General features: G+C 50.4%; 32 protein-coding genes and 2 rRNA genes (2 of these 34 cut by a window edge). 21 read left to right on the top strand and 13 right to left on the bottom strand.

Annotation, left to right across the window (positions count from 1 at the left end):
- Together IMY23_RS07325 and rrf are read left to right on the top strand one after the other, a co-directional pair.
- A 23S ribosomal RNA gene (locus IMY23_RS07325) occupies positions 1–1,007 on the top strand (it extends 1,882 nt beyond the left edge of the window).
- Positions 1,008–1,096: 89 nt separating this feature from the next.
- A 5S ribosomal RNA gene (gene rrf, locus IMY23_RS07320) occupies positions 1,097–1,208 on the top strand.
- Between the two features lie 668 nt (positions 1,209–1,876).
- On the opposite strand, the gene purB is transcribed toward rrf, so the two are convergent.
- The gene (purB, locus tag IMY23_RS07315) at positions 1,877–3,229 is read right to left on the bottom strand and encodes an adenylosuccinate lyase (protein ID WP_192821455.1); all 1,353 of its coding nucleotides are present in this window, start codon (positions 3,227–3,229) and stop codon (positions 1,877–1,879) included.
- Positions 3,230–3,455: 226 nt separating this feature from the next.
- On the opposite strand from purB, the gene IMY23_RS07310 reads away from it, so the two are divergent.
- Complete coding sequence (locus IMY23_RS07310; protein ID WP_192821454.1) at positions 3,456–5,456, top strand: biosynthetic peptidoglycan transglycosylase; 2,001 nt, start codon at positions 3,456–3,458, stop codon at positions 5,454–5,456.
- 131 nt (positions 5,457–5,587) lie between these two features.
- On the opposite strand, the gene IMY23_RS07305 is transcribed toward IMY23_RS07310, so the two are convergent.
- From IMY23_RS07305 to hemG, 3 genes are all read right to left on the bottom strand, one after another.
- Positions 5,588–6,568: a TerC family protein gene (locus IMY23_RS07305; RefSeq protein WP_192821453.1), complete on the bottom strand. Its 981-nt coding sequence runs from the start codon at positions 6,566–6,568 to the stop codon at positions 5,588–5,590.
- 161 nt (positions 6,569–6,729) lie between these two features.
- Positions 6,730–7,461: a polyprenol monophosphomannose synthase gene (locus IMY23_RS07300; RefSeq protein ID WP_192821452.1), complete on the bottom strand. Its 732-nt coding sequence runs from the start codon at positions 7,459–7,461 to the stop codon at positions 6,730–6,732.
- 24 nt (positions 7,462–7,485) lie between these two features.
- On the bottom strand, positions 7,486–8,826 hold the full coding sequence (gene hemG / locus IMY23_RS07295; RefSeq protein ID WP_192821451.1) for a protoporphyrinogen oxidase: 1,341 nt from the start codon (positions 8,824–8,826) through the stop codon (positions 7,486–7,488).
- Positions 8,827–8,956: 130 nt separating this feature from the next.
- Between hemG and IMY23_RS07290 the strand changes: the two genes are divergently transcribed.
- Complete coding sequence (locus IMY23_RS07290; RefSeq protein ID WP_225986441.1) at positions 8,957–9,502, top strand: HAD-IIIA family hydrolase; 546 nt, start codon at positions 8,957–8,959, stop codon at positions 9,500–9,502.
- Positions 9,503–9,633: 131 nt separating this feature from the next.
- Here IMY23_RS07290 and IMY23_RS07285 read toward each other — a convergent pair whose 3' ends face one another.
- Positions 9,634–9,798: a hypothetical protein gene (locus IMY23_RS07285; RefSeq protein WP_192821450.1), complete on the bottom strand. Its 165-nt coding sequence runs from the start codon at positions 9,796–9,798 to the stop codon at positions 9,634–9,636.
- A gap of 87 nt (positions 9,799–9,885) precedes the next feature.
- Positions 9,886–11,286, bottom strand: coding sequence for an arginine decarboxylase (locus IMY23_RS07280; RefSeq protein WP_192821449.1), 1,401 nt, complete (start codon positions 11,284–11,286; stop codon positions 9,886–9,888).
- An 85-nt stretch (positions 11,287–11,371) separates the two neighbouring features.
- Here IMY23_RS07280 and IMY23_RS07275 point away from each other — a divergent pair, with 85 nt between their 5' ends.
- The 4 genes from IMY23_RS07275 (at position 11,372) to IMY23_RS07260 (ending at position 15,807) form a co-directional block, all read left to right on the top strand.
- Positions 11,372–12,334, top strand: coding sequence for an arginase (locus tag IMY23_RS07275; RefSeq protein ID WP_192821448.1), 963 nt, complete (start codon positions 11,372–11,374; stop codon positions 12,332–12,334).
- Positions 12,335–12,361: 27 nt separating this feature from the next.
- Complete coding sequence (gene argS, locus IMY23_RS07270) at positions 12,362–14,161, top strand: arginine--tRNA ligase (RefSeq protein ID WP_192821447.1); 1,800 nt, start codon at positions 12,362–12,364, stop codon at positions 14,159–14,161.
- Between the two features lie 99 nt (positions 14,162–14,260).
- The gene (locus IMY23_RS07265) at positions 14,261–14,857 is read left to right on the top strand and encodes a glutathione peroxidase (RefSeq protein ID WP_192821446.1); all 597 of its coding nucleotides are present in this window, start codon (positions 14,261–14,263) and stop codon (positions 14,855–14,857) included.
- Positions 14,858–14,868: 11 nt separating this feature from the next.
- The gene (locus IMY23_RS07260; protein WP_192821445.1) at positions 14,869–15,807 is read left to right on the top strand and encodes a 1,4-dihydroxy-2-naphthoate polyprenyltransferase; all 939 of its coding nucleotides are present in this window, start codon (positions 14,869–14,871) and stop codon (positions 15,805–15,807) included.
- A 51-nt stretch (positions 15,808–15,858) separates the two neighbouring features.
- On the opposite strand, the gene IMY23_RS07255 is transcribed toward IMY23_RS07260, so the two are convergent.
- Both IMY23_RS07255 and IMY23_RS07250 read right to left on the bottom strand, forming a co-directional pair.
- Entirely contained in the window at positions 15,859–16,698 is an 840-nt protein-coding gene (locus IMY23_RS07255) for a T9SS type A sorting domain-containing protein (protein WP_192821444.1), read from the bottom strand.
- Positions 16,699–16,878: 180 nt separating this feature from the next.
- On the bottom strand, positions 16,879–18,378 hold the full coding sequence (locus IMY23_RS07250) for a DEAD/DEAH box helicase (protein ID WP_225986440.1): 1,500 nt from the start codon (positions 18,376–18,378) through the stop codon (positions 16,879–16,881).
- Positions 18,379–19,053: 675 nt separating this feature from the next.
- Here IMY23_RS07250 and IMY23_RS07245 point away from each other — a divergent pair.
- The 3 genes from IMY23_RS07245 to IMY23_RS07235 all read left to right on the top strand — a co-directional run bounded on the left by IMY23_RS07245 (position 19,054) and on the right by IMY23_RS07235 (position 23,295).
- A complete protein-coding gene (locus IMY23_RS07245) occupies positions 19,054–21,168 on the top strand; it encodes a T9SS type A sorting domain-containing protein (protein ID WP_192821443.1) in 2,115 nt (704 codons plus the stop codon).
- 129 nt (positions 21,169–21,297) lie between these two features.
- Complete coding sequence (locus IMY23_RS07240; RefSeq protein ID WP_192821442.1) at positions 21,298–22,530, top strand: CaiB/BaiF CoA-transferase family protein; 1,233 nt, start codon at positions 21,298–21,300, stop codon at positions 22,528–22,530.
- 84 nt (positions 22,531–22,614) lie between these two features.
- Positions 22,615–23,295, top strand: coding sequence for a hypothetical protein (locus IMY23_RS07235; RefSeq protein WP_192821441.1), 681 nt, complete (start codon positions 22,615–22,617; stop codon positions 23,293–23,295).
- A 379-nt stretch (positions 23,296–23,674) separates the two neighbouring features.
- Here IMY23_RS07235 and IMY23_RS07230 read toward each other — a convergent pair whose 3' ends face one another.
- Both IMY23_RS07230 and IMY23_RS07225 read right to left on the bottom strand, forming a co-directional pair.
- Positions 23,675–25,570 (bottom strand): ABC-F family ATP-binding cassette domain-containing protein, encoded by a 1,896-nt coding sequence (locus tag IMY23_RS07230; RefSeq protein ID WP_192821440.1) that lies wholly within the window; start codon positions 25,568–25,570, stop codon positions 23,675–23,677.
- A gap of 131 nt (positions 25,571–25,701) precedes the next feature.
- Positions 25,702–26,109, bottom strand: coding sequence for an SPW repeat protein (locus IMY23_RS07225; RefSeq protein ID WP_192821439.1), 408 nt, complete (start codon positions 26,107–26,109; stop codon positions 25,702–25,704).
- A gap of 151 nt (positions 26,110–26,260) precedes the next feature.
- Here IMY23_RS07225 and murI point away from each other — a divergent pair, with 151 nt between their 5' ends.
- From murI to IMY23_RS07205, 4 genes are all read left to right on the top strand, one after another.
- Complete coding sequence (gene murI / locus IMY23_RS07220; RefSeq protein WP_192821438.1) at positions 26,261–27,082, top strand: glutamate racemase; 822 nt, start codon at positions 26,261–26,263, stop codon at positions 27,080–27,082.
- Between the two features lie 137 nt (positions 27,083–27,219).
- A complete protein-coding gene (locus IMY23_RS07215) occupies positions 27,220–27,852 on the top strand; it encodes a hypothetical protein (RefSeq protein WP_192821437.1) in 633 nt (210 codons plus the stop codon).
- 116 nt (positions 27,853–27,968) lie between these two features.
- The gene (locus IMY23_RS07210) at positions 27,969–29,156 is read left to right on the top strand and encodes a glutathionylspermidine synthase family protein (protein WP_192821436.1); all 1,188 of its coding nucleotides are present in this window, start codon (positions 27,969–27,971) and stop codon (positions 29,154–29,156) included.
- Positions 29,157–29,400: 244 nt separating this feature from the next.
- The gene (locus tag IMY23_RS07205) at positions 29,401–29,928 is read left to right on the top strand and encodes a flavodoxin family protein (protein WP_192821435.1); all 528 of its coding nucleotides are present in this window, start codon (positions 29,401–29,403) and stop codon (positions 29,926–29,928) included.
- Here IMY23_RS07205 and IMY23_RS07200 read toward each other — a convergent pair.
- Positions 29,925–30,521 (bottom strand): DUF1801 domain-containing protein, encoded by a 597-nt coding sequence (locus IMY23_RS07200; RefSeq protein WP_192821434.1) that lies wholly within the window; start codon positions 30,519–30,521, stop codon positions 29,925–29,927. The genes IMY23_RS07205 and IMY23_RS07200 overlap by 4 nt on opposite strands.
- Before the next feature lie 69 nt (positions 30,522–30,590).
- Positions 30,591–31,331: a hypothetical protein gene (locus IMY23_RS07195; protein ID WP_192821433.1), complete on the bottom strand. Its 741-nt coding sequence runs from the start codon at positions 31,329–31,331 to the stop codon at positions 30,591–30,593.
- Between the two features lie 889 nt (positions 31,332–32,220).
- Between IMY23_RS07195 and IMY23_RS07190 the strand changes: the two genes are divergently transcribed.
- A complete protein-coding gene (locus IMY23_RS07190) occupies positions 32,221–33,495 on the top strand; it encodes a replication-associated recombination protein A (protein ID WP_192821432.1) in 1,275 nt (424 codons plus the stop codon).
- A gap of 460 nt (positions 33,496–33,955) precedes the next feature.
- On the opposite strand, the gene IMY23_RS07185 is transcribed toward IMY23_RS07190, so the two are convergent.
- Positions 33,956–34,531: a hypothetical protein gene (locus IMY23_RS07185; protein WP_192821431.1), complete on the bottom strand. Its 576-nt coding sequence runs from the start codon at positions 34,529–34,531 to the stop codon at positions 33,956–33,958.
- 631 nt (positions 34,532–35,162) lie between these two features.
- On the opposite strand from IMY23_RS07185, the gene sppA reads away from it, so the two are divergent.
- The 5 genes from sppA to IMY23_RS07160 all read left to right on the top strand — a co-directional run.
- A complete protein-coding gene (gene sppA, locus IMY23_RS07180) occupies positions 35,163–36,929 on the top strand; it encodes a signal peptide peptidase SppA (RefSeq protein ID WP_192821430.1) in 1,767 nt (588 codons plus the stop codon).
- Positions 36,930–37,435: 506 nt separating this feature from the next.
- Positions 37,436–38,218 (top strand): DUF2382 domain-containing protein, encoded by a 783-nt coding sequence (locus IMY23_RS07175; protein ID WP_192821429.1) that lies wholly within the window; start codon positions 37,436–37,438, stop codon positions 38,216–38,218.
- A 266-nt stretch (positions 38,219–38,484) separates the two neighbouring features.
- A complete protein-coding gene (locus tag IMY23_RS07170) occupies positions 38,485–38,964 on the top strand; it encodes a YsnF/AvaK domain-containing protein (protein ID WP_192821428.1) in 480 nt (159 codons plus the stop codon).
- Between the two features lie 50 nt (positions 38,965–39,014).
- A complete protein-coding gene (locus IMY23_RS07165) occupies positions 39,015–39,863 on the top strand; it encodes a YsnF/AvaK domain-containing protein (protein WP_192821427.1) in 849 nt (282 codons plus the stop codon).
- Positions 39,864–40,525: 662 nt separating this feature from the next.
- Positions 40,526–41,804 carry the start of a TaqI-like C-terminal specificity domain-containing protein gene (locus IMY23_RS07160; protein WP_192821426.1) on the top strand. Its footprint extends 2,555 nt past the window's final position, so the window shows 1,279 of its 3,834 coding nt (coding positions 1–1,279); the start codon lies at positions 40,526–40,528; its stop codon lies beyond the right edge, outside the window.

Genomic DNA, 41,804 nt, shown 5'->3' with positions numbered 1-41,804 from the left:
AGGCGAAGCATTGAATCGAAGCCCCGGTAAACGGCGGCCGTAACTATAACGGTCCTAAGGTAGCGAAATTCCTTGTCGGGTAAGTTCCGACCTGCACGAATGGTGTAACGATCTGGGCGCTGTCTCAGCCGTGAGCTCGGTGAAATTGTAGTCTCGGTGAAGATGCCGAGTACCCGCTACGGGACGGAAAGACCCCGTGCACCTTTACTATAGCTTAACATTGACTCTGGGTAACTGATGTGTAGGATAGGTGGGAGCCTCTGATCCGGCGTCGCTAGGCGTCGGTTAGGCAACGTTGAAATACCACCCTTCAGTTGCTTGGAGCCTAATCCCCTTGAGTGGGAGACATTGTTTGGTGGGTAGTTTGACTGGGGTGGTCGCCTCCAAAAGAGTAACGGAGGCTTTCAAAGGTACCCTCAGCACGCTTGGTAACCGTGCGCAGAGCGCAATAGCAGAAGGGTGCTTGACTGTGAGGCCCACAAGCCGAGCAGGGCCGAAAGGCGGATATAGTGATCCGGTGGTTCCGCATGGAAGGGCCATCGCTCAAAGGATAAAAGGTACGCCGGGGATAACAGGCTGATCTCCCCCAAGAGCTCATATCGACGGGGAGGTTTGGCACCTCGATGTCGGCTCGTCACGTCCTGGGGCTGGAGAAGGTCCCAAGGGTTGAGCTGTTCGCTCATTAAAGTGGCACGCGAGCTGGGTTCAGAACGTCGTGAGACAGTTCGGTCCCTATCTGTAGTGGGCGTTGGATGTTTGAGGGGACCTGTCCTTAGTACGAGAGGACCGGGATGGACGAGCCTCTGGTGGACCTGTTGTGGCGCCAGCTGCAGCGCAGGGTAGCTACGCTCGGATGAGATAAGCGCTGAAAGCATCTAAGTGCGAAACTCACCCCAAGATGAGACATCCCTTCAAGGGCCGTGGTAGACGACCACGTCGATAGGCGGCAGGTGTAAAGTCGGAAACGACACAGCCGAGCCGTACTAATTGCCCGAGGGCTTCGCCGCCCCAAAGGCGCGTGCCCTCCCCTCTTTCTCTCTCTTCCCACGTATGTCAGAGCACCCCCCGGCATCATTCGAGCCGAAAGGCCCAAGATAATGGTGGCTATGTCGCGGGTGTCCACCTCTTCCCATTCCGAACAGAGAAGTTAAGCCCCGCCGAGCCGATGGTACTGCGGTCACACGCGGGAGAGTAGGTAGCCGCCAACCCCCTTTTTCAAGCGACAGCCCACCCTGGAGACACGGTGGGCTGTCCGCGTTTAATAGGCTTGCAGATGAAGGAACCGTGGCGTGGGCCAAAATGTAGCCTGGAAGGGAAATTGGGGGATTTGATGATTATATTTCCATTATGGACTTTCCTGGTCCCTTGTAATTTCATTTTCCAATCCTCTAATTAAATAGTGCCCCGCCAGTAAATTAATTTAATTGACTTCACGTTTGGAAACAGTCCCTAAGTTAAATTATAATAATCAAGAGAGAAGGACTGAGAATGTCAATTGATATTGGCCATCTAATTCCCTAGTATCAGATTGACCCGTAAAGAATTCTGTTTTTGGCCTCATTTTTAGAAATGGGCAGTAAAACGAAAAACATCCAAAATTCTCAATCCAATTCTCCTTTATATTTTCTATCGCTCCTTACAATTAAGGGGCTTCTGCATGGGTGTAATCATAAGCAGGAAGGCCGCCCTTTTTGAACGGCGGCCTTCTTTGTTTGCATTCTTCTTGTTGAATCACCTAACCAAATCTGGTAAAGCTATTTTCAACTGCAACTTAGTTTAATCGCCAAAGTTTAATTCCGTTTTTGGCTTCGTTTTTACATTTGAAGCCAAAAACGGAATTTTAATTTTCAATAAATTGGTAACTGCTCTGATTTTTTTAGAACAACTGAAGGCCTGTGTAATTAGATGGTGTAATCTTTTTCAATTCTGCTTTTAAGTCCTCACTAACATCAAGATCTTCTATGAAGGATTGAATAGAAGTTGCCGTTATTTTTTGATTAGTTCTTGTAAGCTCTTTTAAGGCTTCATACGGTGAAGGATATGCTTCTCTTCTAAGGACTGTCTGAATGGCTTCTGCTACCACAGCCCAATTGTTTTCTAAATCATTTTGTAACGCCTGGTTAAAGAGCTCGAGTTTGTTAATTCCCTTCTTAAATGATTTCAGGGCTATTAGGGAATGCGCGAACGGTACCCCAATATTCCGGAGAACGGTAGAGTCTGTTAAGTCGCGTTGTAGCCTGGATACAGGTAGTTTCTCAGAAAGGAAGCCAAACAAAGCGTTGGCCATGCCTAGGTTACCTTCCGCATTTTCAAAATCTATGGGGTTTACTTTGTGCGGCATAGCCGAAGACCCAATTTCGCCTTCCTTTATTTTCTGCTTGAAATAGCCCATGGAGATATATTGCCACACATCCCGCGCCATGTCAATGAGAATGGTATTGATGCGTTTAATAGCATCAAACAAAGCAGCAAGGTGATCATAGTGCTCAATCTGAGTGGTGATTTGACTTCTTTGCAGGTTTAATCTGTTCGTTATAAAGTCATTTGAAAACCTTACCCAATCAATTTCTGGATACGCCACATGGTGCGCATTAAAGTTACCAGTGGCTCCCCCAAATTTACCGGCAAAAGGAATGGATTGTAGAAGATGGAGTTGCTGGTCTAACCTTTCAGTGAAGACTTTGATTTCTTTTCCTAGTCTGGTGGGGGAAGCTGGTTGGCCGTGGGTATGCGCGAGCATGGGGACTTCTTTCCATTCTTCGGCTAAGCCTTCTAACAGCTGTTTGACTTCATGTAATAAAGGCAAGTAAACAGTTTCTACTGCTTGTTTCAAAGAAATCGGAATAGCCGTATTGTTAATGTCTTGGGAAGTGAGACCGAAATGCACGAACTCTTTCTGGTCACTTATGCCTAACTTCTCCAATTTGGCTTTGACAAAGTACTCCACCGCTTTCACATCATGGTTGGTGGTTCTTTCGGTTTGCTTTATCTCGTTGGCATCTGCTATGGAAAAATCGCGGTATATGGTACGCATGTTCTCAAAAGCAGCAGCGTCAACAGCCTGTAATTGAGGAAGGGGAAGTTCACACAGGGAAATAAAGTATTCTACTTCCACTAGCACCCGGTACCGTATCAGCGCGAATTCAGAAAAATACGGGGCCAATTCTTCAACCTGGCTTCTATACCTTCCATCAATAGGCGACACCGCTGACAATGCATTCAATTCCATAGTTGTATCTTTTGCCCAAAGATAAGCATGTTGGGCAAAACAGCTACTTTCATAGCCTTTATTGAAACGATCTAATCAGATTAACGAGCAAACATTAAGTTAATTTGCCCGTATGTACCCACCTAGTTTCCTCTGCTTTTTATGTAAGGTGGAAAACAGTATTTTTACCTGTTAAGAAGGGGCTGTGGGCCTACTTTTTGATTTGTGTATATTTTATTTTTAAGCTTTGTCTAAGTTCAAAAACTTCTTCATCAGGAATAAAAAAAAGCTATTAATTGGTTTAGGTGTATTCCTGGGTCTGTTGGTGGTGGCAGTGGTCTTGTTCATTACCAACCGGCAGCGGCTGCTGCAGTTTGCCGTGAGCAAAGTCATTCAGAAAGTAGAGGCCAAGTATCCCGCCAAATTAACCATTGGGAACGCGCAATTCCTTGACTTAAACACAGTCCTTATCACAGATATAGGCTTATTGCCCATACAAAAGGAACAATTGGTTCAATTAGACACGGTGGAAGCCTCGGTCAGTTTCAGGTCTTTGTTTCTGGGCCGATTGGTGTTCAAGCAGTTTGATGTGGCCAATGGCAAGATCACAGCGGTCAAGCAAGACAGTGTAGACAATTTCTCCTTCCTGTATAAAAAGAAACCAGGTAGCGGCCCCGTAGACACCACCGCCAAAGTATCTAACTACGGTACGCTTCTCAACCGACTGATTGAGACGGCGTTTGAGAATGTGCCGGATGGGGTGAACTTCAGGAACCTGGCAGTTGATTTTCTGAATGACGGCAAACTGATTAGCATGCGCTTGCCTACCTTGACCATGGAAGATGGGAACATCAATGGCCGTCTGTCTATTTCCACGGAATCTGTGACCAACAACATGTTTGTGCAGGGGCGCATAGACCCAGACAAGTACCTGCTATCGGCGAAGATGTACGGTGACCAGCCCGGCGGCATACAAGTGCCTTACATTGAACAGCGCTTTGGTGCCACCATGCGGTTTGACACCTTGAACCTGAGTATCACTGACAAAGTTTTCAAGAATAACCAACTGACTATTTCTGGAGAATCAAGTGCGCATAGTTTGGTCTTGAACCATCCTAAAATAGCCGATGAAGATGTGTTTGTGAAGAACGGGGCCTTGAAATACGTCATTACGCTGGGAGATCATTACTACTCTCTAGATGCACCGTCTGAGGTACGTGTCAACAAAGCTGTGTTTTACCCAAAACTCACGTATGAAACCAAACCCAACCGTAAAATTGGGATTAAGGTGAGCTCTCCAGACATTGCAGCCAACGATTTATTTGAATCACTGCCACCCGGCTTGTTTGATACCTTCCAGGGCATGAAGGCTACAGGTACGTTCCAGTACGGGTTGGATTTCTACGTAGACATGGCCAAAATTGACCAGTTGCGCTTCAGTTCAGATCTAAAAGCCCAGAACCTGCAGATTCTGGAGTATGGCAAGCAGGATTTGCGCAAGATGAACCAGGAGTTTCAGCACACCGTGTATGAAAATGACCGTCCGCTCCGTTCGTTTCTGGTTGGTCCCTCTAACCCCAATTTCACGCCTTACAACCAGATTTCCAATTACCTCAAACATTCTATCTTAACCGCAGAAGACCCTCGTTTTTTCACCCACAAAGGCTTTCATGACGGGGCTTTTAGGCATTCCTTGATTACCAATATCAAGGAGCGGTCTTTTGTGCGGGGCGGTAGCACCGTTTCCATGCAATTGGTGAAAAACGTGTTTCTTACCAGAAAGAAGACCATCACCAGAAAAGTGGAAGAGGCACTGATTGTCTGGCTGATTGAGAACCTGCGCCTGAGTACCAAGGAGCGCATGTATGAAGTGTATCTGAACGTAATAGAATGGGGACCCAATGTATATGGCGTGAAAGAAGCTGCGCGTTTTTACTTCGAGAAGGCACCCAATGAACTGACCCTGGAGGAAGCCATGTTCCTGGCCAGCATTGTGCCCAAACCCAAGCTGTACAGAACCTATTTCAACCAATACGGCGAATTACGGGCCTACCCACGCTACTTCTTTAAATTGATCAGCGGCAACATGGCCAAGCGCGGTTTGATTACCGCCGGAGAACAACAGAGCGTGTCGCCGTACGTGAATTTAAGAGGCCGGGCTGGGTCCTTCGTCATTGCCAAGCCAGATACCACTACGCAACAATTAGATACGCTGGAACTGGCCCCAATTGACTTGCTAGACTTCTAGCCAATGCATTAGTAAAGCAGTCTCAAGCCATAACAAAAAGCGCCGCCCCTGTTTTCGGGCTCATTTCTGGAAATGAGCCCGAAAACAGGGGCGGCGGTGTGTTAAAGAAAAAGCGGGATTCGCTCTGCGTATTACTTTGTGCTATCAGTAGAACCTTCTTCTTCCTCTGCTACATCTGGCAGTGGCAATGGGTGAGTGTCTTTCTTCGGGAAGATCAGGGAAAGGACCACCGACATGGTCAGGATAAAGGCGACCACGCCCAGGGCTATGCGCATGTCCAGATGGTAAATGTCAGACAGCACCAGTTTAGCCCCAATGAACACCAGAATCAAAGACAAGCCGTAGTGCAGGTAATGGAACAGTTGCATGATGCCCGCCAACGCGAAATAGAGCGCCCGCAAGCCTAGCAATGCAAACACATTGGAGGTGTACACTATAAACGGATCTTTGGAGATGGCCAGAATAGCCGGAATAGAGTCTGCCGCAAACACAATGTCCGTAGTCTCCACCATGATCAGCACCAGAAACAGGGGCGTGGCGAAGCGGGTCTTGTCAATCTTCACGAAGAATTTGTCCCCGTACATTTTATTGGTGATGGGAATATACCGGCTCACAAACTTAACCACCGGGTTGGCCTCTGGGTCAATCTCCTCGTCATTGTTGGTGAAGGCCATCTTGATTCCCGTAAAAATCAGGAAGCCGCCCAGAATGTAGATGATGAAATGGAACTTGGCAATAAGCGCCACGCCCACCAAAATAAAAATTGCTCGGAAGAAAAGCGCACCCAACACGCCCCAGAACAGAATCTTGTGCTGCACCGCCGACGGCACATGAAAGAAATTGAAAATCAGGATGAACACAAACAGGTTGTCCACGCTCAAAGACTTCTCAATGAGGTAGGCCGTCAGGAATTCAAGGGCCGGGCCGCTGCCTTTCCAGAAATAAATGCCCACGTTAAAGGCCAGTGACAGCACAATCCAGAAAGCACTCCAGAGCAGCGCCTCTTTGATTTTCACCTCATGCGACTTCTTATGAAACACAAACAAGTCCAGGCCCAGCAGAATGAGCACAAACAGGTTGAACCCAACCCAAAATAATATATTGGTATCCATCAATTAATATTTACAAACGTAAGAAATGGCGCGGTTGCCCCGCTTTCAACAGTTCAGCAAAAGTGAAAGATACGGCAATCTGCGCAAAAACAGAAGTTGAGGAAGGAAATTCCTGTTTTCGGGCTCATTTCTGGAAATGAGCCCGAAAACGCACGAAAAGACTAGCGTTTGAACTGCCGGAAGTAACTGCTCACCTTCATTTGGATTACGCCCAGGAAGGCTTCACGTATTATGCCCTTGCTCATTTTGGACTGGCCTTTGGCGCGGTCTGTGAAAATAATAGGCACTTCCTTGATTTTGAACCCGAACTTGTAGGTAAGAAATTTCATCTCAATCTGGAAGGCATACCCAATAAACCTGATTTTGTTAAGGTTAATGGTTTCCAGTACCCGGCGCGTGTAGCATTTAAAACCAGCCGTGGCGTCATGAATGGGCATGCCCGTGATAATGCGCACATATTTACTGGCGAAATAGGAAAGTAACACGCGGCTCATGGGCCAGTTCACCACGTTCACGCCGTTGCTGTAGCGACTGCCCACGGCCATGTCATAGCCTTCCAGGGCACAGGTCTGGTACAGATGCACCAAATCCTCAGGGTTATGCGAGAAATCGGCGTCCATCTCAAAAATATAGGAGTACCCGTTGTTGAGCGCGTACTTGAACCCATGAATATAGGCCGTGCCTAAGCCCAGTTTGCCCTTGCGTTGCTCCAGGAACAGTTGGTCAGGGAATTCCTGTTGCAGATGCTGTACCGCCTGGGCAGTGCCGTCTGGGGAGTTGTCGTCAACAATGAGGATATGGAACGGATGGGGCAAAGAGAACACCTTCCGGATGATGGCCTGGATATTCTCTATTTCATTATAGGTAGGAATGACTACCACCGATTCTTTCATTCCCCAAATATAGCCCTAAACAGATTAAGGCATGGAAGTACGCCTAGAATAAATTTTTTGGGCCAGTTGTTTGGCATGGCGTACGCAACCGGAAATAGAGAACCCAGCCACCCAACCGGCACAGGCGTATAGCCGGTCTTGCTCCACCAGTTCACTCATTTTGTCAACGTCCAGCATGAACATGTCGGGTTGCGGAAGGGCGTTTGGCCAATGGTGTGCGTGTTGAAAAAGCGGTTTTTCTCCTTTTATGCCATAGGTGGCCTGCAGTTCCTGGTCAATTCTCTGCTGTATCTGGCGTTCGGCTTTGTGGGAGTCCGCCTTCGGTAAAGTTTCGGTGGAAAAGGAGGTGAAGAGCACATCTGTCTCCGGGGCCGCGGCCGGGAAAACCGACGATCGCCACAGCATGCCTACCGTTCCGGTTTGTTCTTCAGCTGCCTGCATGGCGCCCAATCCGTGTAAATTATAGTTTACGTTGGGTTTTGGATAGGCGGTGTGTACCACGGTTAGGGGCGCATAGCTTACGTTTTGTAAGGCGGCCGCCCAACCAGGCGCGGCAAACTCCATCAACTCTGCGGCGGCGTGCGCGGGCAAGGCCAAGGCCACTGCGTCAAACTCCACTTCGCCCAGGCTTTCCATATCATGCTGAATGCTCAACAGATACTTGCCTCGCGCACGGTGCACCATTTCTACCTTGTGGTCCAGATGCAGCGAAATCAACTTGGAGGCAATGGCTTTGGGAAGTGTCTGCAAGCCGCCCTGCAGCGTATGTAGGGGCTTCATCTCCGCCTCTTCCAGCGCCGAAATTCCTTTTAACACGGAGCCGTGTTTTTTCTCCAATTCCTTCAGCCACGGGAAGGTCTTTTCCAGCAGCAGCGTGTTAGGCTCACCGGCATACAGACTAGCCACCAGCGGTCGCACCAGTTCTTCCACCACCTCAGGCCCAAACCGGCGCTCAAAAAAATGACGGACGGTTTCATTGGGCAAGTTTTGTACAGGTTGCTGCATTTCCTGGGCAATGCGCAGTTTGGTGCGCCAGCCAAAAAAGGAGTTGACCAGCAATTGCATGGGCGAGTGCGGCAGGCCCTGCGGTTTTCCTTCTTTCAGCACAAACAGATTTCTGGCAAGCGGGGTGGGTTTGACTACCTCGGCCTCCAGTTTCAGTTCCCTGATTAACTCCTGCAATTCCTCGTTTTCCTGGTAACCTTGTGCGCCCAGTTCCAGCTGGTACCCTTCTATGGTCTCAGATTTAATAAGGCCGCCCACCTGGTTTTCGCACTCAAACAAATCATAGCGCACGCCTAGCTTTTGTAAGTGGTAGGCCAGCGCCAATCCAGAAATTCCTGCCCCAATAATGGCTACTCTCATGTACTGCGTGGGTTGCTGCTGCCTGTAGGTACGCAAGAAGGCGGTTGTCGTTTAGGAGGGAAAGGGGAGAAAATAGCCCGGAAACCTTTTTTTACTGTCAAGACAGGCGGGTTCTTCGTATTTTCAAGCCATGGAAACGCAGCAAGTGCAGATGAAGAACAAAGCCGTATTTCTGGACCGTGATGGGGTTCTGAACGAAGAGCGGGGCGATTACACGTGGCGGTTGGAGGATTTTATAGTGAAGCCGGAGGTGCCCCAGGCGTTGGCGCTCCTGAAAAACGCAGGCTATCTGCTCATTGTCATCACCAACCAGGCGGGTATTGCCAAGGGCCTTTACACCAAAGAAGACGTGCTGGCTTGCCATGAAAAACTGCAGCAAGCCTCAGGTAACTTGGTAGATGCCCTCTATTTCGCGCCCGGCCACCCGTCTGTCTCAGAATCACTGCGGCGCAAACCAGATAGCCTCATGCTGGAGAAAGCCATGGCCAAATTTTCTATTGACCCAGCCACGTCTTGGATGGTAGGCGACCAACTGCGCGATCTGCAGGCCGCCGCCAACTGCGGGGTAAAGGGAATTCTGGTAGGGGCCTGGCCCGAAGGGACTGCTGAAAAGCAAACCTCAGATGTCTTGGCGGCTGCTCAGATTATCTTGAAAATACCTGACAGAAACCCATAAAAAATCCGTTTTCGGGCTCATTTCTGGAAATGAGCCCGAAAACGGAAAAGAGGAATCTGGGGAAATGTTTATAAACACAAAAAACCGGAAAGAGCTTTCCGGTTCTAATGTCTTTGCGAAACAGCGATGGCTTAGCCGTTGATGCTGCGGGTTGCCTTAGCGTCAGACGTGGCTTTCACCATCACTTTCTGATCAGCGGCACGGTCTGTCTTCTGCGCGTAAGCAGGGCATGACGTAGATTTGCAAGAAGCAAAACCAAACATACCAAGGGCGGCAACAAGTAATAGTTTTTTCATCAGAATGTTTTAATCAACAGGTGTGGCTATTCTACGCCAAAGCTACACTTTTTGTGACAGCTTTGGCGAAAATAGTTCAAAAATAATTTAGTTTTTATAGCCCAGTATCTGCAGCATGGAATCAACGTTCTGCTCCTCGGCAAAAACCCATGACTTAAGCGTGCCATCTGCCTCACGGTCAATGATGACATGCTTGGGTGAGGGTATTAAACAATGCTTGATGCCGCCGTACCCGCTCAAGCTCTCCTGGTACGCGCCAGTGTGGAAGAAGCCAATGTACTGCGGCTCCTCCTGGTCCTGTTTCACCTTAGGCAGGAACACCTGGAAACTGTGCATCTCTGAGTTATAGTAATCCTGGCTGTCACAGGTGAGGCCGCCAATGTTCAGGCGCTGGTAATCTTTGTTCCAGTTATTGAGCGCCAGCAAAATATAGCGCTGGTTCAAGGCCCAGGTGTCTGGTAGGTTGGTGATGAAAGAACCGTCAATCATGTACCACAACTCTTTGTCGTTCTGGAGCTTGGTGTCCAGAATAGAGTAGATGTGCGCACCGCTTTCGCCTACGGTGTAAATCCCGAACTCGGTGAAGATGTGGGGCTCCGGCACGCCTTCGTCTTTGCAAATGCGTTGGATGGTGCGCAGGATCTCCTCAATCATGTACCGGTAATTGTAGTCAAACTGAATAGAGGTCTTGATGGGGAAGCCGCCACCTATGTCAATGGTGTCCAGGTCTGGGCAGATTTTCTTCATCTCACAATACTTGTGCACAAAACGGCTGAGTTCTGACCAGTAATAAGACGTGTCTTTGATACCCGTATTAATGAAATAATGGAGCATCTTGAGCTTGAACTTGGGGTTATCCTTGATTTTGTTCTCGTACAAGCCCACCACGTCATTGTAATTGATGCCCAAGCGCGAGGTGTAGAACTGGAACTTCGGCTCCTCATCAGAAGCTAATCTTATGCCCAGTTGGCACTGGCCGGTCACGTGCTGCTCGTAGTGCTCAATCTCGCCCAAGTGATCCAATACCGGCGTTACGTTCTTGAAACCGTCGTTGAGCATGCTGGTGATGTGGCTGCGGTACAGCTCACGTTTGAAGCCGTTGCAGACCACAAAAATATCTTTGGAGACTTTCCCTTTTTCGTAGAGCGCCTTAATAATGGGCATGTCAAAGGATGAAGATGTCTCAATATGAATGTCGTTTTTGAGCGCCTCTTCCAGCACAAAAGAGAAGTGGCTGGACTTGGTGCAGTAGCAATAAGTATAGGTGCCCTGGTAATTGAGCTTCTCCATAGACTCCTTGAAAAGGATTTTCGCCTTCTGAATCTGGGAGCTTATTTTGGGCAGATAGGTGAGACGCAGCGGTGTGCCGTATTGCTTCACCAACTCCATCATCGGGATGCCGTTGAAAGAGAGTTCATTGTTGGTAACCGTGAATTCCTCCGTGGGGAAGTCAAAGGTTTGGTGTATAAGATCAGTGTATTTATCCATGGGTGGGTAGTGGCGTTGGAAGACCAGATAACGTGCAATATTGGGTATGTTTTACCATCTTTGCAAAAACTAGTTTCCGTTTCGCATGAAAAAAATTAGACTAATTGAAGTTAAATCTGAGCTGGGGGCTGGAACGCGTGGCGCTAGTCTTGGGGTTGACGCCTTAAAGATAGCGTGCCTGAACAAAGGGTCAGATTATTTCAAGCGGTTTACGTCTGTAGAGGTGCCTAACCTCAATGATGTCATGTTTGAAAAGAACCTGTTCCCGCATGCCAAATACATTGACAGCATTCTGCAGACCTACAAGCGCATCAGCCACACCGTAGAGCAGACACTGGAGTTGGGCATGTTCCCGCTGGTACTGGCCGGCGACCATTCTAACGCAGGCGGCACCATTGCCGGCATCAAAGCCACCTATCCAGACAAAACGTTAGGCGTGATTTGGGTAGATGCGCACGCTGACATTCATTCGCCCTATACCACGCCGTCTGGCAACATGCACGGCATGCCCCTGGCCGCTTCTTTGGCCGAAGACAACAAAGACTGTCAGGTGAACGAACCGGCCCCGGAGACCATTTTCTTCTGGGAGGCCCTTAAGAAAGTAGGCACCGAGGAACCCAAGATCAAGCACCAGCACATTGTCTATATTGTGACCCGCAGCTATGAAAAGCCCGAGGTGTTTTTGTTTGACAAATACAACATCAAGAACTTCACCTATCCAGAGGTCATTGCCAAAGGCCTGGAGCAGGTAGCCCAGGAAGCCCTTGCCAAACTAAAAGACTGTGACATTATTTACGTGTCTTTTGACGTGGACAGCCTGGACTCCAAGTTCTCCAAGGGCACGGGCACGCCGGTGGAAGTGGGTTTGAACGTGGACCAGGCCAAAGAACTCTGCGGCCATTTGGTACGCAGCCCCAAAGTGGTCTGCTTTGAGATGGTGGAAATAAACCCTACCCTAGACGCCGAGAACATCATGGCGCAAAACGCATTTGAGATTTTAGAACATACCACCCAAGCCATAGTAGAGCGGCTTCACCAGGAAGCCTAGCCCTTTAAACTTTTGGCCAATAGTACCATGAAACAACTAGAGACCCAGATTGCCCAGGCGCTGAGCCAGGCATTAGCCAATACTTTTCAATTCACACTGGCCGCTGACCAAATCAGTCTGCAGCCCACCCGCAAGGAGTTTGCCGGCACGTTTACGTTTGTCACCTTCCCCTACACCAAACCCGTGGGCAAAGGCCCCGAGCAGATTGGCCAAGCCTTAGGAGATTATTTAGTGCAGCACGCGCCGCAGGTGGCCGGGTACAACGTGGTCAAGGGTTTCCTGAATGTGGAAATCAAAGACAGCGTGTGGCTGGAAATCTTTGCCGAGCAGGTGAGCGGTCAGTTTGGTGCCCATTTGGAAAACGGAGGCCAAAAACGGAAAGTGGTGGTGGAATATTCGTCACCCAACACCAACAAGCCGCTGCACTTGGGTCACCTCAGAAACAACTTCCTGGGCTACTCCGTGGCGGAGATTCTGAAAGCCGCCGGAAATGACGTGGTGAAAACCAACCTGGTGAACGACCGCGGAGTGCACATCTGCAAGTCGATGATCGCCTATGAAAAATTTGGGCTGGGCGAAACTCCCGAAAGCGCCGGCCTGAAAGGCGACCATTTGGTTGGCAAGTATTACGTGGCTTTTGACAAGGCCTACAAGCAGCAAATAGACGAACTGGTGGCCCAGGGCACCGACAAAGAACTGGCCAAGAAGCAGGCGCCTTTGATGCTAGAAACCCAGGAAATGCTCCAGAAATGGGAGCAAGGCGATGCCGAAACGCTGGCCCTCTGGGAGAAAATGAACAACTGGGTCTATGACGGCTTTAATGCTACTTACAAAAACATAGGCGTTGACTTTGACAAGTTCTATTACGAATCAGGTACTTATTTACTAGGCAAAGACCGCGTGGAAGAAGGACTGGCCAGCGGCGTCTTCTACAAAAAACCAGACGGCTCCGTTTGGATTGACCTCACGGAGGAAGGCCTTGACGAGAAACTGGTACTCCGTGCTGATGGAACATCCGTGTACATCACCCAGGACCTCGGCACCGCCGAACTGAAGTACCAGGATTTCCACTATGACCAGTCTCTGTACGTGGTGGCTGATGAACAGAATTACCATTTCCAGGTGCTCAAGGTCATCCTCAAGAAAATGGGCAAACCATACGCCGATGGCATCATGCACCTGTCGTATGGCATGGTGGACTTGCCCAGCGGCAAAATGAAATCCCGCGAGGGCACCGTGGTAGACGCCGACGAACTGGCCCAGGAAATGGTGGACACCGCCCGCCAGAAAACCGACGAACTGGGCAAGATTGACGGCTTCACGCCCGAAGAAGCGCAGCAACTCTACCACACGCTGGCCATGGGTGCTCTCAAGTATTTCTTACTCAAGGTTGACCCCAAAAAACGCATGCTCTTCAACCCAGAGGAGTCTATTGAGTTTCAGGGAAACACCGGTCCGTTTATTCAATACACACATGCTCGTATCTCAGCCATCCAGCGCAAAGCCAAGGAATTGGGCATTGTCTCAGACGCAGCCGCGTTTGAAGGCGTAACTGCTTTGCAGGAAACCGAGCGCGAAGTATTGGTGCTCTTGAACTACGCCGAGGCCACTATACAAGATGCTGCCCGCAACCTGGCTCCCAGCATCATTGCACAATACGCCTTTGACGTAGCAAAGGCCTATAATCGTTTCTACACCGAGGTGCCTATTTTTCAGGAGCAGGACGCCAAAGTGCTGAGTTTTAGAATTGCTTTGTCGGCGCAGGTAGCCAAAACCATCAAACGCATGATGGGCCTTTTGGGCATAGCGGTTCCAGACAGAATGTAAAAGGAGAGGAGCGGTGCCGAAAGGGCCGCTCTTTTTTCTGGTTAAGCTTGAACAAAATTCATCGCCTACAGTTTAAAGCGTGATTGCTCTATTTAGAACATGCAGAAATTTCTAACCTATTTGTCTTGTTCTGTGCTGTTGGCCTGTTCATCGCCGGGCGGCACTGTAACTGACACTACCCCAAATTCTACTACTATGGAAAATACCTCAACTACAGCCGCTTCTTCAATCTATGATATTGCGTTGGTCACCAATGACGGGCAGAAGACAACTTTGAGCAAATACAAAGGCAAGAAGATCCTGATTGTGAACGTGGCTTCTGAGTGCGGGTACACGCCGCAGTACGAGGATTTGGAAAAACTCCAGAAGCAATACGCCCACAAAGTGGCGGTGCTGGGTTTCCCGGCGAATGATTTTGGTGGGCAGGAGCCGGGCTCTGACCAACAGATTGCTGCGTTTTGCCAGAAGAACTTCGGGGTTACGTTCCCGTTGTTCCAGAAGGCACCCGTTTCTGGCACGGAGGCGCAGCCTTTGTTCAAGTGGTTGGCCAGTAAAGAACAGAACGGCAAGAACGAACAGGCGCCCAACTGGAACTTCTGCAAATACCTGATCTCTGAAGACGGCACTTTTGTAAAGTTCTATCCGTCTAAAGTGGCACCGCTCTCAGATGAGCTGCTCAAAGACATCAACCTCTAAGCTGGTTTCGCGTGCATTTAGAAAATAGAGCCCAAAAACGGCCCAGCGCCGGAACCTGGGTTTCTGCGTTCCGCCTTCGTACGTTGCCGTTGGCTTTGTCCTGCATTGGCATGGGCGGTTTTCTGGCGGCCGCCGATCATCAGTCCCGGTGGCCGGTGCTGTTGCTCTGCGTGGTGACTACGCTGTTCCTGCAGATTCTCTCCAACCTGGCCAACGACTACGGCGACACCAAACACGGTGCCGACAGCCAGCACCGCGAAGGTCCGCAGCGCGCCGTGCAGGCCGGGCAGATTTCGCCGGGGCAGATGAAAGCCGCTATTGTTGTGTTCAGTCTTTTTTCTCTGGTGTCGGGTATTGCTTTGCTGTGGGTGGCTCTGGGAACATCGGGCTTGTACTTGTTTCTGTTTTTCTTGCTGCTGGGCATTGGGGCCATTTGGGCGGCCATTGGCTATACTAACGGCGGTAAACCCTATGGCTACGCCGGCTTAGGCGATATTTCGGTATTCTTTTTCTTCGGATGGGTGGGCGTGTTGGGCACGTATTTCCTGCAAACCGAACGCATTTTCTCAGAACTATTGTTGCCAGCCTCCAGCCTGGGCTTTTTCTCAGCGGCGGTGCTCAACGTGAACAACATTAGAGACATAAAATCTGATGAACTAGCCGGGAAGCGGTCGGTGCCGGTGCGTTTGGGAGCGCTGCGGGCGCGAAGGTACCATTGGCTGCTGCTGCTATCGGGCATTGTCTGCACGGTGATGTTTGTCTGGCTCAGAACCAACGCCACCTTTTGGCCGTGGCTGTTTTTGGGGGCGGTGCCCCTACTAGCCTACAACGGCCGCGAAGTGAAAAGGCGGCAAACCCCCGCAGAACTGGATCCGCTCCTGAAACAGATGGCTTTGTCTACCTTGGTCTTTGTGCTGCTGCTGGGCGTGGGCTTGTTGCTGGACTCTTGATTTTCCGTTTTCGGGCTCGTTTTCAGAAATGAGCCCTAAAACGGAATTTGCTTATCGCTTTATAATTTTAAGCCGCTCAATTTTCTGGTTCTGCTTTACTTGAAGCACATACACTCCCGGAGGTAATAATTTAGTATCTAATCTATTGAAACCTCCTGTGCTATTCCCGTGCAGCACAATTTTCCCATTTAGATCAAAAAGCGCATAAGCAATCTGCGCGCGCTGGGGAAAGTCAATCTGGAGAAAGTCTGAAAAAGGATTGGGGTAGAGGGCAGTAGCGATTTCTAATTCTTCTGCATCTGTAGAAACAGGAGGGTGTTTATGGTAAGTTGGTGCGTTTTTCTGGTTATTATTGGGTTTAGCCAAAAGGGTGTCTGGGGGCAAGACCGAAAGGCTTTTTTTATAAAGTTTGAGCAGACCCTTTTTGTCTGGCTTTAAACGCAGCACAGCGCTGTCTGTGGAAAGATAGGTCACCAAATTTGGTGAACTTCCCTGCAAAATATTCTCCCTTACAAAGGCAAGTTGATTCCATTTGTGGGTGAGGCCAAACACCAGAGTGCCTTTCACCTGCACCGCAAAGATGTGGTAAGAGGAGTCATCCATTTGTTGGCTAAGAAAATAGAGGCCTCGGTATTTGCTAGCCTTTCCATAGAAAATGGTGTCACCTGTGGCTTTTTCCTGAATCAGGTTGTGATTTTTACTAAATATAACGTTTGCATGAATCGTGTCTTCTCCGTTTCTGAGACTAAATTCTGACCCCAGAACAGTGCGTAAATCTTTGTTGGGTTTAGGAAAGGGCGCTTCAAAAGTCACGCTGTTCTCCTGGCTGCAACCTGAGAAGAGCAACACGCAAACCAAGTAAGGCAAGACTGAAGTAAGCCGCTTTTTCATAGACATAGATTTGCGTGCGTTTCTGCAGATTAATGACACTTTTGGGAAAAAGTAACCCAAGAGGTGAATTAAAAAAATCTTGATTTTCCGTTTTCGGCCTCGTTTTCAGAAATGAGCCCAAAAACGGAAAAAGGCTCCCCTGCTAAACAGGAGAGCCTTTTCTATTCTATACTGCAGGAATTACTCAGCGGCAGGCGAAGAAGTCTGGGAAACTGCTTGGCTGGTACCTTCCGTGGTAGGTCTTGGGCCGGCGGGTTTCTTCCGTTTCTTTTTGCGCTTTACGGCTTCCCCTTCCGTGCGGGGCGGTTTGGGTTGTCCTGCCACATGAGGCGGACGAGCAGTTGCATCTGCGCTGCCTTCTGGCCTGGGTTCACGTGGAGCACGTTCTTGTCTGCTGGTACCCGAAGAGGCGCTATCGCGGCGTTTGCCATCTGACCGGCGGCCTGCGCCACCTGCGCTAGAACCGCTTCTGCCACCACCTGCACTTGAACCACCGCGGCCTCGGCCGAACTTGCCTTTGTTGCCTACTGGGTCATACGCCGGGCCTTCGCCCAGGCCTTCGGGTAAGGGCATTTTGGGGAGCTCGCGCTCAATCAGTTTTTCAATGCGCACCAGGCGCTCCTGGTCCTGCTCGTTCACAAACGTGATGGCCATGCCCTTGGTGCCGGCACGGGCGGTGCGGCCAATGCGGTGCACATAATCCTCGGCGTCTTGGGGCACATCAAAGTTCACCACGTGGCTAATGTTGTCCACGTCAATGCCCCTTGACATCACATCTGTGGCCACCAATACTTGCAGTTGCTTGTTCCGGAATTTCTGCAAGGTGGCTTCGCGCTCATCCTGGGTTCTGTCTGAACTAATGCCTTCGGCCTGCAGGCCTAATTTCTGAAGGGAACGCACAATGTCATTCACGGCGCTCTTGCGCGAGGTGAACAAAATCATGGTCTGCACTTCGGCGTCTTTCAAGATGTGTTGGAGCACTTTCAGCTTTTGGTTGTCATAGACCAGGTAGATTTGCTGGTCAATGTTGGCGGCCGGCTTAGAGATAGAAAGGCTTATCTCTTCAGGGGTGTTCAAAATCTGCTTCGCGAAAACCCTGATCTTGGGAGGCATGGTAGCCGAGAACATCAAGGTCTGGCGCTCTTTGGGCAGCGTGGAGATAATCTTCATGAGATCATCCATAAAGCCCATGTCCAGCATTTTGTCGGCTTCGTCCAGAATCAGGTATTTCACCTGGTCCAGTTTCACGTAGCCCATTTGCATGTGCGCAATGAGGCGGCCGGGCGTGGCTACAATAATGTCGGCACCGCTGGTGAGGGCTTTCTTCTGCTGGTCCCAGTTCTGGGCGTTGTTGCCGCCGTAAATGGCAATGGAAGTAGCACCCGTGAAATAGCTGAGACCTTCTACCTGGTCATCAATCTGCTTGGCCAATTCCCGCGTGGGCACCAGAATAAGGGTGCTGGTGAAATCAAACCTGGCGGTGGCAATCTTGCTTAGGGTTGGCACCAAGAAGGCGGCCGTTTTACCGGTACCGGTCTGGGCGCAGGCAATGAGGTCTTTCTCCTCTATGATAAACGGAATGGCTTGGGCCTGAATAGGCGTGGCCTGTTTATACCCCATGGACCTGATACCATCTAAAAGGTCAGGCTGGAGGTTAAAATCATCAAATGTTACACTCATGAAATCTGTTTCTGCTTCAATGTGCTGCGAAGCTCTTCCGCAGGTAGGCTAATACTACAGGTAAATATAGTCTTTTTCTGCTGATTTTCTCGCACGTGCGCCGCTAAACGATTCATTTGCAAGGCCTAACCCAGGCAAGGAATAGGTTTTGTGCTTTCTGGTCTGAATTTGTAATTGTCTTAGATAGATAAGGGCGGGTGATTTTGGATGCGAGTGAGGACAGTGGGTGAAAATAGAGTATTAGTGATATTGAATAAGCTATATATGAAAGTTCATGATAATACACAAAACTATGAAAAGTGCTATATATAATAGTTGCCTGATAGGGTAAAATACAGCTTTTTTCTTGAAAACGCAGAAATAAATTGAACAAAACAAAGAAGGTGTTTGTAAAATCGAATGAAAATGCAATTTGTGTGAAACTGTATTTTGACGGGGTCGTTAAAGAGGTATATACAATGAAATAGAACATTGTAAAGGATTTGAACGATAACTTAATTGTACGGAAAATATGAAAATAGTTGTACTACCCCTAGTGATTCAGTCTAAGATTGCCGATTTGACCTACCAAATCTTTCTGAATTAAAAAATTGCTCCCCTATCTAGTGTTTAACAGCCTGCCAATGGCTGCTTGAGTCAGAAAAAATACAATCCATCTTCTTTAATCCTATTGTCATGAAAAAACTCATACTTTCATGGGGTGTTACCCTACTGCTTTTACTTTTAGGTGTTACCCAGTCAGCCCAAGCACAATGCAAAGCCTCTAATGACTGCTTCGATTTTACCTTTAATGGTGCCCAGCAGACCACAAACGGTAATGTGAAACTTACTTTCACCGTTAAAACCAACTGCCAGTTTGACCTGAGCAACGTGGCCTTTGAATTACCGGCCGGTGTGAAAGCCCTTAACCCCAAAGGCACAAAATACAATTACGGTGTAGAGAACACCACTAATAATCCATTTTACTCTGTTAAGTTTGAGGCCAGAAACGCCAATGGCTACAAAAACGGAGCTGAAGATGTATTCTCCTTTGAAATTCCCTTCGCCAAATATTCTGGCATGACCACCATCCGCATCCAGGCCAAAGCCGGACAGCGTGTAGGCAAAGTAGCCATTGACATCACCAAGTGTAACCCAGGTGGAGATAATGGAGACGGTGACAACGGCGGTGGAGACAATGGCAACGGCGATGGCGATAACGGAGGTGGAAACAATGGCGACGATGAAGGCGATGATGATGGAAACGTTACTGGTAACTGCAAAGACTCCCAGCCTTCCCCTATCTCTGGTCCTTATGACCCTTGCCCAGGCGAAATTGTAACGTATTGCATTGAGAAAAATCCAAAATACACTTCTTATGTATGGGATGTTCCTAGAGCACATGCCGGCAACGAGCCAACTGGTTGGGTGATTCTGTCAGGACAAGGAACAAACTGCGTAACGGTAAGAGTAGGTGAGAAACCTGGTACCATGAAAGTGAAAGTGACCCATGCTGAATGTGGCACCAAAGTTAGAACCAAACCAGTACACCCCGGAAAGAAAATTGAAGTAAACATTACCGGGCCTACTGCTTTCTGCCCCAATGATAAATTAACGTACACAGCAGACGCCGGAAAAGCCAACCCAGGTAACGGCAACGGTGGCAATGATAAATGGTTCTCGTATGCCTGGACTGTTCCTGCTGATTGGACTATAGTTTCTGGGCAAGGAACAAAGCAAATTGTAGTGATTGCCGGTCAAACCAAAGGCGATATCACTGTTAAAGTTGAAAGCACAAAAGGAAACGACAAAGACACCAGCGAGAACGGCGGTAACACCAATGGCAACCCTAACAACGGAAACGGGAACACCGGTAACAACCAAGCAGGAGGCGGAAAGTTCTGCGGACCAGCAACAGCTAAAATCACCCCAGAGCGTAAGCCTGACTGCGGTGGAAACACTTGCCCAACCGGCGCTCCTACCGTAAACCTGGTTGCCCCAGACAGCGTGTGTAACTTATCTGACAACACCTACTTCTTTAGAGTAGAGCAAGTACAGGCCGGTGTTGACTACCAGTTTGAATTGCCAGAAGGCTTTGTAGTAGTGAATGAAGGCGAAGGTTTTGTAGAAGTGGTGCCCGTGTTTGAAGAAGATCAGCTTGGCCAGCCGCAGACCATCAGAGTAATTGCCACCAATGAATGCGGAACCGCTTCAGATACAGAGACAGTAATTGTAGTAGAATGTTCCCCAGGTAACCCGCTTCCGGTAGCAATGAAAACCTTTGACGGGGTTTCTAGAAACGGAGCAGTTGAATTAACCTGGACCACCGCTTCTGAAATTAACAATGACCGCTTTGAAATTGAGCGCAGCACAAACGGCACTGACTTCGTGAAAATTGGCCAGGTGAAAGGAAACGGCAACAGCACTGTGGAGATTGACTACGCTTTCACAGACCGCAACGCCAGCGCCGGCACCGTGTACTACAGATTGCGCCAGGTAGACCTAGACGGTTCTTTTGAGCACTCTAAAATGATCACCGTGAAACACAACGCATCTGCCAACGCCGCCGCCAGAGTAAGCGTGTTCCCTAACCCTGCCACCAACGGCAACGTGAACATCAGATTCTCTGAACTGCCCCAAGGCAATGCCAATGTGAGATTGGTTGACATGACCGGAAAAGTAGTGATGACCAAAACAATAAACGGAGACGGAACCCTTGAATTTGGTTCACTAGGCCTGGCACAAGGCGTCTACATGATCTCCATCACCAGCGGCGGAACCACAGAGACCCAACGCCTGGTAATCCGGTAAGGATAAACAGAATTACAATAGGATGCCTTGGAAAGGCGGCGCCCCCTGGACGCCGCCTTTTTTCTTTTCCTTCGCCCGGTACCGGCGAGGGATTTTTTTATTTCCCCGTTTTTTGCCCAGTTTTGGAAAATGAGCCCGAAAACGGAAAATGAACCTTTATTGGCCGGCGTGCTGGTGGTGGAACTGGCCAGCGTATTGGCGGGGCCCAGCGTGGGGCAGTTTCTAGCCGAACTGGGTGCCACCGTACTCAAAGTAGAGAACCTGAAAACCCAGGGAGACGTGACCCGCAGCTGGAAACCCTCCACTGAAGATCCCGCGGCCCAAGTGTCAGCATATTTTTCAGCCGCTAATTGGGGAAAGCAGTCACTGTGTGTGGATTTGAAAGATGCCAACGTGCAACAGGCGCTGCAGACCATCATTCAGAAAGCAGACATAGTGCTGGCCAGCTTTAAACCCGGTGATGCCGAAAAGCTGCATATGGATTACGCCACTTTGGCTAAGGGCAATGAACGCCTGTTGTATGGCCAGATCACCGGCTACGGCAATGACGTGCCACGCGCCGGGTATGACGCTGTGCTGCAGGCCGAAGCCGGTTTTATGTTCCTGAACGGCGAGAAAGACGGCCAGCCACTAAAGATGCCCGTAGCCTTGATTGACCTGCTGGCCGCCCATCAATTGAAAGAAGGCCTGCTCGCGGCGCTCTACCACCGTGAAAGAACTGGCAAAGGCCAGAAAATAGAAGTGTCTTTGGTGCAGGCGGCCATTTCGTCCTTAGCCAACCAAGCCACCAATTACCTGGTGGCGGGCGTGGCGCCCCAGCGCATGGGCTCTGAGCACCCCAACATTGTGCCTTACGGTACGGTATTCACCACCCAAGACCAAAAAGAATTGGTACTGGCCATAGGCGATGACCGCCAGTTCCGGGATTTGTGCCAGATTCTACAGCAGCCAGATTTAGGCACAAACCTATTATTTGCCACCAACAGAGCCCGGGTAGTGAACAGAGAAGTATTGAACCGGCAGCTTTCAGACCTTATCTCAAAAATTAATAGGGAAGACCTGCTGCAGGCCTGCATCGCCCAAAACGTACCCGCGGGGGCCGTACATTCCATACCAGAGGCGTTGGCGCAGCCCGCCGCTCAGGCGCAACTGCTGGCAGAACCGGGGCAAAACCCGAAAGGGCTTCGGCAGATGGCCTTTCAAGGAATGGGCTTGGAGCCTGCCGTCATGTCTCCGCCTCCGGCCTTGGGGCATCATACCTGGCAAATCCTTCAGGAAAGGGCCGGGCTTACGGTGGAGCAACTGGAGGAGTTGGCCGCGGCCGGTGTTGTTTCTGGCCAAGGCGGTGGGCAAAAAGAGTAACTAAATGAGGCCCGCAGGGGTACTACCAATGAGGCTTTCTTTCGCTTTTGCCAGAGAAAGAATTGTTTCATCAAACACCAACCTATGGAAGATAGATTAGAGTCCATTTTTGAAGGGCTGAAACAGAAATCATCCACCAAGCAGACCATTTTCCGGAACACCAGAGATACGTTTGAACAGCTGCGCTCCTGCGCCGTGGAACTGGTGGAAAACCTGAAGCAACGCATTTCAGAGGTAGATGCCAACGTGGTGATTGAGTACCGCAGCGTAAACGATTTTGAGTTCCATGTCAAGTTTTCCGGCGATCTGCTCATCTTTGTGATGCATTCCAACGTGATTACCCTGCCAGAGGAACATGAGCTCATGCGCAGTCACTACGTGGAGGAGGATTTCCGGCGACGCTTTTTTGGGCACATCATGGCCTACAACTTCATGGCAGATTCCATCAAGTACAACCGCCTCAACGACCCCGGTTACTTGCTGGGCCGCGTGCTCATTAACATAGACAATCATTTTTACCTGGAAGGGGTGAAGCAGCTGGACCTCTCGTACAATGACATGGCCAAAAACAAAGTGGAGTCAAGTATTCTGCGGGTTTTTATTGAAAGCGCCATGATTGCCTCGGTGAACAATGACCTGGTAGCCCCGGATGTGGAAGAAATAAGGAAGATTACGGTGAAGCAGAAGCTGGAGGAACAGCAAATCAGTACACCACAGAAAGTAGGTTTCGCGTTCAGCTTCCAACGAAAACCAAACGTGTACTAAGTTTTCTAATTGTTTAAAATCACAAAGGCCTGTCTGAACGTTCAGACAGGCCTTTGTGATTTATTGATTTCCGTTTTCGGGCTCATTTCCAGAAATGAAGCCAAAAACGGAAGGTGATGTTGATAAACATTGCTTCAGAGAGCACTTTCATCCACTATTAAACGGCTTCCGCGTTCGTAGGAATAGGTCGCGACCTGTCCTTTGCGGTGGCCGAAGCAATCTGTTTTCTACAAAGCAAACACTAGGCCCCCACCAAGAAAATGCGCAGATCTGGAATACGTATGGGACAGGTCATGCCCTTTCCGTACAAAATCAGCAATCTCAATTTCCTGTTTTTGGGCTCATTTCTGAAAATGAGCCCAAAAACAGGAAGTGAGGATTACATGATATCCGCCAGTTCCAGCCAACGCTCGGTTTTCTTCTCCACGGCATCGGTCAATTCCTGAATGCGCTGCGCGAGTTCGGCCAGGCGTTTGTGGTCTGCCTGGCCGGCGTTCATTTCTGAGATAAGGGTTTCTTTCTCGGTCTCCAGGTTCTCAATCTCTTTTTCCAGCTGCTCGTATTCCTGTTTTTCTTTGAACGATGCCTTGCGTTTGGGCGCTGCGTCTGCTACTGGCTGGGCCACGGGTGCCGCCGGGGCCGCCACGGGTTTGGGAGCGGGCTTGGCGGCTTCTTCGGCTTTCAGGCTTTCGCGTTCCTTGGCCCACTCACGGTAATCTGTGTAATTGCCCGGGAAGTCACGCATTTGGCCGTTTTCCTCAAACACAAACAAGTGTTCCACCAGGCGGTCCATGAAATAACGGTCATGGCTCACAATCAGCAAAGAGCCGCCAAACTGAAGCAGGAAATCCTCCAGAATGTTGAGCGTCATGATGTCCAGGTCATTGGTGGGCTCATCCAGAATCAGGAAATTGGGATTCTTGATCAGCACGCGCAGCAGTTGCAGTCTGCGTTTTTCGCCGCCACTCAGTTTGCTGACAAACGTGTATTGCTGGGCCGGCGGAAACTGGAAATGCTGCAGGAATTGGCTGGCGGTAATGACTTCGCCATTGCCGGTTTCCACCACTTCGGCCACTTCCTTCACCACATCAATCACGCGCTGGTTGTCATTGAAGGTAAGCTCAGACTGCGTGTAATAGCCGAAAACGGTGGTCTGACCGGCAATGATCTCGCCTGAGTCTGGGGCCAGTTTGCCGGTGAGCATGTTCAGGAACGTGGTTTTGCCCGCGCCATTCGGACCCACAATGCCTACACGGTCTTTTTTCCGGAATACATAACTGAAATCATCCAGAATCACTTTATCCCCGAAGCGCTTGCTCAAATGGTCAATCTCCAGAATCTGGTTTCCCTGGCGCGTGCTCTTCACCGACAGCTCTAACGATGTTCGGGTGTCCTTCTGGCTGGTTTTGTCTTTGAGGTCATAAAAAGCATCTACCCGAGATTTGGACTTGGTGCCGCGGGCGCGGGGTTGCTTGCGCATCCAGTCCAGTTCCTTCTTCATGAGCTGCTTGGCCTTGCCCATTTCGGCGGCGTTGGCTTCTTCCTGTTCGGCTTTTTTCTCTACGTAGTAGCTGTAATTGCCTTTGTAGGTATAAATCTGGCCGCGGTCAAGTTCCACAATTTCGTTGGCCACCTGGTCCAGGAAATAGCGGTCGTGTGTAACCATTAATAAAGTAGTCTGCTCAGTGGTCAAAAGGTTCTCAAACCACTCAATGGTCTCCAGGTCCAGGTGGTTGGTAGGTTCATCCAGGATTAACAGATCTGGTTCTTCAATCAAGACCCGGGCCATGGCCACGCGCTTTTTCTGTCCGCCGGAAAGATGGTCCACTTTCACATCCAGGTTTTGAATGCCCAGTTTGCCCAGAATCTGCTTGGTGCGCACCTCGTATTCCCAGGCATGCAATTCTTCCATGCGTTCCATGACCTGCTGCATGCGTTTGTCTGAGGTGTTGGGGTCTTCCAGGCAGGCTTCATAGTCTCTGATGGCATCCAGCACCGCGGTCTGGCCCGAAAAAATGGCATCCTGTACGCTGGCACCCGCCGGGAATTCAGGTTGCTGCCACAGGTAGCCCACGCGTATGCCGCGGCGCACGCTCACTGAGCCTTCGTCGGTGGGCATGGTGCCTGCCAGAATTTGGAGCAAGGTGGTTTTTCCGGCGCCGTTTGCGCCAATAAGGGCAATGCGCTGGCCCCGGTTTATGCCAAAGTTTAAGCCCTGGAACAGCCATTTGTCCCCGAAACTCTTAGATATAGAATCTGCTGAAAGGTAATTCATGGGGCAAAGGTACGCAAACAGAAAGGCCGAAACCACCCCGCTTTGTAAAACTGGCCATACGCAGAAAAGCCGAGACCATTGCCTCGGCTTTTCTGTGCTTTTTCTTTATCTATTTTGAGTAACCCAGCCAATTAGTGGGTATGGCCGTGGTTCATGCTGCTGCCTCTATAAGGAGTACGGTTGGCAGCGCCATGCTCAGGCACCACGCGGGTCATCATGGCTTGTACTACAATAAAAGCACCTACAATCAAGTGGGGCAAATATACGTATTCATCAAAATTGAAGATCCAGGGCGAAGCGGCTAGGAAAATACCTATCAGGTAGTCCATGTTCAAGTGCATGTTAGGGGAGATGGCTCTGATAGCGCCCACTTCCCAGTTGGTGGCTAAATTCTGGATAAGAATCATGGCACCTACAATGATGGGAACCCAGGTTTCGGCGCCGCCGCGGTCAAAGTCTAAGATAAACGGAGCGGCAATCAATAAAAGACCCACCAGGTAATCCATTACCCCATGGGTGCGGGTTGACATTACTTTCATTTTTATTCCTCCTTTTTTAGTTTCAACTTGTAGGGTCTTTTACGCCTTGTTTTTTGAGGTTGTTGCTGAAAAGTGCATTTTTGTTTTGTATTTTAAGAATATGGGTATTTTTACGGATGGCGGTTTTTGCTTACTTTTGGGGCTTGTGTAAATGGGAAAGAACGTAGAAAACCAGCGACGCCCAATTGGTATCTTTGACAGCGGCATTGGCGGGCTAACCGTGGCGAAAGCCATTAAAAAGCAACTTTCGGAAGAGCAGCTCATTTATTTTGGTGACACCGCACACCTGCCCTACGGTGATAAATCAACTGCCGCCATTCAGGCCTACGCGGTAAAAATTTGCGACCTTCTACTAAAGCAGAATTGTAAAGTTATTCTGATTGCGTGCAATTCTGCCTCGGCGGCGGCGTATGAACTGGTGCGGGAATATGTGGGCAGCAAAGCGCATGTCTTAAACGTGATCGACCCGGTGGTGCAATACGTGGGCCAGCATTACCAGCGCAGGACCGTGGGCCTTATTGGCACCAAGCAGACCGTGCATTCCAATGTCTATAAAAAGAAGATTGATGATCTAGACTGCGGCATACACCTGAAATCTCTGGCGACGCCCTTGCTGGCCCCCATGATTGAGGAAGGCTTTTTCAGCAACACAATTTCTGAGAGCGTGATCCAGACCTATTTATCTGACCCCTCTCTGGCTGGCATTGAGGCATTGATCCTGGGTTGCACGCATTACCCGCTAATAAAAGAACAGATACAAGCGTTCTACCAGGGAAAGGTGGAGGTGCTAGATGCCTCAGACCTGGTGGCCAACTACGTGGGGCACGTGCTGCAGCAACTCAACATAGCTTCTGACGCGCTGCAGGGCGAACCACACTTCTACGTGTCTGATTATACGGCTTCATTTGAGGCGTCTACCAAGATTTTCTTTCAGCAAAAAGTGACCCTGGAGCATTACCCTTTGTGGGAATAAAGGCAGCCGAACCTGGTTTTCTTGCCAGTTTCGCGTCTTTTTTGTAGTATTATACAGCCAAGCAGGTTGGTTTTCGTAGAAACATCGGTTTCAGCAGAAACACAGCCTCTTGCCAATCATGAATTAAAAGCACAGATATGAAAAAGCGTTATTTCTACATAGGTGATTTCTCCCGCAACGTGATGCTGCTCAGCGCCGCCGCGTGTCTGGGGTTCTCCACCGCCTGCTCAGACAACCGTTCAAGCCAACAAGAAGCATCCACCGAATGGAACTCTGGCGAAGCCGCCCCGGCCTACTCCCAGGGCGTGGTCACCGAACTAACGGAAATCAATCCCAATGAATGGAAAATCACCGATGAAACGCCCGCCGAGGCCGGAAAAGTGATGGCCATTCTTAAGCACAACAACGGCACCGTAGACACGTTGCAAGGCTTGGAGCTGGAGAAACGCATGCAGGAGTACACGCAGGCCAACCCCACCAACACCGGTGGGTTCAGCATGATGAACGTGCTCATGTGGAGCGGAATCGGGTACATGGCCGGCCGAATGATGACGCCAAACCGCGCCTATTACGCCAACCCCAACACCATGCAGCGCACCGAGGCCTGGCGCCAGCAGACCGGCGCTGAGCGCTCACGCGGGGCGCAGGCGTTCAGAGGAACTTCCGGCGCGTACAGCCGTCCGGCTGCCACTGGCAACGTGCGGTCCTCGCGCCCAACCAACAGCCGTTCCGGTTCGTTTGGAGGCCGTTCCGGTGGCTTCGGTAGCTAAGTTAATTTCTTAACACAACCATCTTTATTTTCCGTTTTCGGGCTCATTTTCAGAAATGAGCCCGAAAACGGATTTCCTTGTTTTACACGCACTCTCCAAAAATAAGCTTTACTCACATGTCAGCAGAACAGCCGTCCACCGTTCACCTGTTGCCCCACCACGGCGATGTCACCCAGATGGTCAAGCAGATGGGCTGGGAATGGGTAGTGGAGGAAGAATGCCAAACGTACCTTTCCGGCGAAGCCGTGATTCTGTCCCAGGCATCGGCCGATGCGCTGCTGGAAGCCGCCACCACGCTCTACCAGATGATGGTGGAGGCCGTGCCCGATGATTTGCCCGACGATTTCCTGCGCAAGATGGGCCTGCCCGAGCGGCTGTGGCGCGGCGTGCGCCATTCCTGGAACGATGACCGCTATTGGCACCTGTATGGGCGCTTTGACTTCGCGCAGACCGCTGATGGCATTAAGTTATTAGAGTTCAACGCAGATACGGCCACTTCCATTCCGGAAACGGCGGTGGTGCAGTGGGCCAGCCTGGCAGCGGCTGGCAAGAACAATAGCCAGCAGGCCAATGGTTTGTATGAAGCGCTGGTGGAACAGTTTAGAACCTGGCTGGGTTTGAACCCGGAATTGGAACCCGCGCTGTTGCTGGTGTATTTAGGAGGAAGCAAGGAAGACTACACCAACTGCCAGGTGTTGGCCGAGGCCGCCCGCGAGGCCGGTTTTGAAACCCACGTGTGCCCCGTAGACGAAATGGAAGTGTCTACTTTAGGCGCCGAGCGAGGAATCTGGGCGCAGATTGGCGCCGAGCAATGGCGGCGGTTCCCGTTTCTGTTCAAGCTGGTGCCCTGGGAGTTGTTCGCGCAGCTGGAGCCGGACCTTTGCGCCGATGTGATTGACTTGCAGTTCAGCCGCACGGTGGTCATCGCCAACCCTTTGTATTCCTTGATTTTCCAGAGCAAAGGTTTCATGGCCTGGTTGTGGCAGCAGTTTCCGTATCACCCGCTTTTGTTGCGCACCGAGTTTCAGTCGTTCTCAGGGAAGTCTGTGGAGAAACCTTTTTTCGGCCGCGAAGGCCAGAACATCACTGTTCGCCAGAACACCGACATTTCCTCCACCACCGGCGAGTACCGGAACCAACCGCACATCTACCAAGCCTGGGCTGACTTGCCGCGCGACGCCAACGGCTACCTGTACCAAGCAGGAGTTTTCTGGGCCGGCGAAGGCTGCGCCATCGGGTTCCGCCGCGAGCGCGGTATTATTACTAATCTGTCACAGTTTGTGGCGCATGTAGTGGAAGGGTAGAGTAGCCCACAGCCCATTTTTGTAGAGACGCAATACCTTGCGTCTCACGCGTGCTGGTAAATATGTCTCACGTGTGTTGATAAAAATAAGGAATGCGGGAGACGCAAGGTATTGCGTCGCTACAAGGTAAATTCTATGCTCCTTTCAGGATGACAAAAAATAGGATTATGGAAGATTTTCCAGAAAGGAGAATGATTTACTTCTGCATTTTGGAAAACCATAGATAAAACTATCTGCCAATTCCATGGAAACCCAACCGCTAATTCTTCTGGCCAGTGCCCGCAAAGACAGCAACACGCGCCGGTTAGTGCAGAAGGTATTCCAGGAGACGCCGCACCAGTTGCTGGATTTACTGGAATACCAGGTGCCGCCGTACCAATATGAACAGGAATATCCACCAGGAGATCAGTTCCTGCTGTTGGTAGAGAAAATGCTGGCGCACCAGGTGCTGGTATTCGCGACGCCGGTGTACTGGTATGCCATGTCTGGCAGCCTGAAGAATTTCTTTGACCGGTTCACAGATTTAGTCACCACGCACAAAACCTTGGGCAGACAGTTGGAGGGCAAAACTATGTTCCTGGTGGCCGTGGGCGCAGATGATGCCCTCCCCGACGGGTTTGAGGTGCCGTTCAAGCTCACGGCCAAGTATTTGAATATGAAATTTGGGAGTACGCTTTACGGCTCTACCGAGGAAGTGGAAACCGATCTCTTCCATCTGGGCAACCTCCGTGAGTTCCTGCGCGAGATGCAGGAAGCCCAGAAAAATGCCTAGCTGAATTTCTTGCCTTCGCCCACGCGCTCTACGGTTTTCAAGATGCGGGTGTCACGGGTTTCGGGGCGTTTGGCTTCGGTGACCCAGCGTACGTATTCTTTGCGGTGCGTGTAGGCCAGTTTCTCAAAGGTTTCCAGTTGCTGGCCTTCAGATAAAGCTAGTTTCAAATCCTCTGGAATCACAATCGCGTCGCGTTCCACAGATTTCAGGGCGGTACCAGCTTTGAGTTGGGTGGCGGCTTTAATGTATTCTATGAGCACGGGCACGTTCACTTGGTCAGGACTGGTGAATTTGATGCTGCGCATGGTTTTGGCGTCTTGGCTGCTGGTGAAAATGCCGTGCGGGTCGGGCAGCAGCGCGCCTTGCGTAAACGAGAGGTTCACGTGCTGCTTGAACACGCCAACGGCGCAGACCATGCCGGGGCCGGGTTTTTCGTAGACGGGCGTGTTCCATTTCCAGGTGGCTTTCAGGTCTGGGTCGGCGGCGGCAATGGCTTCGCGCAGCAGCGTGCAAATGGGTTGCGCAAAGGCCGGGGCCTTTTCATAAAATGCCTCTATTTTCTGTTCTTGCTCTTGGGCGGTCATGGTTGCCATTTGACTTGTGTGGAAGAAGTAGTACAACTGTTTTCGGCCTCATTTTCAGAATGGAGCCCGAAAACGGGTTTACCATTTGGCGGTGATAAAGCCTTTGGTGGTGAATAGGTCATCTGGCAAAGAAGCCGGGAAACGCATGTTGTAATACAGTTCATGCATGGTGGTCTTGCCGTTGGTGGAGAAGGTGAGGTCGGTGGCGATCCAGTTGCCTTTCACTTTCTGGTAGCCTTTTACATCCACCACGCTTCTGTTTTCGCCAGACTGTCTTACCGTTTGCAGCAGCCACAACTTCTCCTGGTCAATGATGAAATGGCTGGCTTTCTCCTGGAAGTTTCGCACGCCCACCACGTACACTTTCTTGCCCTGCCAGGTGGTGGCGAAGACTTTGTTGAGGTCAATGCCGGCTTCCTGCAATTGCGTGGCGCTCCTGTGGGCAGGCTGGTGGTACACGTCAAAGGCCAAGACCAGCAGCTCATGCACACGCCGCCGCTTGTTCTGCAGTGCGTTGTTTTTAAACACATATTGGCTGTCCTGGGCATAGAGCGCGCCGTTGCCGCCCGTGAAATCATTGAACTTGATTACCAACCTGCCCGGGAACGCGATGGCCTCGTGCCAGACTTCCTGGGTGGAGTCCTGGGCGCTTTTGTAGACAATGGCCTTTTGGTCAAAGGTAAAATAAGGATCAAACTGCCCTTTGTATTTTTGGTGCATCTGCTCCAGTACCTCCTTTCCTGTGAGCGGTGCAGGCGGCTTGGCCATGAATACACTAATCCAGGAAAAGAGAATGGTCAGAAAGACAGGCAGTTTCATAAATATTTGGGTTAGCGGTACCTAAAGTAAAAAGATTTTCTGAACGATGAAATGCCGGAGGTTAGGAGCTTTTAATTTCTGTGGAAGGTCAAGGAGTTCGTTTTTCCGTTTTTGCCCTCGTTTCTGGAAATGAGCCCGAAAACGGTTTTTTAATTTGTTCGGTGTTAATAGGAGCCAATGACTTAAACTGCGTCTCAACCAGCTTTTGTGCATGCCATTTGCTTTCCTTCCAAAAAACCGCTTATCCCTTGCCTCACAAGACTGCCTTCGCCGTTGTTGGGGTTATCACCAACTACCTGAACTGTGGTCTCAACCAGCTTTTGTGCACGCAATTCGCTTCCCTTCCAAACTCCCGCTTATCCCTTGCCTCACAAGTCCGCCCTTTCCATAGCCAGGCTCCGAGCGCTCACGGCCGCGAGGCCCCGCCTTCCCCTCTCGCGCTGTACCAGCTCCCTGGTGCCTCTGCCACCCGCCTGCCGGCGACGGAACCTGCTTAGGCGCTCGATGGAAAGGCTGGAAAGGTACAGTTTGAAAGGCAGTCTGCGTTTTTGGCATCAACAGTGCCGCCTGCTCAAAAGACCTCACAGGTTTTGGAAACCTGTGAGGTCTATGCCAGTTGCGTTTCCGGGCTCCAAATTGGAAATGGAAACGAATCTGGAATTCTGTTGCCGGTTGTGGAGACCAGGCACTGCCTTGTCTCTACGGTGGAGGGCCCGACAAGCGCTTACTCAAAAGATCTCGTAGTGTGCGCAGCTCCTACGAGTGTCTCCGCCAATTGCGTTTTTGCCCTCGTTTCTGAAAATGAGCCCGAAAACGGATAAGAAAAAGCACCTTCGTATCTTGCGGCCGCTGCGTATAGTACCCGTAGATTTTCAGATACCAGATAGCCATGTTCCAAACCACCAAAGCGCCCCTGCCTGAACGCATGCGCCCCCACAACCTGGACCAATATGCCGGTCAGCAACATTTGGTAGGCCCCAAAGGCGTTTTGCGGCGCTACATTGAGGCAGGCATGGTGCCCAGCATGATTTTCTGGGGACCGCCAGGCGTAGGCAAAACCACCTTGGCGGGCATTATTGCGGGGCAACTGAAAGTGCCTTTCGTGGCCATGAGCGCGATTAACGCGGGCGTGAAAGACATTAGAGACGTGATTGACCAGGCCCGAAAACGGCAAGGAACCGTGTTGTTTATTGACGAAATCCACCGCTTCAACAAGTCACAGCAAGACGCGTTGCTGGGCGCGGTGGAGAAAGGAACGGTGACCTTGATTGGGGCCACCACCGAGAACCCATCGTTTGAGGTGATTCCCGCGTTGCTCTCCCGGTGCCAGGTGTACATACTGAAATCTCTGGAGAAAATTGAGTTGGTGGAACTGGTGCAGAAAGCGCTCACGCAGGACGAAGTGCTCAAAGCCCAGGACATAGAAGTGCAGGAATACGAGGCATTGTTGGCCATCTCGGGCGGCGATGCGCGCAAGCTCCTCAACCTGCTTGAGATTGTGATTGACGGCAGCACCAAAGGCGAAAAGTTGCTGATTACCAATGACCTGGTCAAGCAGATTGCGCAGCAGAACCTGGCGCTCTATGACAAGGGTGGCGAAGCCCATTATGACATTATTTCGGCGTTCATCAAATCCATGCGCGGCTCAGACCCCAACGCCACGGTGTACTGGTTGGCCCGTATGGTGGAAGGCGGCGAAGACCCCAAATTCATTGCCCGCCGCATGTTGATCATGGCGTCTGAAGATATCGGCAACGCCAATCCCACGGCTATCATCATGGCCAACGAATGCTTTCAGGCGGTAAACGTGATCGGTTACCCGGAGTGTGATATTATATTGTCGCAGTGCGCTATTTATCTGGCTACTTCGCCTAAGAGCAACGCCGCGTACAAAGCCATCCGGACGGCGCGGGCCATGGTGCGGGAGCAGGGGAGTCCGCCGGTGCCGTTGAACCTCCGGAACGCGCCCACCAAATTGATGAAGGAGATCGGGTACGGAGAGGCTTACCAATACTCGCATGACTACGAAGGCAATTTCAAGGCCCAGAATTTTTTGCCAGATGAACTTAAAGGCACCATTTTCTTTAACCCCGGCAACAACGCCCGCGAAAACGAAATGCGCAAAAACCTGCAAAACCAGTGGGCTGGGTGGTACAGTTATTAATGTGCTAATTTTTTAATGTGCTGATGTGCTATTTCCTTAATTTGATGATTTGAAAATGTGGAGATTAGAAAATGTGAAAACATCCTTTTTTGAGGTCACCCTAAGCGCAGCCGAAGGATCTAATGAGGAATCCACTTTGATTTTATGTTAGGATAATTGTCAATGCCTATTTGGGCCCTTTATCACAATTAGGAATAGGTAGGAATGTTTCTTTGTTAGATCCTTCGGCTGCACTCAGGGTGACAAGTAGATAATGGTTGTGGTTTGGCCTTCATTTCCGAAACAGAGCCTAAAAACAGGATAACTTCCCTCTTCCTCTTTCAACTAAACACTAACAACAAATCACCAGCAAAGGCAGTCAATTATTACGTCTTTTTCCCTTTCCTAAACAGGTTCATCACCAAATTAGCACATCACCAAAATTCTAAGTAGCACATCAGCACGTTAAAAAATCAGCACCTTAGTCCAGCCAATACCGCACGCCAAATGAGAGGGTCATGATGTTGGGATAACCGGGCACGAAGGAGGTGGAGAAATCTGTTCTCTCTGACAGGCGGTAATTGTATTCCAGTTCGCCGGCGTACCAGATCATGCGGTATTGCCATTTGTCAGAGGCGTCACCCCCGAAGAACGAGGTAGAGAGATTGTAACCTTCCAACTTAGACCAGTTGCGGCGGTAGACCAGGGTAGGGCCCAGGCCTCCGTTCAACGAATGCCGGCCTGCCTCAAAAATCACCGCGCGCAGCCCCAGGTGTGTGAAGCCAGCCAGTTGCATGGCGCAGTCGGCATAGAGGGCTTGCAGGGCTTTCACTGAGAATTTGGTGCCGCCTAAGAAATGCTCATAGCCCACGCTGGCGCCCACATTCATGACAAAATAGCCTTTGCCGTCGGGGTTGAGGGGCATGAGTTCGGCGTTGTCATCGCCCTTGGGGTGCAGCGTGAGCCCGAAGTACTTGAAATTCAGGTTACGGCGGTATTGGGCCTCTCCAGCAAAAGGCGACAGCAACAGCAGAATGAAAACGAGCCAGCGGTACATATGTGTTCCTATACGGGAAACCGCAAATTTGGCTTTTTGAAAGTGAAGGTGGTGACCAAGTAGAAGAAAAAAGGTTCCTTCGGTCTGCTAAACCCATTACATACTTGGTTTTGGTTTTTCGCCGGGAATGATCATTTGGGTTGAATGCTTTCTCTGCCTAGAGTTACGCTAGCGCTACACTTTAGGCAGAGAACCTGGAAGTGATTCTTGGAAAGTTAATTATCAGCAATAGAAATCAACCATCCACCCGCTTCAAAGTCAGAAGGAAGGCGGGGAAATTATGCGTTTACTTTCTGCCCATTTACTTGCGCCCTAGTTAGTGTTTTCATCAACAAGCAGAACAAGGGTTACGAATGATGTTACCATTGCAACGTTACTGGGCTTCTGGCTATAAATGAAGAGTGAGTTTCCCGTTTTCAGGCTCGTTTCTGGAAATGAGGCCCAAAACAGATTACGCCGCGACCGAAGGAAACAGGGTTATTTCTGCGCTAATCCAATTCCTTGTAAATTTCTATTCTACAACTTGTAAGGCTTTTTCCCTTTCATCGACTAATAACCCAGACGAACAACAGGCCGGGCACGTGCAGCTAAATCCAATAGCAGTATGTACATGGCTTGACAACATTAACCTATGCGACAATTTTTTAAGTTTGTGCTGGCCACCATTGTGGGCCTGTTTTTATTTGGCTTTGTGGGCTTCCTGATCCTGGTGGGCATTGCCGCCTCGGCCTCAGACGACACCGTGACCATTGCCAATAATTCAGTATTGGAAATCAAGTTAAGCCAACCCGTAGTGGAACGGGCGCCCCGCAGTCCGTTTGCCGAGCTGGGGATGGGCGATGTGTTTGGCGATAACGGCATTGGCCTGGACGAAATCAAAGCCTCCATCAGAAAAGCCAAGGCAGATGATAACATCAAGGGCATTCTGCTCAAAATGGACTTCCTGAGTGCGGGCATGGCCTCTACGGAGGAAATCAGAAACGCCCTGCTGGACTTCAAAAAATCAAAGAAATTCATTGTGGCCTACAGCGAATTCTCTACCGAGAAAGCCTATTACCTGGGCTCCGTGGCCGACCGCTTCTACCTCAACCCATCAGGGGCCATTGAATTGAACGGTCTGAGCTCAGAGGTGATGTTCTTTAAAGGCTCCCTGGAGAAACTGGACCTGCAGCCGTACATTTTTAAAGTCGGTGATTTCAAAAGCGCCGTGGAGCCGTTCATCTTAGACAAAATGAGCGAGCCCAGCCGCCTGCAGACGCAGTCTTTCCTCAATTCCATGAACAACTACATGCTGCAGAACCTGGCCAAGACCTTGAAGAAAGACGTGGCCGTGGTGAAGAACATCTCAGACTCCATGCTGGTGCACAACGCCGAAGACGCCAAGCGCCTGGGGTTGGTCACGCATCTGGGGTATTATGATGAGGCCACAGATTTCATGAAGCAGAAAGCCGGCATCGCCAAAGACAAGGAACTCAAGCTGGTGAACCTGGGCCGCTACAAAAAAGCCGCCGACCCTGAGAAAAAAGACGGCGATTCATCCAACAAAATTGCGGTGATTTATGCCTCCGGGGAAATTGCCGGCGGCGAAGGCAGTGACAACAGCATTGGCAGCGAAGGTTTGTCTAAGTCCATCAGAAAGGCCCGGCTTGACAAAAGCGTGAAAGCCATTGTGCTGCGCATCAACTCGCCGGGCGGAAGTTCTCTGGCCTCAGACGTGATCTGGCGCGAAGTGATGCTGGCCAAGAAAGTAAAGCCGGTGATTGCGTCCATGTCTGACGTGGCTGCCTCCGGGGGCTACTACATTGCCATGGCCGCCGACACCATTGTGGCGCACCCCACCACCATTACCGGCAGCATAGGCGTGTTTGGCATGATGGTGAACATGGAGAACTTCCTGAAAAACAAGCTGGGCATTACCACAGATCGCGTGAATACCGGCAAGTTCTCAGACGTGCCCTCGGTGACCCGGCCTATGACCGCCTATGAGAAAATGCACATTCAGCGCGAAGTGGAACGCATCTACGAGGATTTCACCACCAAAGCCGCCAAGGCCCGCAACATGCCCGTGGACCAGCTGAAGAAACTGGCCTCGGGCCGTGTGTGGTCTGGCCTGGAAGCCAAAGAAAACGGCCTGGTAGATGTGCTGGGTGGCCTGGAAACCGCCATTGCCATCGCCGCCAAAAAAGCCGACCTTAAAGAAGGTGATTACCGCCTGCGCAGCCTGCCGGCGCAAAAATCCTTTATGCAAAGCTTCTTCTCAGACACGGAAACCCAACTCAAGCACCGCGCCCTGCAACAAGAACTGGGCGCCGCCCTGCCGTATTACCAGCAATACCAGAAGGTAATGCAACTGCAAGGCATACAGGCCCGCATGCCCTTTGAAATCACCATTGATTAGAATTGATTCAGAGCTTTCCCCTGCAAAAGAGGCTGCCCCTGGCAGTCTCTTTTGTTTTAGATGAAGTAGAAACGCTATATGCAGATGGTACGGACAGGGCTTGACCTGTCCTAAACTCTGTCCTGAGTCTTAGGCTTGCTATGCCACAAAATAATATCCCCTGCGGGAAGGCGTGAAAATCAGCAATGCGTACTGATCAGAAATGCGGGGGTGTCCAGTTCATGACTCGTCTCTACGGTTGCGCTGCCTTAGCTTCCGTTTTTGGGCTCATTTTCAGAAATGAGCCTGAAAACGGAAGCCTTTTCTACTCTTCAGGGCCTTCTTAACATGTGGCATACTTTCCAAAACATAATAATCTTAACAACTACGGAAAGGCCTCGTATTTACTAGGCTGGCGGCGGTTGGTGCAAGGCAACCTGGTGTTCTTTTTCAGAAGTAAAAGTTGGCGTCGGCGGCGAGTGTTTTATTCAACGGGGCTTTACGGTCCGGCTTAAAAAATAGATAACATGGAGAATAGAGAGGTAGGTTCTAGGAGCAGTCATTTGCTGGAATTAGGCGATAGTGACTACCAGGTGCGGCAAGGGGAGCCCGATGTACGGGGTTGGCAGGTGGTCACCACCCAGGGTCTGCTGGTAGGAAACGTGACCGAATTACTGATTGACCGCGCGGCTCAGAAAGCCAGTTACCTGGTGGTGGCTCTGGCAACGGAACAAAATCAACCGCCTTACGCTGTCTTGGTGCCGGTGGGGCCCAGCGTACTGCAAGCCCCAGAAAGAACGGTGCTGGTGCCGCATGTGCCGGAACAACAGTTGTTGGCGTTGCCCGCCTATGAAAAAGGCCAGGTGACGTCTGCCATGGAGACCATGGTGCTGCGGGTGTTTATGGAGGGCCATGTGCATGTGCCAGGCTCCGCGCTCCCGGGCCAAGCGCCAGACTTGCCAAATGGTATAATTGACCAGCATGAGCCAGCCACGCTAAGAAAGCCTATTCCAGAAATTACGCTAACACCTGTGGAGAAGCAAATTACGGAAGTGCCTCTGGGGCCCGCTGCGGAAAAAGCTTCTTTGCGCCCTTTTCAGGAAGGTGCCCTTGTCTTGCCAGAGCTAACCGAGATACCGGTGGTGACCAAGCAGGCTTTTGTGGTGGAGGAGGTAGTCCTCCACAAAGAAACCGATGAGCAAGAAACCCACGTGCACACTTCCGCCCGTAGCACAGCCGTAGATGTACAGCTATTCAACTCCACCTCGCCGGATGCAGATCCCACATCTACACCTGAAAACACCAAATAAACTCTTTAAGCACATGCCTTTTCCAGTTAAAAATGGTAAAGGTTAAAAATTCAGAATTATTAATATAGTCATATTGGTATTAATAGCGGTTTCCAGGTGTAATTAAACTGGGTTTCCTTAAATGATCTGTAATTCAAATAGTTGCTTGTGGATAATGTGGTTTTAAGCAGAGTTTATATTTTGTATGATTAAGATAGTAATTAAAAAATACAAAAATATCAAACCAATCAAAGCCATTGCCGTTTAGCCTTTTATAAAACGAGCCAATGGAACCTACCCCTAACCAATCTCATACATCAGGCAATGATCCTCGGGCAAGGGAGCAACAACACACTGCTTCCCAGGACGGCGCTTCCACCATCATTCCAGTGATAGAGGAAAAGGTAATGATTGACAAAGAGGTGGTGGAACGTGGTAATGTAAAAATCACCAAGATTGTCAATGAGCAGCAAGTGCCGGTGAACTTACCCTTGTTGCAGGAAGAGCATGACATTCAGCGGGTGCCGGTTAACCAGTTTGTAGAGACGCCGCCCCCGCCCATTCGCCATGAGGGCAATACCATGATCATTCCTATTCTGCAGGAGGTGCTGGTGGTAGAAAAACGCCTCATGGTGGTAGAGGAACTGCACATCACCAAGCAGCAGGTCACCACCCAAGAGGTGCAGCACGTCACCCTCAAGAAAGAAGAAATCATTATTGAGCGCACCAGCCATGACCAGGCCGGTGCGGCACCCTCCCAAGCATAATTTTCACAAGTAGTATATCCCCCAATTTTTTTAACCTTAATTCTAAAACTATGAGCAAGACAGTCATTGGTATTTTCGACAGTTCATCAGAAGCACAGAGAGCCGTACAGGAATTGCGTACCCTGGGCATAGACAATAGCAGAATAGACGTATCCAGCGCCACCAACGGAGCCACCGGTTCCTCTTCGTCAGCAGCAGGGTCAACCACCACCAATGCGTACCAGGAAAAAGACGATGACAGCATCTCTGGGTTTTTCCGGTCTTTGTTTGGTGCCGATGATGATGACGCCCGCGCCTATTCACACGTGGCCCGGCGCAGCGACTGCGTAGTGACCGTGCATGCGTCCACAGATGAGGAAGCCCGCCGTGCCGCCACCATCCTTGACCAGTACGGTTCTGTAGATGTAAACGACCGCGCCGCCCAGTACGGCTACACCAGCAATAACTGGACAGGTTCTAACCAGCAGCAGACCACCGGCGCTATTCCTATCATTGAGGAAAACCTGCAGGTAGGCAAGCGCGAAGTAGAGACTGGCGGTGCCCAGATCAGAAGCAGAATTGTGGAACGCCCCGTAGAGGAGCATCTGCGTCTGCGGTCTGAGCACGTGCGCGTAGAACGCCGCGAAGTAGACAGACCCGCCACCGAGGCAGATTTCAACAACTTTAAAGAAGGCGAACTCAATATCACCGAGCGCGCCGAAGTTCCGGTAGTAAACAAAGAAGCCCGCGTGGTAGGCGAAGTGGCCTTGAACAAAGAAGTGGAAGAGCGTGAGGAAGTGGTGAGAGGCACCGTGCGTTCTACCGAGGTAGATGTGGAGAACCTCAACAAAGACACTACCCGCACCCGCCAGGACGGCACACAGCCAGGGTATTCTTCTGACCAAAACCGTTCTGTATAATTAGCTAACAGATAATTTTTGAAAAGGCTGTTCCCATTTTGGGGCAGCCTTTTTTTTATGCCTTGCAAGAAAGGATTTGCCTGCAAAGAACAAGGCAACAGCGTTCCGTTTTGGGGCTCATTTCCGGAAATGAGCCCCAAAACGCAGGCGGCTTAGGAAAATCCCTTTCAAAAAATTCTTTCGTCAGCCTAAGTTTTTCAATTGTTCAAACACGCATTCCGTCCCCCTTTGAAGGGGGTAGGGGGATGACAAGGCAGTTTGAAGAACCATCAGCTAGTGGAATAGCCCCTTACAAAAAAATATCTCGGGAATGCTTGTAACCGAGAAGAGTGATCATCCCCCAACCCCTTCAAAGGGGGAAGAAATGCGTGAATCAGAAATGCGTGGGGCGTATGCGATACGCCCCTACACAATCAGACACGCGTGGTAATCAGGAATGCGTGGGGACAGGTCAAGACATGTCCGTACACAATAGTCCGAAACACAATAGTCCGTTTTTGTGCTTAATTCTGGAAATGAAGCCAAAAACGGGAATGAAACCTGTAGAGACCAGGCATTGCCTTGTCTCCCGCGCATTCCTGAGGGCCGCTTTAATAACGGGTGGCTTTTAAAACCCGGCGGAATTTCCGTAGCTTTTGGGGGTAAAACCCGTTACGTCCTGCATGATTTCTGCCACGCCATCTTCTATTAAGCAACGCCTGAACAAAGCCTACCGCCTCATCAAACCCAAACGCGCCGCCATGGAGGTGTTCAAGGGCAATCTGGTGCAGCTCCTGAACCGCATTGATGACAAAGAAACCGAGGAAAACGTGAAAGGCCACCTCATGGATTTCCTCAAAAATACCTTCTACAACCCAGACCATTTGGTGGCCACCAAGGGCAAGACAGATTTCGTGCTGCACACGGGCAAAGAGGCCAAAACCCCGGCGGGCGTGCTGTTTGAGGTGAAACGGCACAGCAACAAGAGTGACATGGTGACCAAAACCAACCTGAACGCCAAGGCCCTGCACGAACTCATCTTGTATTACCTGCGCGAACGGCTAGACGGCCAGAACACCGACATGCGCCACCTGGTCATCACCAACATTTACGAGTGGTTTGTATTTGACGCGCAGGATTTTGAGCGGCTGTTTGGGAAGAATACGCAGCTCAAAAAGGACTATGACGCCTGGAAAACCGGCCAGAAAGTAAGCAACAACACAGACCATTTCTACAAAGAGATTGCCAAACCTTTTCTAGACACGCTGCCCGAGGAACTGCCTTTCACCTATTTCAACCTCAAGGATTTTGAGAAGGCGCTGCGTAACCAAAACCAGAAAGACGACAACCAACTCATTGGCCTCTACAAGATTCTGAGCCCGGTGCATTTGCTCAAGCTGCCGTTCACCAATGACAGCAACAGCTTAGACAAAGGCTTTTACAGTGAATTGCTGCACCTCATCGGGCTGGAGGAAACTAAGGTGGGCAACAAGAAACTGATTCAGCGCAAACCGCCGGAGCGGCGGCAGGAGGGAGCGTTGCTGGAAAACGCCATTCTTACCATTGAGTCAGAAGACCGGCTGCGCAAGTTGAACCCGCCTTCGGCGTATGGGGCCACCGAGGAGGAACGGCTGTTCACGGTGGCGCTGGAGCTGTGCATTACCTGGGTCAACCGCATCTTGTTTTTGAAACTGCTGGAAGCGCAGTTGATTAAATACCACCGGGGCGGCGCGGGCTATAAATTCCTGAACTATGCCACCATTCCGCAGTATGATGAACTGAACAAGCTGTTCTTTCAGGTGTTGGCGCGGCGGCCGGAGCAGCGCACCGGCGCTATTCAGCAGAAATACGGGCACGTACCCTACCTCAACAGTTCTTTGTTTGAGCCCACCGAGCTGGAAGATGACATTATCAGGGTCAACAGCTTAGATGACATGACCACCTTGCCGCTGCACCCCAACA

The organism is Rufibacter sp. LB8 (genome assembly GCF_014876185.1).
Lineage (GTDB): Bacteria > Bacteroidota > Bacteroidia > Cytophagales > Hymenobacteraceae > Nibribacter.
The sequence above is the reverse complement of the archived record's forward strand: the minus strand, read 5'-3'. Positions and strand labels throughout refer to the sequence as shown.

Excerpts from the sequence above, each read along its gene's own strand:
- purB (WP_192821455.1), bottom strand. The coding sequence starts at position 3,229 with ATGGAATTGAATGCATTGTCAGCGGTGTCGCCTATTGATGGAAGGTAT.
- IMY23_RS07305 (WP_192821453.1), bottom strand. The coding sequence starts at position 6,568 with ATGGATACCAATATATTATTTTGGGTTGGGTTCAACCTGTTTGTGCTC.
- IMY23_RS07300 (WP_192821452.1), bottom strand. The coding sequence starts at position 7,461 with ATGAAAGAATCGGTGGTAGTCATTCCTACCTATAATGAAATAGAGAAT.
- hemG (WP_192821451.1), bottom strand. The coding sequence starts at position 8,826 with ATGAGAGTAGCCATTATTGGGGCAGGAATTTCTGGATTGGCGCTGGCC.
- IMY23_RS07290 (WP_225986441.1), top strand. The coding sequence starts at position 8,957 with ATGGAAACGCAGCAAGTGCAGATGAAGAACAAAGCCGTATTTCTGGAC.
- IMY23_RS07285 (WP_192821450.1), bottom strand. The coding sequence starts at position 9,798 with ATGAAAAAACTATTACTTGTTGCCGCCCTTGGTATGTTTGGTTTTGCT.
- IMY23_RS07280 (WP_192821449.1), bottom strand. The coding sequence starts at position 11,286 with ATGGATAAATACACTGATCTTATACACCAAACCTTTGACTTCCCCACG.
- IMY23_RS07275 (WP_192821448.1), top strand. The coding sequence starts at position 11,372 with ATGAAAAAAATTAGACTAATTGAAGTTAAATCTGAGCTGGGGGCTGGA.
- argS (WP_192821447.1), top strand. The coding sequence starts at position 12,362 with ATGAAACAACTAGAGACCCAGATTGCCCAGGCGCTGAGCCAGGCATTA.
- IMY23_RS07265 (WP_192821446.1), top strand. The coding sequence starts at position 14,261 with ATGCAGAAATTTCTAACCTATTTGTCTTGTTCTGTGCTGTTGGCCTGT.
- IMY23_RS07255 (WP_192821444.1), bottom strand. The coding sequence starts at position 16,698 with ATGAAAAAGCGGCTTACTTCAGTCTTGCCTTACTTGGTTTGCGTGTTG.
- IMY23_RS07250 (WP_225986440.1), bottom strand. The coding sequence starts at position 18,378 with ATGAGTGTAACATTTGATGATTTTAACCTCCAGCCTGACCTTTTAGAT.
- IMY23_RS07245 (WP_192821443.1), top strand. The coding sequence starts at position 19,054 with ATGAAAAAACTCATACTTTCATGGGGTGTTACCCTACTGCTTTTACTT.
- IMY23_RS07240 (WP_192821442.1), top strand. The coding sequence starts at position 21,298 with ATGAGCCCGAAAACGGAAAATGAACCTTTATTGGCCGGCGTGCTGGTG.
- IMY23_RS07235 (WP_192821441.1), top strand. The coding sequence starts at position 22,615 with ATGGAAGATAGATTAGAGTCCATTTTTGAAGGGCTGAAACAGAAATCA.
- IMY23_RS07230 (WP_192821440.1), bottom strand. The coding sequence starts at position 25,570 with ATGAATTACCTTTCAGCAGATTCTATATCTAAGAGTTTCGGGGACAAA.
- IMY23_RS07225 (WP_192821439.1), bottom strand. The coding sequence starts at position 26,109 with ATGAAAGTAATGTCAACCCGCACCCATGGGGTAATGGATTACCTGGTG.
- murI (WP_192821438.1), top strand. The coding sequence starts at position 26,261 with ATGGGAAAGAACGTAGAAAACCAGCGACGCCCAATTGGTATCTTTGAC.
- IMY23_RS07215 (WP_192821437.1), top strand. The coding sequence starts at position 27,220 with ATGAAAAAGCGTTATTTCTACATAGGTGATTTCTCCCGCAACGTGATG.
- IMY23_RS07210 (WP_192821436.1), top strand. The coding sequence starts at position 27,969 with ATGTCAGCAGAACAGCCGTCCACCGTTCACCTGTTGCCCCACCACGGC.
- IMY23_RS07205 (WP_192821435.1), top strand. The coding sequence starts at position 29,401 with ATGGAAACCCAACCGCTAATTCTTCTGGCCAGTGCCCGCAAAGACAGC.
- IMY23_RS07200 (WP_192821434.1), bottom strand. The coding sequence starts at position 30,521 with ATGGCAACCATGACCGCCCAAGAGCAAGAACAGAAAATAGAGGCATTT.
- IMY23_RS07195 (WP_192821433.1), bottom strand. The coding sequence starts at position 31,331 with ATGAAACTGCCTGTCTTTCTGACCATTCTCTTTTCCTGGATTAGTGTA.
- IMY23_RS07190 (WP_192821432.1), top strand. The coding sequence starts at position 32,221 with ATGTTCCAAACCACCAAAGCGCCCCTGCCTGAACGCATGCGCCCCCAC.
- IMY23_RS07185 (WP_192821431.1), bottom strand. The coding sequence starts at position 34,531 with ATGTACCGCTGGCTCGTTTTCATTCTGCTGTTGCTGTCGCCTTTTGCT.
- sppA (WP_192821430.1), top strand. The coding sequence starts at position 35,163 with ATGCGACAATTTTTTAAGTTTGTGCTGGCCACCATTGTGGGCCTGTTT.
- IMY23_RS07175 (WP_192821429.1), top strand. The coding sequence starts at position 37,436 with ATGGAGAATAGAGAGGTAGGTTCTAGGAGCAGTCATTTGCTGGAATTA.
- IMY23_RS07170 (WP_192821428.1), top strand. The coding sequence starts at position 38,485 with ATGGAACCTACCCCTAACCAATCTCATACATCAGGCAATGATCCTCGG.
- IMY23_RS07165 (WP_192821427.1), top strand. The coding sequence starts at position 39,015 with ATGAGCAAGACAGTCATTGGTATTTTCGACAGTTCATCAGAAGCACAG.